The following is a 57,671-nucleotide window of genomic DNA, read 5'->3' as shown; positions in this document are numbered from 1 at the left end:
CCAAACTGGTCTCATCGGTATTGTCGATCGCCCACTGCAGCTGCTGCTGGGCAGTTTCCAGGTCGTTGCTCTCTGCCGCAATCGCAGCGAGACGCAGCGCCGCCTGGCTGGCGTAGATACGCTTGGTAAAATCCTCTTTCAGCTGCTCCGCCACATTTTTTGCGGTGGTGAGCTGTTTATTGTCAGGCTGATTGTTGTTGGCGGAAGCAGCTTCTACGAAAGTCTGGTACAGGTCAGAGGCCGCTTCAGCTTTGCTGCGCTGGTCACCCTGCCACCATTGATAGCCAAAGTAACCCGCCAGGGCCAGCGCCACACCAGTCAAGATGCCCTTGCCGTTTTCCGCCCACCAGCGCTTCAGCGTTTCTATTTGTTCTTGTTCAGTAAGATGCTCAGACATTGAGTAAATCGCCTTTCCTGTGGTTTCTAACTTTCACGGCAGAGGTCTCCGCCCCCGCCTCCCTCAGTGTTTGCTTCAACCTTGCAGTAATACTGCCAGGTCTTTCGGTGCAAGGGTTTGCTGTTGTTGGTCAGAACGCAGGTGCTTCAGCGTTATCTGACCAATAGCGGCCTCATCTTCTCCAATAATCAATGCGTAATCGGCGCCGCTTTTATCCGCCTTCTTCATCTGGCTCTTAAAGCTTCCTCCGCCGCAGTGCGCCTGCAGGCGCAACCAGGGCAGCTCATCGCGCAATTGCTCGGCAGCCATCAGGGCGGCTGATTGTACATCACCCACCGCAACCAGGTAGGCATCTACCTGCTGCGACAGAGCTTCCGGCAGCACCTGCAGGGTTTCCAGCATCAATACCAGGCGTTCAACACCCAGGCCAAAGCCCACTGCCGGGGTAGACTTGCCACCCATTTGCTCCACCAGACCATCGTAGCGGCCACCAGCACACACGGTGCCCTGAGCACCGAGACTGTCGGTCACCCATTCAAAAACTGTTTTTCCGTAGTAGTCGAGACCTCGTACCAGCTTGGGGTTAATCTCGTACTTAACGCCGGCCCCGTCCAATAATGCCTTCAGCTGGCTAAAATGGGCAGCGGATTCCTCATCAAGGAAATCTAGTAGACTGGGCGCGCTTGCCAGCAGTTCCTGGGTTTGCTCATTTTTACTGTCGAGAATTCGCAGCGGATTGCGTTCCAGGCGACGCTGGCTATCCTCGTCGAGCTGGTCACGGCGCTCGCTCAGATAAGCGACCAGTGCGTCGCGATAGGCCGCACGGCTCTCTGAGTTACCCAGGGAGTTGAGCTGCAGTGTGACATGATCGCTGATTCCCAATTGGTGCCACAGGCGTGCGGTCATCACCAAAATTTCCGCATCAATATCCGGGCCTTCAATACCGAACACCTCGACACCAAACTGGTGGAACTGACGCAGGCGACCCTTCTGAGGGCGCTCGTAGCGGAACATGGGGCCGAAATACCACAGGCGCTGGGGCTGAATCAACAAATTGTTCTGAATGGCCGCACGCACGGTTCCAGCAGTGCCCTCGGGACGCAGAGTGACGCTACCGCCGCTCTTGTCGTCGAAGGTATACATTTCCTTCTCAACAATATCAGTGGCTTCACCCACCGCCCGGCAAAATAGCTGGGTCGCCTCCAAATAGGGCATGCGAATTTCACTATAGCCATAGCGGCTAGAGAGTTCGCTCAGGGTGGCTTCCACGTACTGCCAGGCCGGAGATTGTCCCGGCAGCAGGTCGTTCATACCGCGAATTGCGCGAAGCTGTTTCAACGCTGTTCCTTAATTTCTAATTCAACGATTCGGGGAGGCGTAGGAGACATGCACCCGCTACGCCTTGGCGATGATATCGGCTTCTTTCTCAGCCTTGGCAGCAGCCTTCTCTCGAATTAAGCGCTCCAAATCATCCACCAGATTTTCATTCTTAAATTTACGGTTCGGCTGACCATCTACGTAAATAGCGTGGCTCGGTGTCCCACCCGTGAGGCCGATATCTGCCTCTTTTGCTTCGCCGGGGCCATTGACAATACAGCCGATCACCGCCACATCCAACGGCGTGGTCACATCCTCGAGACGCGTTTCCAGTTCGCTCATGGTTTTCACCACGTCGAAATTCTGACGCGAACAGCTGGGACAGGCAATAAAGTTGATGCCCTTGTTTCGCAAGCGCAGGCTCTTGAGCAGGTCCCAGCCCACTTTGACTTCTTCCACCGGGTCTGCGGCCAGTGACACCCGCAGAGTATCACCGATACCGTCGAGTAGCAGGGCTCCCAGACCAATAGCGGATTTCACCGTACCTGCACGCAAGCCACCAGCTTCAGTAATTCCCAAGTGCAACGGTTGTTCAATCTGCTGGGCCAGCTTGCGGTACGCAGCGGTCGCCATAAAGATATCCGAAGCCTTGACGCTCACTTTGAAATCCTGGAAATCGAGACTGTCGAGAATTTCTACATGGCGCAGGGCCGACTCGACAAGCGCATCCGGGGTGGGCTCGCCGTATTTTTTCTGTAGGTCTTTTTCCAGGGAACCGGCGTTCACACCGATACGAATCGGGATATTCAAATCGCGGGCTTTGTCCACTACAGCGCGGATTCGCTTCTCCCGACCGATATTGCCGGGGTTGATACGCAAGCAGTCCACACCCAGGTCCGCGACTCGCAGAGCGATCCGGTAATCAAAGTGAATATCTGCAACCAGCGGAACATTCACCTGTTTTTTTATTTCTCCGAAAGCTTCGGCGGCCTCCATGCTGGGCACGGATACACGTACGATATCGGCACCCGCCGTTTCCAAACACTGAATCTGGCCTACTGTGGCGGCCACATCACAGGTTTCAGTGTTGGTCATACTCTGCACCGAGATCGGAGCATCACCTCCGACAGGCACGTCTCCTACCATGATCTGGCGCGACTTGCGGCGGACAATGGGAGATTCAAATTGCATAGGCTGACCTGGCGCTATCGCTGCTGAAAAATCGAGGAAGAGAGTATAGAGAGATTGGGCGCAAACCTACAGAGTTCGCGCCCATACTGAGAAGATCCGTTAGTCGCCGACGATCAGGCGGCGGGTGCGGCGGTCACCAATAGGCTGGCTATCGATGGTTTCCTCGCGGTAAACCACATGGGTTGCCTCAGCATTACCGAGCATCAATTCAAACGGTGCGCGCCCCTCCAGAGCCTTGGAGCTACCGGCCGCTTGGACACCGGCCAAGAGCACCACTCCTTGGGCATCTTTCACTTCGATCCAAGCATCCTCGTCAAAACGCAACCGCAGGGCACCCTGCAGGGCCTGGTCCAGGTCGGCCACCTCACTGGAGATAGGTTTCTCGGTGCCTGCATTGCGGACTTCTTGCACCGAAGAAGCGGTTTCTATCGTTTTCGATCCAGGTTCGGGCACCTGGGCAATCGCTGAGTTTGCTGACTGGGGGCCCGTCTCGTCACCCCTTTCTCCTTCAGACACACCAGCGACAGCTAGCGTAGTTGAGGCCTGTGCGGTTGGAGTTTGCACAACCCCTTCGACAGCTTCCTCTATAACAGGCACTCCGGGAATATTGACAGGCGTGCCGTACTTCCACCAAAACACACCACCGGCCAGCAACAGAGGTATCAGGGCCAGAAAACCATGACCGCGCTTCCGATCGGGATTAAACGCTTCGGCCTTACCCATACGTCTGGATTCCGCGCGTTTTGAGGGCTGTGGCCGGTCCCGATCGTAGGCTTTCAGGACCGGCTCGGAAGGAATCTTCAGTTCACGGCAAGTATTGCGGATATAGCCCCGCGCATAGACCACATCTGGCTGCCGGGCATAATTATCGGTCTCAAGCCATTCGACGGTATTGTCGATAATGCAAAGACGCTGTGACAACTCTTCGCGAGAAAGCCCTGCGGCTTCGCGCGCAGCTTGCAACATGCTGCCCGGTGAGGCCTTTTGTGTATTGGATGCCGCCTCGCCGCTATTGCGGTGCTCGGGACTACTATCCGTCATTACCACTTAACTCCTGATATTTCAGTGTCTCCGCAGAGTACGGGTACAGATTCTTCAACGCAAGCGCGTAACTGAGCTCCTTGTCACGGTTGCCAAATACCTTCTCGATACGAACCCCCAACCATAGTGACTGAGGGGTCTGCCGGCTTCTCTTGCCGTACCTGTCCAGGTACTGTTTGGACTGACTGTAATCGCCATCTGTAAATTTTAGCTCGGCCATTTCAATTAGCGCCAGGGCAAGGTTGGGGTTTAGAGCCAGTGCGCGGGAATAAGCCTCCTTAGCCTTTTCTATCAGTCCCAAGCGAGCCGCTGTGCGACCATAGTTCACCAGCGCGAAAGAGCGTCGGTTATAAGTGAGATCGGTGGAGGCGTATTCAAACTGCTTGAGGGCCTCCTTGTAGCGCTCCTGCTTGTAGAGGAACACTCCGTAGTTGGTGTGCGCCATAGAAAAGCCATCGCTATAACGCAGCGCTTTCTCGAAGTGAGATTCGGCAATATCCAACTCACCATCGACCTGATAAAGCAGGGCTAAGCCGTGATGCGCCATGGGGTTCTTTTTACCCAGCTCCAGGGCCTTATTCAGGTGGCGACGGGACTGTTCTCTATTGTCCGGGTCTTGTAAATAGCGAAGCCCCAGCTGTACGTGTGTCTCGAGCGCTTTTTCCAGATCGACTTCCTGGCGCTCCGGCATCCCGGTAGTGACACAGCCCCCCAGAAAAATGCTGAGCAACAGCGCCGCCAGTGGCAGCTTTTTAAATTTCGCGGACACTACATCACCTGTATTTTTATTTTGCACTTGTTAGCCCAGCGAGATTGCGCGGGTGTCATTCACACACCAAATGGTGCCGCCGCCAATCCCTGGACAAAGCACGCCCGCAACACACGTGAGAATCCGATAGCCTCCATTACCCTCCGCTGGTAGTGACATCAAGCTTGTATCGACATTTTCAGTGATAAATCTATTTCCGCCTCAGCTGGCACTCCCCCAAAACCCTATACTGCCGCAAAGCCCTATCAGTTTCAGCCCTAAAACCCAATCAATTCCACTTACTGACCATTTTTCTCCATTAGCCACCATTCACCGGTACACAAGTACCGGCGAATTATTCTGCAAAAAGTACTATCGATGATTACAACTCATTGCCCCTTTGATCTTTAGCTTCCAGCTGATTGCCATCGGGACCGCCATCGCGCGTGGGGAGCAGTGACTGAACAGCATTAGAGTCGACATTGATCGCATCCGGGTCGGTGAGCGTTCCCAGGAACGCCACCAGAGAATCGATTTCATCATCACTCAGATTATTCGCACCATCGCCATTCGCGGCCAATAGCGTTTCAGTCAAGGCTTGGCCACTGGGAGCAACTTTTGTTGCGCAGTCTTCCAGTTCAGCAAATTGATCCAGATCGCACATTTCACTGCTGCCGAAATACTGGGTTATGGACCCGCTGCGGTTGCGGTAATGCTCAATATTTCTCTTCAGGGTGCCAAACTGGCCAGCGTGTCCCCAGGGACCGGTGATGGCAACATTGAGCAGGGTTGGTATGCGGAAACTGCCCGCCCCATTGCCGCCCAGGTCGGCCCCATTGCCGCTCTCGTCCTTACCCGCACCTATCTGTGGATAACTTACCGCCCTCAATCCCTGAGTGGTAAAGAAGGCACCTGCATGGCAGTTGGTACAGCCCGAGTTACTCGCCATAAAGGTGATAGCTCCGCGTTTCTCCTCGCTGTCCAGGGCACCCTGATTACCATCCACATAGTCAAAGAATGGGTTATCAATAAATAACTGAACCGCCTCATAGGCCGCTATGGCCTCGGCAATCCGGCTGAAATTAATCGCGGGATCACCAAATGCACTGCTAAACAGGGAATCCCAGCTGGCACTGCCGAGATTGGCCGCAAGTATTTCTTCGCGGTAAGCAGTAAATCCACTATCGGAAGTATTGTCATAGCCAAACTGGGTGATATCGCCCATTTCTGCCGTATCGGTAACCGGGAAATGCGCCTGAGCCATCATCAGCGCCAGGCTGCCAGTACCCACGGCAGCCTCGGTATTATCGCTGACATCTCGAGAGTCCGTCCTCAGCCCACGATCAGTAATCGCCACGCGGTTATCCCAAAAAAGGCCTCGGGTCCAGAGCGCGGCATTGCAGGTAGGCGGAGAATTTCTTGCCACCAGAGGCACTTCATTCAAACCATCCGAGCGACCTGGTCCCACCAACGCCGAGTCAAGTGCACTGACTCCGATGGGCATGGAAAGATCATCACCGCCACAACCCATAGCGGGTTGGTGGCAGGATGAACAAGCGGTATCGCTGTTGGCACTGAGGCTTTTACTGTGGAACAAACGCATACCAAGCTCCACCATGGCCGGGTCTTGCTCACTGCGCACACGGGCTGCGAAGGCCCGTATATCCTCCAGGTGTCCGGCCATATTATTAAGCTCAAGCATGGCCTGCAGGCAGGAATCCAGGTCCGCTTCCTGCAGGTCCAGCGCACTTCGCGCATTGTTGCACTCGGTAAAGTTGGATATTCGATCATTGTCCACGTCAATATCTGCACCGCTGCTCAGACCACCATTGGTGTTGTTCAGCAGGGTCTTTGCGCTGACACGGGCCGCCTCAATATCGCTGTCGAGATCGCCTGCGATTACTGAGTAGCTGTATTCGGTATTGACCGTCAGCCCCTGATCAACGAAATAGTGATCACTGGTTTCAGCGATTTTTTCGCTGCCGCGATAAATCGAATAGGTTAAACCATCACGCTCCCAGGAGAGACCGATACTGGTACCGGAAAAAGCGTTGCCAATTAGCTTTGACGGAGCGCCACCCTGCCCCGAGTCAGTTCCAGTATCATCATCCGTGTCCGTATCAGTATCACCACCTGTGTCAGCATCAGAGCCGTCATCATCACTGTCGGTATCCCCACCGGCATCCGTATCGCCACCGCCCTCATTCACTGCAGTATCCGATGATGAACTCTCATCGCCACCCGAAGAACCCGAACTGCAACCCACTGTCAGCAAAAAAAGCGGCAGGATCAGCAGTCGCAGCAGTGCCACGAAAGACCCATCTAAAATTTGTCTCTGAATTTTCATAAAACCTGACCGACCCCACCAATAAAAATCATTTCGAAAAGTTCTGGACAAGTAATAGACAGGCTAGTGCCCCAATCGGCACCAAAAGCTAATCTTCCCGAGAATTCCATGGCGCCTTACAACAGCACGCTTACAGCCACGAATATGGGTATTTAACAGCTAGGTAGGTGCAGGCCCATGAATCGGCACTCAGCAACAGCTGTATCAGGCCCGCAAAAGCTATCCAGGAACCATCCGTGTGTTATTAAAAATTTATTGCTTCCGCAAACCACAAACCTGTTTCGGCACACTGGCGAAAATTCCGCGATTGTTTTGACATGCACAATTTCCCGCTGCCAGCTACAAACCTGAATAACGCAATTGCCGATTCCACAGTATATGTATGCAATGAAGGTAGCGTTTTTGGGGGGACTGTTCTGTAGAAAGTGTCGCAAAGCACTGTCGTTGCTGCAGTAATCTCAGACGGTGAGAATCACCTCATATTTCAAAATAGGCACACAGCACGGTGACAGTGCCAACCAGTGCGTAGTTTTAGAGTGGTGGTTAATTTACGGGGCAGGCTGTTTCCAGAACATAATCACTTCCGGCATCACTCGAGGGATCATGGAGGATAAAAAAACCGCTCGCCTCCATGCCCCTCAATGCCATTTCTAACCTGCTATTTCGCTAAAGATAAAAACAGGTGGAAGTTACAGGCTTAGCCCATTCTGATCTTTTGCATCCAACTGCCGGCCATCAGGGCCACCATCTCGAGGCGGGATTAAGAATTGAATCTCATTAGAGTTTGCATCGGCAGCATTTGGATCGGTAAGCGCGCCTAAAAATGTCACAACGTGATCAATTTCATCATCAGATAAGCGGTTAACGCCCCCACCATCATTTCCATCGAGAATATCCAGTGAGTGGGTCAAACCATTGGGGGCCAGCTTACTGGGACAATCTTGCAGGTCTTTAAACTGCTCAAGATCACACATTTCACTATTGTCAAAATATCTGGCAATAGAAGCTCCGTGATCACTGTAATGCTCAACATTTCTTCGGAGAGTACCGAACTGACCGTTATGCCCCCAAGGGCCGGTGATTGCAACATTCAGCAGGGTTGGGGCGCGGAAGGCCCCAAAACCCAGGGCTCCCTCTCCCCCCCAAATCCGCTCCACTACCATCCTCATCAGTACCCACTCCAATCTGAGGATAATTGGCGGCCATGACTGTTTCCTTGGTGAAGAAAGCCCCCATGTGACAGAAGGTACATCCAGCATCCTTTGACATAAATGTGATGGCACCGCGCTTTTCTTCATCACTGAGTGCATCCGAGTTTCCCCCGACATATTCAAAAAACGGGTTATCGATAAATATTTGTACTGCCTCATAAGCGGCCATGGACTGTGCAATACGACTGAAGTTAATTTCAGAATCACCGAAGACAGAAGTGAACAGGGGCCCCCAAGCTTCAACATCCAGATTCGCTGCTAAAATATCTTCCCGATAGGCAGTGAAATTATCATCAACGGTATCATCATAACCGAACTGGGTGATATCCCCCATCTCCGGCGGGGCTGTCACTGGGAAATGCGCCTGCGCCATTAACAGCGCCAGGGAACCAGAGTCTACCGCTTCGTTTGTATTTCTGGTGACATCGGTTGAATCTGTCCGCAGGCCTCCATTAGGACTCATAGAAACACGGTTATCCCAAAACAAGCCGCGACTCCAAAGTGAGGTATTACAAATTGCCTGGGAGTTTCTCGGCACAATAGGTATTTCATTAATACCATCAGATCTGCCTGGTCCAAGCAGGGCAATATCCACTGCATCAACCCCGACAGGCATTGAAAGGTCATCTCCACCGCAGCCGACTGCCGGGTGATGGCAGGAGGAGCAAGAGGCATCCTCATTGGCACTCAAAGATTTGCTATGGAATAGGCGCATACCCAGCTCCACCATAGCCGGGTCTTGCTCACTGCGGACACGCGCGGCGAAAGCCAGTATATCCTCTACATGAGAGACCATGCGGTTAAGTTCAAGCATGGCTGCCAAGCAGTTATCCAAATCGTCCTCCAGTATATCCACAGCAGAGAGGGCATTGTTACACTCTGAAAAACTATCTATGCGCTCATTTAAAACCTCGTCTTCCGTGCCATTATTCAAACCACTATTTGTATCTTTAACCAGTGTTGTAACTATGACTTGAGAAGCCTCTGCCTCACTTGCCACATCAACTGCATTCACCGAGAAAACATACTCAGTATTCACTGAGAGGCCCTGGTCGACATAAAAGTTATTACTGGTTTCCCCTACCTTTGTGCCATCCCGATAGATGAAGTAGGTTTCCCCATCTCTCTCCCAGACAAGACCGACTGCAGTTCCAGAGTAGGCATTACCAATCAACTCTCCAGGCCCACTACCTTGTTCTGTGTCTGTGTCTGTGTCTGTGTCTGTGTCTGTGTCTGTGTCTCCATCAGTATCAGAATCATCTCCACCGTCAGTTTCTGTGCCGCCATCGGATCCAGAGCCATCATCGCTCCCAACAGCATCCGTCGGTGAATCATCATCACTACCGGACAACCCCGAGCCACAACCACTCAATACTAAAAATACAGATAGGAAAAAGAGCCGCAATAAGCCCCTAGGCAACTCACTTAAATCCAATTTCTGAGCATTCATCAATTTAACAGTCCCTTCCATTCATTTTAAAATCTGGACTGTTAACGCTTTGTCAGGTGGTTTAGTTGACGCCAATGAAAAAAAATTGGAAAAGTGCGAAACAGTCCAGACGCAAAAGCAACGGCTGTGGAGAAGGAGACAGAAGAACTGAAGATATTATCTTCTACCGTTACTGCAGTTGAGCACCGCTCAGGACGACAGAAGCTGCAGGGGGCAACCCGGGCCTTTGCTGGCAATCAGCTATAAAGGCCCTGGATCGGTATGGCAATCAGCCAACAATACGGACAGGGCGTTCAGCGTTGCGGTAGCGTTCGGAGCGGCGGGTACGATCATTAACATTGCCGGCCAGCTGGCCACAGGCTGCATCAATATCATCGCCACGAGTCGTTCTCACCGTAACGGTATAACCTTTGTCGAGCAAAATCTGTTGAAAGCGTCGCAACGCGTTGTTACTCACTCGCTGGTAATCAGACAATTCAAAGGGATTGAACGGAATCAGGTTAATCTTTACTGGAATATCCCGTAGCAATTCTGCCAATTGTTCGGCGTGCTCCGGGCGATCGTTGACCTCGCGCATCAGCGTATATTCGATGGTCATTTTACGGTGGGTATCCGGCATATTCTCAATATAGCGTTTGGCAGAATCGAGCAATACCGCAATCGGATATTTTTTATTAATCGGCACCAATTCGTTGCGTAATTCGTCGTTAGGTGCGTGTAGGGAAATCGCCAGGCTTACATCGGTGACAGCGGCAAGGCGGTCCAGTGCGGGCACCACGCCGGAAGTAGACAACGTTACACGGCGTTTGGAAATACCGTAGGCGTTGTCTTCCATCATCAGATTCATGGCATCGACCACATTATCGAAATTGAGCAGGGGTTCACCCATGCCCATCATCACCACGTTAGTCACCTTGCGCGGGCCTTTCGGATCTAACTGGCCGAAAGATTTACAGGCGATCCAAACCTGTCCAATTATTTCTGCTGCGGTTAAATCGCGGTTAAATCCCTGTTTACCGGTCGCACAAAAACTGCAGTCCAGGGAACAGCCCACCTGGGAGGAAACACACAGTGTGCCACGATCCCCATCGGGGATATAAACCGTTTCGATGGCATTACCACCGGAAACTTCAATCAGCCATTTGCGCGTGCCATCGGCGGAATCCCACTGATTGAGCACTTCCGGTGCGCAGACTTCAGCCACCTCTACCAGCTTTTGACGCAGGGCCTTGCTGACATTGGTCATCTCAGCAAAATCATCGACCCCGTTTTGGTGAATCCACTTTAAAACCTGAATAGCGCGAAAGCGCTTCTCGCCTAATGATTCAAAAAAGGCGGCCAGCTTTTCTACAGAAAGGCCGAGCAGGTTGGTTTTCTCAGTGGTCATTCAATTCACCTCGGGGAAGCGTTGCACCGGTCCAAAAGGACCAGTGCGATTCAAGTCGCGATTAAACGCGCGGGCAGATTTCGCCATCGGCGAAGAAATAGCTTATTTCGCGGGCAGCGGACTCTGCTGAGTCAGAACCGTGTGCAGCATTGGCATCGATACTGTCAGCGAAGTCAGCACGAATGGTGCCGGCAGCAGCTTCTTTAGGGTTGGTAGCACCCATCAAATCGCGATTTGCCAGGATCGCATTCTCACCTTCCAGAACCTGTACAACAACGGGACCAGAAGTCATGAAGTCAACCAGAGCTTTAAAAAAAGGACGCTCTTTGTGCTCTGCGTAGAAACCTTCAGCTTTTTCGCGGGACAGCTGTTGCATTTTCATGGCAACGATGCTCAGGCCAGCTTTCTCAAAACGGCTCTCGATTTCACCGATGACATTTTTGGCTACTGCGTCCGGCTTGATGATAGAAAGAGTACGCTCCAGGGCCATGCTTATCTCCAAATTAATTTTTTATAACTGAACTTACATACAGAAAGAGCAACCTGCACAGTTGCTCTTCCCTAATATTCCTTTCATACCCGCAGGGGGTACTCAATTTTTGATCACCGCATTTCGCGGCCGGCGGATTATACGGGGTATTGATCGACTTTTGTACTCTATTACCAATAGTCGCAGCAGTACCCGGCTACTCCTGCTCTTCGATCCAGGCAGCCTGGATGGCCTCGAGGATCTTTTCGCCGCAGCGGCTGGGATCATCGTCAAACCCTGGCAATGCCATTACCCAGTTGCGCAGGTCAACGAAGTTCACCGTGAGCGGGTCCACATCCTCGTGAGCTTCGCAGAGCTCTATGGCAATATCGTGAATATCAGTCCACTTCATGAATCGGCTTCCTCAGTGCGCGCGGAGTCAGTGCTTTTCCGAAACCTGGTTGATGGTGTATTTGGGAATATCGACTACAAGGTCTTCATCCTCAACGATCGCCTGACAGGACAGTCGCGATTCGGGCTCTAGCCCCCAAGCTTTGTCCAACAGGTCTTCCTCTAACTCATCGGGTTCTTCCAAGGAATCAAAACCCTCACGCACGATCACGTGACAGGTGGTGCAAGCACAGGCCTTTTCACAGGCGTGCTCTATCTCGATATCGTTAGCCAACGCAGCATCAATAACGCTGACGCCGCTGTCCACTTCTACCACTTTGCCCTCGGGGCACATTTCCGGGTGGGGTAAAAATACTATCTTCGGCATGGGGTGCTGAACCTCTATGGTCTCAATCCGACGGGGAGATAACGACTACTCCCCGGCCGCGGGCAGCGCAAAATCTGCGCCTGATCATGGTTATTTATCAAATTCATCCAAGCTGTGGCCCTGCATGGCACGCTGGATGGAAGCATCCATACGACGTGCTGCAAAAGGCTCTGACAGCTTGTTCAAAGCCTCCATCCGTCGGCGAATTTCCTCTGCGTCGCCGCCGTTGTGAGCCAGACGCAAGCCCTCCATCGCATGTTCCAGCTCGTTCAGTTCACGTTCATCAAGCAGCTGGGCACCGTTCTCACGCAGGGCCACCAGCATACTCTCAAGGGTTCTCTCCGCTTCCACCTGCGCCTCGCGTAAAGCGCGCAGTGCGATATCTTCAGCGGCATGGGTATAGGATTCCTGCAGCATCCGCGCAATATCCTTGTCCTCCAGGCCATAGGAGGGCTTGACGGTAATATCTGCACTGACACCGCTGCTCTTTTCCATCGCCGCCACCGACAGCAGGCCATCGGCATCCACTTGGAAAGTCACGCGGATATGGGCCGCACCGGCCACCATTGGGGGAATGCCGCGCAATTCAAAGCGTGCCAAAGAGCGGCAATCACTAACCAGCTCACGCTCACCCTGTACCACGTGAACCGCCATGGCGGTCTGGCCATCTTTAAAGGTGGTGAATTCCTGGGCCTTGGAGACGGGGATCGTGGTATTGCGGTCGATGAGTTTCTCGGTGAGGCCACCCATGGTTTCGATACCGAGAGACAGGGGGATCACATCCAGAAGCAGTAGCTCTTCACTGGATTTATTGCCTACCAGCACATCGGCCTGCAGCGCTGCACCAATGGCAACCACTTGGTCGGGGTCAATTTCCGCATGGGGAGCGCGGCCAAAGTGATCTTCAACTCGCTCGCGAACCCGCAGGGTACGGGTAGACCCCCCCACCAACACCACTTCCTGCACCTCATCGGCACCGATACCAGCGTCGCGCAGGGCGCGCTTACAGGCCCGCAGGGTCTTATCGATCCAGGGGTCCAGGAGTGAGGCCATGGTGGCGCGGTCGAGTACATCTGACCAGCTCCCATACCGTACTTGTGCCTGTTCAGCACCGGTCAGGGACTCTTTTGCCGCACAGGCAATATCGAGTAATGAGCGCTGGGTGGCAGCATCTAGATCGGTTCCCACGCCAGCCTGTTCGGCGATCCAGCCTGCAATTGTGCGGTCGAAGTCATCGCCACCGAGAGCTGTATCACCACCGGTGGAGAGCACTTCAAAAACGCCCCGGGACAGGCGAAGGATAGAAATATCAAAGGTTCCTCCACCCAGGTCATAAACGGCGATGACCCTCTCCTCGCCTTTATCTAGCCCATAGGCAACGGCGGCCGCTGTGGGCTCATTGAGCAGACGCAGGACTTTCAGCCCGGCCAGTTGCGCCGCGTCCTTGGTGGCTTGACGCTGGGCGTCATCAAAATAAGCCGGCACGGTAATTACCGCGCCATCCAACTCTCCACCGCTTTTACCATAGAGGGCTTCGCGACCCCGGGCAGCCAGTTTTTTCAGGATTTCAGCGGACACCTGGACCGGGTTCACCGGCCCGGCAGCCGTTTCAATTGCCGGCATGCCACTGTTGGAATCGGCAAAATGATAGGGTAACTGCTCACCGAAACTCTTGATATCTGCTACACCGCGCCCCATCAGACGTTTGATGGAAATCATGGTGTTATAGGGGTCCTCTGCCGCCCGAGCACGGGCCTCTGTACCGACCGTAATTGTATCCGCCCCGTAGTGCACTGCAGATGGCAGGATCACGTCTCCGCACTCATCGGCGATGGCTTCAGCCGATCCACTGCGAACCGTTGCCACCAGGGAGTTGGTGGTCCCCAAATCGATACCCACAGCGTGCTTGCGCTGGTGGGGAGCAGGGCTCTGGCCCGGCTCGGAAATCTGCAGTAATGCCATTATTTATCTCTTCTTTAATCGGGATGGCGAGGTACCGAGAACAACACGCCTTCTCAATCCAGCGGACTTAATTTGCTAGTTATTGAAAAGGTCTTCTTCCCGCTCGTCAATCTGATGCGCAAGCTTGACCAAGAACTGAAGCTTGCGCAGAGATTCTTCCGCTGCGCGCAGGCTCTTAGCACCGTAAGCCTCGGCAAAGCGCCTCTCCTCGGTAGAAATCAATCCCTGCACCTCGGTATTCAGTTCATCCAGTGCGGCTGCCGGGTCGGCCTGATCGCGCACTTCTTCTAACTGCTCACGCAGCAACATTTGCTGCATCAGGAATTCGGTATCGCTGGTCGTCTGCTCCGGCGGAACTTCTACACCTGCGAGCTTGAGTAGATAGCCCGCACGCTGCACCGGATCGCGCAATACGGTGTGCGCCTCATTGATTTGCGCTGCCATTTTTATCGCTAGCAGTTGTTCACTATCGGAACGGGAAACATATTTATCCGGGTGGAACTCGCGCTGCAACTCTCGATAGCGTGCTGCCAGGGTGCTGCGGTCTAGCTCAAAGGCAGGTTGCAGGCCAAAAACTTCGAAGTGGTTCAGGTTGGTTGCCATCTGAAATTACCTACTGGGGCGCAGCCCTGGAATGCGGTCGGGGCAGCTACATATGCACCCGTCCCTACATTCAGCCTAAAGTACTAGCTGGGCGATTGTCGGACCAATAAAAAGGCCGGCATGCTCAGCGCACCCGGCCTTATGTGGCGAGAGCGAATCAGACGTGAAAGCTCTCGCCGCAACCACACTCGTTTTTTACATTGGGATTCGTAAAGGTAAAGCCCTCATTCAGGCCCTCCTTAACAAAATCAAGCTGGGTGCCGTCGAGGTAAACCAAGCTTTTGGGGTCCACCACCAACTTGACGCCGTTTTGCTCAAACACTGTATCTTCTGCTTCCGCCGAATCGACAAACTCCAACACGTAAGCGAGACCGGAACAGCCGGCCGTTTTTACACCGACACGGATGCCGATTCCGTTGCCTCGCTTGGCCAGTTGACTTTGAATATGGGCCTCGGCGGCCTCGGTCATGCTAATAGCCAAAACAATACCTCCGCTACTTTAAGACGGAATACTTAACCTGCGGCAGATTCCTTGGTTTCTACGGTATCAGCAGACTCGCCGCGCTTTTCACGGATATCGCGAACCGCTGCCTTGATGGCATCTTCCGCCAAAACAGAGCAGTGAATTTTTACTGGTGGCAGGGCCAATTCCTCAGCGATCTCAGTATTTTTAATCTGCTCGGCTTCATCGATAGTCTTGCCCTTAACCCACTCGGTCAGCAGAGAGCTGGAAGCAATAGCGGAGCCGCAGCCGTAGGTTTTAAACTTGGCATCTTCAATGACCCCTTCATCACTAACCTGAATCTGCAGGCGCATCACGTCGCCACAAGCGGGGGCGCCCACCATACCGGTGCCCACGTTGTCCGACTTGTCGTCCATGCGGCCGACATTGCGGGGGTGTTCATAGTGGTCAATTACTTTATCGCTATAGGCCATGACTATTCTCCTAACTCTTGCGCGCGCTTAGTGAGCGGCCCATTCAATCTTGTTGAGGTCGACACCATCTTTGTACATATCCCAAAGGGGTGACAGTTCACGCAGCTTCTCCACCGCTTTGCGTACTTCTGCTGTGGCCGTATCAATATCCTGCTCGCTGGTAAAGCGGCCGAAACTGAAGCGCAAGGAGCTGTGGGCCAACTCGTCGTTCACACCGAGAGCCCGCAATACATAACTCGGTTCCAGGCTGGCAGAAGTGCACGCTGAACCAGAAGAGATCGCCAGGTTGCGCAGGGACATGATCAGGCTCTCACCTTCTACAAAAGCAAAACTGACGTTCAGGTTGCCCGGTACACGCTGCTCGGCAGAGCCATTGATATGTACTTCTTCCATGTCCTTGATCTGATCCCAGAAACGATTGCGAAGGGATACCAGTCGCTCTGACTCAGCCACCATTTCCTCTTTGGCAATCTGGAAGGCCTCACCGATGCCGACAATCTGGTGAGTCGGTAGTGTGCCGGAGCGCATGCCGCGCTCGTGGCCTCCACCGTGCATTTGGGCTTCTAGGCGCACACGAGGCTTGCGGCGTACGTACAAAGCTCCGATGCCTTTGGGGCCATAAATTTTATGACCGGAGAACGACATCAGATCCACTTTCACTTCCTGAAGGTCGATCGGCAATTTGCCGGCACTCTGGGCAGCGTCCACATGGAAAATCACTTTGCGAGAGCGGCACAGTTCGCCGATAGCGGCGATATCGTTAATAACACCGATCTCGTTGTTAACGTGCATCAAGCTCACCACTATGGTGTCCTCACGCATGGCCTCCTCGACCTGCTCCGGATAGACGATGCCGTCTTTACGCGGGGTCAGGTAAGTCACTTCAAAACCTTCACGCTCCAACTGGCGACAAGTATCCAGGACTGCCTTGTGCTCAATTTTGGAGGTAATAATGTGCTTGCCGCGCCCTTGGTAGAAGTGAGCAGCGCCCTTGATGCCCAGGTTGTCAGACTCAGTGGCACCGCTGGTCCAAACAATCTCGCGCGGGTCGGCATTGATGAGTTCCGCCACCTGGCGACGGGCATTTTCCACGGCCTCTTCCGCTTTCCAGCCAAACAGGTGGGAGCGGGAAGCCGGGTTCCCGAAATTGCCTTCCATCGTCAGCTGCTCTGCCATTTTTGCGGCGACGCGTGGGTCGACTGGGCAGGTAGCCGAATAGTCCAGATAGATGGGAAGCTTCATAGTCATACCGTTTCCGCTTAGTAAATCTCTAGTATCTGTCTGCTGGCCCCGTTTACGAGGCCCCAATTACAGGCCACCGAGTAGGGCGACCCGCTCTTCCGGCGCCTCGCGCATATCCTGTCGGCGCGCCACCTCCTGAACTTCAGCACGAGCAACCAAATTGGCTAGGCTGATACCGCTCAGGAAACTGTGAATTTGATCGCTCAAATCTGACCAGAGGTAGTGGGTCAGGCACTGCTCGCCGTTTGCACAATCAGCATTGCCGCCGCAGCTGGTGGCATCCACAGATTCATTGACCGCATCAATAATCTGCGCCACAAAAATCTCTTCTCCGCTGCGAGCCAGCCGATAACCGCCCCCGGGACCACGCACGCTGGAGACCAGTCCAGACTGTCGCAGCCGGGAAAACAGCTGCTCCAAATAGGACAGGGAGATACCCTGACGCTTGGATATATCCGCCAAACTGATCGGTCCGCGATCAGCGTGCAACGCCAAATCCAGCATGGCAGTCACCGCATAGCGGCCTTTGGTTGTCAAACGCATACCAGCTCCAAACTGATGTACAGCCCTTTTCCGATCGGGGCGCGAGTATGGAATAACCCACTACTGTAGTCAAGTATATAACCAAGTAAGACACTCGGGTACTCAGCTAGTCTGGCCGCCCCTTACCCCCCGAACGATGAATGTGGTTCTGGATAGCGGTCAACATGCCACGCAATATGCCCAGCTCCATATCATCAGGCCGCACGCGGCTAAATAGTCGGCGCAGGCGGGTCATGGTCTGGCGGGGGTTGTCTGGGTCGATAAAGCCCAGCTCGCCGAGCGCCCTCTGCAAGTGATCGAAGTACAATTCCATATCACCGACCTTGGCCGGTGGCCGATCCCAGTCCGAGTAACTCACAGGCTCACCCTTCTCCGCTTCGAGCGCCGCCATACGTACTTCGTATGCCAGTACCTGTACAGCCGTGGCTAGGTTTAGGGAACTGTACTCGGGGTTCGCGGGAATATGTACATGGTAATTGCACGCCTGCAGCTCTTCATTAGTGAGGCCGCGATCTTCACGGCCAAACACCAGCGCCACAGGGTGTGTTATCGCCTCGATCACGGCGCGCTCGCCACACTGACGCGGCGTTAACAGGGGCCAGGGGATACGTCGCTCGCGGGCACTGGTAGCCACTACAAGGCCGCAGTCCGCAACCGCTTCTTCCAAAGTATCTACCACAATAGCGCTATCGAGCAATTCCGATGCCCCGGCTGCTCGCCAAACCGCATTGGCCGCGGGAAACTCACGGGGAGCCACCAGATAGAGCTGACTCAGGCCCATATTCTTGAGCGCACGCGCCGCTCCACCAATGTTTCCGGGGTGCGCACTGTTTACCAGAACTACGCGCACATTGTTGAGCGCACTGAGCGGAGTCGTATCTAAAGGGGACTTGGCCATACTGAAAGCAATAATTCGGTGTCATGGGGGCGCGCGAGTGTAGCAAAAACCGATGGGAATCCCTACAATCGCGTCCGCCGCGGTCAACCTGCGGCCTGCTTTTTAACCACTTCAACCACTCAGTGCGGAATAGTTATGGAACCCATGCTAAATATTGCCCTGCGCGCAGCGCGCAAGGCTGGAGAATTGATCGAACGGGCCTGGGAGCGCGGCGACTTGATGCAATTCGAAGAAAAGGCGCGCAACGATTTCGTTACCGAAGTGGACAAGGCCAGCGAACAGGAAATTATTTACCACCTGCGCAAGGCTTACCCCAAACACAGTATTCGCGCCGAAGAAAGTGGCCTCCAAGAGGGCGCGGAGCCGGATTACGAGTGGATTATCGACCCCCTCGATGGCACCACCAACTTTATTCACGGTGTCCCTCAATTCGCGATCTCCATCGCCTGTCGCTACCGGGGTCGCATTGAGCACGCCGTCGTACTGGACCCCATCAAACGCGAAGAGTTTACTGCGAGCCGTGGCCGCGGCGCTGCCCTTAACGGGCGACGCATCCGCGTTTCCCAGCGCCAGAGCATGCGCGGTACATTAATTGGCACCGGTATCCCCTTCAACGGCCGAGCAATGGATAACATTGACCCCTATCTGGCCGCCCTCAAGGAGATTGCCGGTCAAACCGCCGGTATCCGCCGCCCCGGCGCTGCCGCATTGGACATGGCCTACGTCGCCGCGGGCCGCTTCGATGGTTTCTGGGAGATGTACCTGAACACCTGGGATATCGCAGCGGGCTCCCTGCTCGTGAAAGAGGCCGGCGGCCTGATCAGCGATTTCCGCGGTGGTGAAGACTACCTGGACTCTGGCAATCTGGTTTGCGCCACACCCAAGGTATTCAAACCCCTACTGCAAATCGTGGGCAAACATATGGGCAACTTACGTTAAGAAGGCTTACCACACCCCGGCGATCTACTCGCCGGGGTGTTATTTTCCCGTCGCTCCGCACCGGGAATTATCGCCTCCCGCCAGACACTCCCTCAATACCCGCGCCAACTGAGCCCGGTCAAATTTTTCGGGCAAGATCATTTTTGCCTCAGATAAAGCCTCATCTCCGACAAGTACCAAGCAAGTATCCTGGGCCGTCTGGTCCTGCTTGAGAATCCCCATCAGATCCGCCGCCGACATTCCCGGCACACCAACGCGGAACAGTACTACATCGGGTTTCTGGGTCCGCACCATAAAGATTGCTTCGACAACATCTGAGGCAATGGAGTATTGCAACTGCGGCGATCCCTCCAGCAACTTCTCTACCCGGCTCAAACCGGCGGGACGATTGTCCACCAGCAATAAATTACAGGCGGGTAATATTGCCGGCGTATCCACAGCACTCGAAAAGGACATAAAAGTTTCCGGTGCATCGATCATGGGAAACTCTATCCAAAATACAGAACCCTGCCCCTGCTGACTGTCAAAGTCGATACGCCCACCCATGGCCTCTGCCAATCGTTTGGCAATGGCAAGGCCGACCCCGGTGCCCTCGATATGCCCCTTTTCTTCTCCCAGCCGATTAAACGGCTCAAATACTTCCTTGCGTCGCTCAGGGGCTATACCTTTACCAGTGTCTAAAATATTCAAGCGCAGCCAGCCGTCCGCCTGAGGGGTAAAGTTGATAATGACCCGGCCGCTTTCTCGATTGTATTTCACCGCATTACCAGCCAGGTTGAGAACCACTTGTTTATAGCGCACCGGGTCGGCACAAATATACGCTGATTCCCATCCGAGGGGCTCAAAGGTCAGGCTGACACGGCGAGTTTCTGCCAGCGGCTCCAGCAAGCGCTTACATTCCGCCACCAGTTCGGCGGGGCGAATTAATTCCATCGACGGCCCCAAACGCCGACTATCTATGCGAGCCAGCTCCAGTACATCGCCAACCAGATGCAGTAAATGCTGGCCCGCCCTGCGAATTTCCGTTAATCGCTGGCGCTGATCCGCATTGAGGCTTTGATCCAACTCCACCATCTGGCTGTAACCCAAAATGGCATTCAACGGCGTGCGTAATTCATGGCTCAGGCTGAATAATAAATCTGCTCTATGGGCATTTTCCTCTCGCTGGAGCTCCAATTCCCGCTCCATTTGCGACAGTCTCTCGCGGCTTCCACTGACATCCTGCAAAACCCCCAACACACGCAGGGGCTGCCCACGATTATTTAACTGAGCCTTGCCACGACAGCGAACCCAAACCACACCGCCATCGGAGCGCCAGATGCGAAACTCCACATCCAAAGGCAAGCCTTCACGCACATGGTCCAGCATGACCTGCTCAACCTGGGGGAAATCTTCAGAAAAAATTCGGGCCTTCCACTGCTCGGCAGCAGAAAGCCCAATGCTGCGTATCGGACTCACCTCGTAACCGAGAATGCTCCAGCAAGCATCATCCAGCACCATTTCATCGGCGCGTAAATCCCACTCCCACAAGCCGTCGCCGACACCGGATAAAGTCTGTAGCGGGCGTTCGCCGGGTAGATTGGATAAATAGCGACGGGACAGAGCCTCGCTATAATCCGAACAACTGCCCACAACAATAATCTCACCATTGTCGGCGCTACTGACAGTACTTCCCCACAGGCGCAGCCAGCGCAGCTGTCCGAAGCTATCGTAAGCTCGGAAAGTGGTATCGAAACAGCCTCCCTTAGTATTCAGCCGGCGGCGCACCGCAATAATTCGGTCGCGCTCATCAGAATGTACCGCCCGTAAATCATCACCCGTCCACAGGGCACTCAACGCAAGCGGTGCGGTTTCTGCAAATAAAAGCCATATCTCACCCTGCGCACGTTGTGCGCCGCTGGCGGGGTGCCATTCCCACAAGCCGCAATCCACATCCAGTAACAAACCTTGCAGGCAAGCAGCGTGGCGGGTCAGCTGGGAAGCATCGAGAGAAGAGAGCTCATCATGGGTTGCCAACTGAAATTTCGCGTCAGCAGGATTTGCAATTAGTGATTCAGACACACGGGGCTCGATTTATTGGAGTTAGCTCATTAATTAATTACCTGGCTCATGCATCCCTGCCAATAAAAGAGCCTTATCTCCCCGAAGAAACCACACTTGGGAATATCGTCGGAGAGCCTAAACTAAAGCATTATGCGTGTTGCGCAAAGTGCGGGCAAAAAAAAGGCCCCGCAAAGCGGGGCCGCAATCAGCGATGATGAGAGAAAACGGGACGTCGCTCAGTGTTAATGGTTTGCCATAACCCTAAGAAACTCTCCCGAAATGCGGGTCCTCTGCCCCGCGAATAATATGAATGCAACAGCTATGCCAACTTCCCAATCAATAAGTTTCGCGGCGCTCTCCTAAAGACTTTTTCTCTGCCTTGATGAAAGTGAACCAACAAGAGCCCTCAGCCTAAACTTTCGCACCAAATAAATGCAGAGCCCCCCCAAGCCACCGACTTTTGTGAAAACACCCCCCACTCCGATAACTTTGTGCCGCAATTTTCTAAAGAGAGAGCTTGTAACTTGAGCGGCCTGGCGAGCATACCTCCAAGAACCCTATCTATGACCCCGCAAAGCCACCCGGAGCCGCTATTTAATACCAAGATTAAAGGATGAACACAGCCTCAACCGCCGCGACCATACGAAGGCGTTTTTGGATTCCAGCCATTCTCTTTACCAGTACAGGTTTCAGGGCCTTACGGCTGTCCCCATGTACGGTGTCACTTACGGCTACCATTGACATCAATGGCTCACCTTTCTCATGGTCACCGCACTTTGCGGTTTATCAATCTCTGCCGGCAATCATCGATTCTGGAGTCACAGGACAAGATTGTTATGTGGCAACATAAAAATTATCTACCAATAACCCTAGGAATGAATTTTGGCATCTGCCTAATACTCGGATTTATTACTGACGACATTCTCGCCACGTTCCTACTGGCTGGAGTCCTGCGCATTGTAGTAAACCACCACTCTGCCTTCACTTTAAGCTCCATCGGACACTATTGGGGGCAAAAAAATATAAAAGCAATATATCGTCTTGCGACAGCCCCCTATAAATATTTTTTCCTTTGGTGAGGGCTATCACAACTACCACCACGCCTTCCAAACTGACTATCGCAATGGTGTCAGATGGTATGATTACGAACCCACCAAATAGCTGATCAAGTCCTTGTGCTGGTTCGGAGTTACTAGAAAACTAAAGACGATTTCAGACCGGAAAATTCAGAAGGCCTTACTCGAAATCGAATCCGAACGCGCCGAACAGCGATTACAAAAGCGCAGCGAAACCCCAACTGGAACGAAATACTAAAGAAAGAGAGGCGGTTTTTTTCAACACCCTGAAAAAATGGCACAAAATAGAAGGAGAGCTTCGCAATCTCAATCGGATTGAACCCAAATCAAACTGGGAGTCTCACACCCTCAAAACAAAAATTCGAGAATTGTAATTCAGCTTGAGAATGCAAAAAATAAGATTGAGAATTTTGACAAAGCAACTTAATAAAACTTATGCCCTGGCTAGCGAAGGGAGCACACCAGAGAGCATGCAGCAAGAAGATTAACCCTGGCTCTACTAAATGCAGACACCTGAAATTGATAATAAATCAGCTTTATCTCTGCCCGGGCATTACTCCGGCGTAACAGAAAGTATGAAGCTCAAATAGCGTCACGGCACCTCAACCGCTTGCACCAGATATGGAGGAGGCCCTAACGTTATTTTTCGGCCACAAACTCGAATAGGTGACGTGACGGGCACGATGCATCTAAAAAGAAGAGCTTGTCGTCAATTGCCAGCTGAAATGCTGGCCTGGGTAGATTTGGAATTAATGATTCAGACACATAGGACTCGATTATCGATTTAGCTCAATCATTATCAGGCTCATGCACCCTTGCCATGAAGGAGAGCCCCCCGAAGCCTCCTAATTTGGAAATTCCACGGCAGACCCTAAACTACCGGATTATGAGCGTTGCGCAAAGTGCGGGCAAATAAAGTCCCTCGAGCGTAGCCACAGTCAGCGATGATGAAAGAAAACGGGAAGTTACCCAGTGTTAATGGTTTGCCATAACCCCAAGAAACTCAGCCGAGTTTCAGGCCTTTCGATCTGCACAAAATCCAAGGCAACCCTTATGCCAACTTTTAAAACTGTGTATTTAACTGACTCCACTCTTTATCCAATGTGTTACAGAAAATTTACGAACCATTGCGAACCTCACAATATGGCCGCCGCACCAGAACAATGCAGCCGCAACAAAGACGCTAGGGGTGGAACCACTGTTGGGTCTGAGCAGAATCGGGACCTCAGAAAATGGCCGGTGAGTTTTATTTCACCCCGGCACACTTAAACCCGAGGGTCACACACTATGAACACACCCTCAATAGACTCTACCGTCAAAAGAAAACGCTTCTGGCCACCCACACTGTTATTTGCCATAACAGGTTTGCTAGCAGTTATTGCTGTGCCCCTGTATGGCTTTATTTATGGTTACCACTGGTATCAATGGCTGGCATTCGCCGTAATGGGTGCAATGTGCAGTCTCTCTATCACCGCCGGATATCATCGCCTTTGGTCTCATAAAACTTATGAGGCCCATTGGTCCCTACGACTCTTGTTTGCATTATTCGGAGCGGCAGCGCTACAAGATTCTATTTTGAAATGGTGCGACCACCACCGCCACCACCATCAGTTTGTCGATAACAACGACCGCGACCCCTACTCCGCCAAACGCGGATTTTGGTTTTCCCATATCGAATGGATGATGTATGAGTATCCAACCAGCTACCAAAATTTCAAAAATGTGCAAGACTTACAGCGGGATAAAATTGTGATATGGCAACACAATAACTATATTCCGATCACCGTCACTATGAATCTTGGGATTCTCACACTACTGGGAATAATTACCGGCGATATTATTGGTATGTTCTTACTTGCCGGAGCACTCCGAATAGCCTTCTGCCACCACACTACTTTTATGGTGAATTCAATTATCCATAAATTTGGCAGTCAGCCCTACCGAGATGATGTAACGGCTTGCGACAATAAAATTGTCAACTTTTTTGTTTTTGGTGAGGGTTACCACAACTACCATCACGCCTTTCAACTCGATTATCGCAATGGCATTCACTGGTTTCATTACGATCCAACCAAGTGGGTCATTAAGGCTCTTAGCCTGGTAGGCATTACCCGCAACCTTAAAGTGGCTTCTCCGGTGAAAATCCAGAAAGCCAAGCTTGACCTACAGTTCAAGAAGGCACGTAAAAAGCTGCAAAGCAAATCTGCGCACAGGGGGGTTAAAGAAGCCCTACAGAGCGAATCTCTACAGTTCACTCATACCTTGGAAGAATGGGAGCAACTACAGAGCAAAAAGACTAAAAGAGGAGAAAAACTCAGTAAGTGGGAGCTAACCCAAATACAAACCAAGACAAATGAGCTTGCATACAGCTTAAAAATGCAAGGAGAACGACTTCAAGCACTGATGAAACACGGCCAGGAAGGCAAAACTATGGAAGCTTTATAGCCAAACCCCTGAAGAGCACAACACTACATCTCTGTGTATTAGCTCACAGCAAACTCACGCATGGAAAAGGCCACCCGTTCATCCACATCCTTTTTAAACATTTCTTCATCGAGGTTTTCGATAAACCCAAGCCGCTCACGTAAACCCACACCATTTGCAATCTGAATCGCCAAGCCTGGCCGCGCGTTGCCCTCCAGCAACAGGGGGCCTCGCTCTCGGTCGAGAACGATATCGCACCCGAGGTAGCCGAGCCCGGTCATCTCATAACAGCTCGCCGCCAGACGCACCAGTTCATACCAATCAGGCACCTCCAACGCATCGAAAGGCACTTCGGTATCGGGGTGCTGGTCAATACGCAAGCCGCGCATGACCGCATGGCAACTTCTGCCGGAGGCCAGATCGATACCCACGCCCACCGCGCCCTGGTGCAGATTGGCCTTACCGTCAGAGGCGTGTGTCGAGCAGCGCAACATGGCCATTACCGGATAACCGCGAAAGACGATAACCCTAACATCTGGCACCCCTTCAACGGAGTAGCGATCAAAAACCGGATCGAAATCCACTAATGCTTCCACCATTACCCGGTCGGGCTTACCCCCGAGACTGTAAAGGCCGCTATGAATATTACTGACGTGACGCAAAATATCCAGAGCTTCAACTTCTGCCCCGGATATCTTTTTATATTTGTCGCCATTGCGCCCAGCAATGACCAGGATACCCTTGCCACCCGAGCCCCGAGCTGGCTTGATCACAAACTGCCACAGGGGGTCAATAACATCCATCACCCGCTTGCGGCTCGCTGGACTTTCAAAAGCCGCAATCAACTCTGGGACCGGAATTCCCGCACTTTTTGCCGCTCGCTTGGTATTGAGCTTGTCATCGACAATGGGAAATTTCTCGCGGTCGTTATAGCGCGCAATATAATCAATGTTGCGCGCATTCATCCCCAACACCCCCATACGACGCAGAGTCAATGGCGAAACCACACCACCGCGAACCTTATTAACGATGTGCTTAACTGAAAACTGCAGCATGGGCCACTCCTAGCGAACCAGTGGCCGGAAGCGCATCAGCTCGCTGAGGCGATAACCGGTATAGTTGCCAACGACTAAAATAAACGCCAGCAGTACCAGCAACAATTCGGGGAAGTTAAACGTCCAGTGCTCAATATAGCGGTTGGTCATCACCCACCAAGCAAGTATCGCCACCAGCAGGCTACCTCCCGACTGTACAACGACCTCATAGGGGCCATCCTCCTCCCACACAATCGACATACGTTCGATGGTCCAAGCGAGAATAATCATCGGGAAAAACGTTACTGTCAGCGCCTGCTCTATACCCAGTTTGTAGCTAACCACACTGATCGCACCCATCAGTATGACCACCGTCACCACCACCGCGGCGATCCTCGACACCAATAGTAAATTGAGCCGACTGAGATAAAACCGCACCCAGAGACCGAGAATCAGGATCAGGGTGAAAATGGCTAAACCGGTAATCAGTTGCGTTTCGATAAAGGCAATGGCCAGCAGCACCGGCATAAAGGTTCCTGAGGTGCGCAAGCCCACAAACACTCGCAACAGCACTACCACCATGGCCCCAACAGGTACCAATAGAATCAGCTTGAAAATACTTTGCTGTTCAATCGGCAAGCTGTAGATGGAAAAATCCACCAATGCATCCTTCTCATCTTTGGTTCCGCGCATAGACACGTCCCGCGCCGGGACATCGTTGGCAATCACCGAGAAGGTCACCTGTGAATTGCGCCCCCCCTCAAGGTCCAGAAGGCTCTTGCCACCGCGCTGCCAGATAAAGAAGTTCTCTGGCACACCGGGCTGTCCGCTGATAGGCTCAAATACAATCCAGCGTTTGCCATCATAGACTTCGAGTAAATCTTCTGGTGACAGCCGACGGCGATCGTCTTCCAGGTAAAGTCCGCGAATCCGGTGAGCAGGAATATCTGCGGTCGCCAGAACCAGTAGGGCAACGTCTACCAGAGAGCGGTCGGTGTAGTACCGGAAAATCAGATTGCGATCCTGGTTTTCCTCATCGTTGAGTTCGAATAGCAACTGGGTAGTGAAAGATTCATCGTCAGAGGAACGTTCGTGGGCCTGCTCCACCAGGGAGTATATGGCCAGCCGAACCGCTTCTTGCTCTCGCGCACCGAGAAATGGCTTCTGGACATCGGTGCTAAGACTCAGAGGTTGCGCCAGCGCAGCGCCGGGTCTCTGATAAACATCGAGCTGATAGAAGAGGGATTGCGGGCCCTGTGCCGCGCGCCGAGACCAAATTGCCCGGTACTCATCGTCTTCGCGGGCGATATAAAAACCAAAACCGGAGGAACTGAAAGTTTCCCCCAGGATTTCCATATTGCGCTGCTCGCGCGGCAGGGTTAGCGCGGCCTTTACCGGACCGCCATCAGCATCGAAACCTACTTTGGCTTCAATGGTCCACACTGTACGGTACTCACCTGGCAACAGTGGAAAACCCAATTCCAGGTTTTTATAGGCTGTCAGGCCTGCTCCCACCAATGCAAGTAATGCCGCAATTACATAAACTTGGACTCGCGGCGACATTCGCCATTCCCCGTAAATCTGTGGTTCCAGCGGGAACCAAATTGGATAACTGGCCTATTTGCCCCCGGCTATTTGGGGTTGGCCCTGGACATTGCGCCGGCTCACATCGACAACGGCGGCATCTTTGAGGAAATTGCGTCCCAGCAGCATCAATAAATCAGTGCCACCCTCGTCTGCCAGATTGACCTCGACCAAGTGGGTGACGTGCCCAACGGTCAAATTGAGTTCCACTACCGGTCTGCGCTGGCTGTCAAAGCCAAGACGCTCAATACGCACATAGCGCTTGATCGGCAACTCTACGGAAACAGGCTCCGCTTTGCGCGACTGCACCAGTTGGAATCTGATCCAATCACTGCCATCGCGCTCAAAGGGAGTCAGTTTTTTAACCCGCAGTGTGGAGGTGGGTGAACCGGTATCGACGATGGATTCGACTACCAGACCCGGAGGCTCAACGGCAACTTCTTCTACCGATCCGAGAACCAACTTGTCTTTGGCAACAGGCACTTCGACTACTTTTTCAACTCTTCGTTCGATAACCCGCTCGACAACTTTTACTTCCGGTTGCGCACAGATCACCTCGGCAGGCTCAGGGCACTGCATCGTGACATCTTGCGATTCAACCGGTGGCATTACTTCCGCTGGCTGATCGGGACGATTCTGCCCCGGATACATCAGCGACTCACAACCGGCGAGTACCTGAACCGTCAACAATAACCACAGAAGGGAAAGTTTCTGCATACCCACCAATTACCTCAAGCCCCATTTCCAATGCCATTCGGACCGCGACAAGTTCGCGGTGTTCGCTTTATCTGACGGAGAATTTGGTCCCCGCCTCAGGCAAAAGGTCGATATTATCCCATGAGCCCCGCCACTGCACAGGAATGTCCGGTGAGTCGCCGATCTCAACCCCGACAATGTGACATGGACCAGATCTTTATCCGGCCACAGTGAAATACAGACTCAAATCCCGGACTCTAGCGACACTCTGGTGGAGGGAGGTTAGGTGATCAGTCCCGCTGCAGGCGTTGATCGATGGTCTCGAGAATAGCAATTAGCGCGGCGGCTTCATCTCTGCCCTTGAAGAATTCCTCGGCGATCGGCGCGATACCGCACTGCCCGGGGAGCGCCAACTCACCCTCTATCAACTCTTGCATACGCGGCAAAAAGATAAACTGCAGCCACTGTGGGAAGGTCAGGGTATCCACACAGAAAGGCTCGGTACTGGCCAGGGCTTCGACGGGTGGCGCCTTACCCTGCCATATCTGCAAGCTGCGCAGCTCAGCCTCCAGAAATAGGAGTTGATCGGCGATTTCAGAATAAATGGGTTGCATAAGTCTCAAAACCTTCTCATTCGCAGACGCGATAATACCCAATATATCCCCGTTTTTACTGAGTAATAGTGCAAACACTACTGAATCTTGCGATTAAAGGGCGGCAATGAATTGAGAATGGCCTGCCCATAGCGGCGGCTGACAACACGGCGATCCAATAAAGTGACGGTGCCGCTATCACCCTCTGCCCGCAACAGGCGCCCACAAGCCTGTACTAATTTGAGCGCTGCGTCCGGCACAGTAATTTGCATAAACGGATTGCCCCCCTTGGCCTCAATCCACTCCGCCAGTGCGGCTTCAATCGGATCATCCGGTACCGCAAAGGGCAACTTGGCAATAACAACGTGGCGGCAATAGTCTCCAGGGAGATCAAGCCCCTCGGCAAAACTGGCGAGCCCAAACAGCACACTATTGCCACCGCCATCGACAACTTCCCGGTGGCTGTCCAGCAGTAACTGGCGGGACTGTTGTCCCTGCATCAGGATTCGGTTGCGCCAGGTACCTGGTAGTGCTTCATAGACCGTTTCCATCTGCCTGCGTGAGGAGAACAGTACCAACGCCCCCCCTTTATCTTTGAGTAACGCCGGCAGAGCATCGATCACTGCATCCGTGTGTTGCTCCGCATTGCCCGCATCCACGGCCTCAGCAGGGACCTGCAGGGTCGCCCGGGAGAAATCAAAGGGACTCGGCACCACTTGGTAGCTGGCGTTATCTGGCGTTCCTGCGCGCATTTGCAGGCGGTCAAACTTCCCCAGCGCTGTCAGTGTGGCGGAGGTAAGCACCGCGCCATAACAGCGCTGCCACAAACTGTATTCCAGGGTTTTACCCGCTAGTATCGGCGAACTGCAAACCTCAAAATCTGTCGATCCCCCCCAGTCCACCAAGGTGATCCAACGCGCCTGAGGCAGTGCGCCGTCGGCGTCCGCTCGGGCGTAATTGGCCCATAGCATCAGATTGGCTTCAGCACGACCATACCAACTCCCCAGTTGGGGATACCAGCGCTCCAGATCCGCCAAAGGCACCGGGGAGTGGCCGTCTTCCATCATGCGTTGTGCAGTCTGCAACATTTTGTTGAGCAGGCTCTCCAGCTCGTCAAAGTCCTCGCGCAGTTTTTCCGCCAGTTGCGACATGGATTCAGGAATCACACCGCCTTCAAAACGGTGGCGAGTGGTGTTGCCGCGCGCATCCTCAAAATCACACAATTCTTCAATCAGCGGCCACATCTGCTCCATCCCCTGCTTGGCGGAAGTGAGTGCTGCAGGCAGCTGCTCTCCACAGCGATCGAGTTCACCGCCATCGCCAATCTCACCCAGCATCTGCCCCAGAGCCTTGTTCATTTGCTCCAGCCAACCGCTGGAAGCACCTACACGGCTGTGGTGGGAGAAATGGTTGAGCGCCTTATCCGGCAGGTGGTGTGCCTCATCAAGCACATAGATGGTCTCCTCGGGAGGCGGCAGAATCGCACCGCCACCGAGGGCCAGGTCCGCTAACAACAAATCATGGTTGGCGACGATCACCTGAGTCTTACCCAGGCTTTCCCGTGCACGGAAGAAACTGCAGTTAGTCACATGGGGGCAGCGGCGGCCACTGCACTGGCGGTGATCCGTGGTAACCCGGCTCCAGTCGTCAACCTCGATCGTATCCGGCCAGTTGTCGCGGTCGCCATCCCAGCTACCAGACGTCAGGCTGTCTGTCATTTTCTGGTACAGAGCAACGCTTTCAGGTTCGACTTGGGGCTGCTCATCTTCATAGAGGCCCAGGGAGAGGCCGGTACCAGAGGCAGAAAAGCTGGAGAGAAGCTGGTCCAGCTTGGACAGACAAAGGTAGCGGCCGCGCCCCTTCGCCAGGGCGAACTCAAAATTGAGGCCGCTGTGGCGTGCCACTTCAGGCAGGTCTTTGTGGATGATCTGTTCTTGCAATGCCACCGTAGCGGTGGAAATCACCAGGGTTTTATCCTGAGCCTGGGCCAGGGGAATGGAGGCCAGGAGATAGGCAACCGTTTTACCCGTGCCAGTCCCCCCCTCGACGACACAAATATGCTCGCCATTGGTTTTTTCGCTATCGCGCTCGCCACTAGAGCCCTGGACAATGGAGCCCAGCGAGCGGGCGATGGCAGCCACCATAAGCTTTTGCCCATAGCGGGCTTTTAGGCCGCGGCCGGACAGAAATTGGCTGTAGGCACCCTGAATGGCGCTTTTGTGTTTTTTGTTGAGCACGGGGAATGAGGTCTATTCGCTAGTGATTGGCGCAGGGGGCGCTATTATCCACTAAGCGCCCCTTCCCCACCAGCATTTGAACCCCTCCAGATCCAGTACTTATTCATACGCGAGACGGGATACTACCGGGTTGGCATAAGCCTGGAGGGTTTTGTCGCGCCAGCGCTCATCAATACGCGCCATACGCGCCTTGAATTTCTCTCGCTCCTCTTGGTGACTACCCCGCTCCCAGGCCTTTGCCGGGAACCCAACGGGCAGTTGCGGCGCGTCGCCGTAAACCATTTCATAAGCGATCATATTGGAGGGGTGCAGAGAGTAGTTACCAATTACCTGGCGATCTATCTCTTCGGAAAGACTGCTCACATCATGCAGTTCACCCTCAATCGGGGTACCAAAAGCCGCGTGAACATGCCCCTTGTGGCCGATAATTCCCTTACCAATGGATGCCAGATCCTCGTCCTTTCCCTTTTTGTACTCTTCTTTGTGCTCGGTAACGTAAATTTCCTTGGCCTTCTGTGCATCACAGGGGTCCCACTCATAAGAGATGGAAACCGGTACTATATGTAGCTTGCGCCAAAAATCGACAAAGGGTGTATCCCGATCTTTGGTCATGGCAAACATCGCACACAGCGCCGGGTTGGTGCGGTCCAATCCATCTTTAGCACGGCCGGAGCGCTGTGCGATCCACACATGCTCATTGTCATTAACGATGGAGTGGTAGATATAGTTCGACAGTTTTGTCGCCGCCTGCAATTTTTCCCTGCGACTGCCGGTACTGCGAATCACGGTAAAGCACTTGTTCAACTTCATCAGATCGCTGGCGAACTGTTTGCTGAGGAGATTGTCACCGATTGCGATTCTGGATGTCTCATGTCCTTCGAGAAACATGGCAAGGATCATCAGGGCCGGGTCCATAGCGATGTCCCGGTGATTGCTCACAAATAGGCAGGCGCGATCACGGGGCAGGGTATCCAGGCCGGAAATTGTGAGACCCGAGGTCGTGCGCTTAACAACACGCCCCATATACTTGCCAACAATTTCCTGGAAGTCCCGCACATTCTGCACCTTGCGCAATTCGAACCGCAGGAAAAGACGCACCAACCAGGCTACTGCGCCCTCTAACTGCGCCAGCTTGGGAACCAGGAAATGCGCTGCTGCGTGGGACATCTCCGGATCGGAGATCAATCTCTCTATAACAGCGCGTACTTCATCGTCGCGATAGGGGCGCATATCCTCGAATTGAGAGGGGTCTAACTCACTTGCTCTCATGAAACACTACCTGCCGAACCCGCCTCTGGCGGTTCGCACTTGTTTATTTTACGACTACAAACAGCCGGGATTACTGGGCGCAGAACATACCGGAAGCATCGCCCAACTGCCAGCACCTGACTTGACCAGATGATTGACTCCAGTGTTGAAATTCAGTTTCGATGACTCAGTCACAAACACGCGGAGACCCGGTGCGATCATACAAAGTGGACTTCACCGCCCCAAGCCCTGAGAATAAGGCGATCAACCGTCGCCGACGGCAAAAACAACGATAACGAATCCGGCACTAGCCACGCAGTCAAGCAGGAGTTCACCTTGTCTCAAGCCAGCCCCAACCATGAACCACGAGCGCCCAGCCTGCTGGATGCACTGATCCCCCTCGGGATCCTGATCGCCCTGTTATCCCTGTCCGTATTCTTCTACGGCGAAGATTCCTCCTATGGCCCCAACCAGATAGCGCTACTTTTATGCGCCTGTGTGGCAGCCTTGATGGGCATGAAGAACGGCCACAGCTGGAACAATATGGAAGGGGGGATGTTGCACGGTATTGGACTGGTATTCGGTGCCATTCTTATCCTGCTGGCAGTTGGCGCGCTGATTGGCAGCTGGATTCTGGCCGGTACTGTCCCCTCAATGATTTACTACGGGGTACAAATTCTCTCTCCCCAATGGTTCTACGCTGCCAGTTGTATTATCTGTGCGGTAGTGGGGCTCAGTATCGGCTCCAGCTGGACCACTGCCGGCACCTTGGGTGTAGCGCTGATGGGCATTGCCGGGGCACTGGGTCTCTCCCTCGAAGTCACTGCCGGCGCGGTGATTTCAGGCGCCTACTTTGGCGATAAAATGTCGCCGCTATCCGACACCACCAATGTGGCTGCAGCGGTAACCTCAAACGACTTGTTCCAGCATATCCGCCATATGATGTCGACCGCGATTCCGGCCTTCGTCATCGCACTGCTTGCCTTTGCCTTCCTGGGCTTTACCTCGGACGCGAGCAACGCCTCTACCAATGATATCGAGTCACTCCTGACCGCGCTGAAAAGCGAGTTCAATATTTCAATAGTCAGCCTGCTGCCGCTGATACTGCTTCTGGCCATGGCCTGGCGCAAGGTTCCGGCCTTTCCCACGCTGATTATCGGTTCTCTGATTGGCTGTGTAATCGCCCTGATTTTCGAGCCGGAAACCGCCCGTCGCCTGGGGGGGGGGGACGGTGCCCTGTCCGCCCTCAAAGGCGCCTGGCACAGCCTGTTCGATGGCTACGTATCGACTTCCAGCAATGAAAATGTGGCTGCTTTGCTGTCAAAAGGCGGCATGAGCAGTATGCTCAACACGGTTTGGTTGATCACCTCCGCCATGGCCTTCGGTGGCGCCATGGAGCGCGCTGGGTTCCTGCAGGTCATCGTCAACTCGATCTTGTCGCGCATCAAAACTGTCGGTAGCCTGGTCACCTCTACGGTACTGACCTGCTTCGGCATGAACGCCGCCGCCGGCGACCAGTACATGGCCATCATTATCCCTGGACGTATGTTTAAGGAAGCCTTTGCCGAGAAGGGCCTACACGGCCTGAACCTGTCACGCACCCTAGAGGACTCCGGCACGATCACCTCGGTACTAATTCCCTGGAACACTTGCGGTGCCTATATGGCAGCTACGCTCGGCATTGCCACTTTTGATTATTGGCCTTATGCCCTGTTCAACATTATTTGCCCGCTGCTGGCGATCGCCTACGGTTGGCTGCACTTTAAACAAAAGCCGATTTCTATAGCGGCCACAGCATCTTAAGGAAGTCGATAAACCCCCCATGAGTGATAGCGGTACCCTAAGCGCCCTGATCGAAGAGGCCAATTTTAAACTGCGCTGGTTCGATCTGGGCCGGCGCCTGCAATCAGTTTCGAAATCAACTGCTGCAGCCTTCGAAGCGGGCTTGGCTCCCTGGCCACACCCCTATTTGCGCCAGGCCTGGACAGGCCTCCTGCTCCAGCCTGCCGAGGGTGGTGAACCCATCATCTGGTTCCTGCGCTTCCCTCTCGACGAGCAGGGCAAGTTACAACTTCAGGCGCGCGACGGGCTGTTGCGCTCACTGGCGCAAGAGCTACAGCAGACCTCCGCTTCTGAATCCGCCGCACAGCTGGACCAGCTTCTACAGCAGAGCGGCCTGTTATTTACTCCCTCAACAGAGCGGCAAGCTGCATTCCACGCCCAGACCTCGCTGTTACTGGCCCGCCCGCCCAGCGAACACTACCAACCGGTACTGCGCTATGTGGGTAACCCGAAAACACACCGCTGGGACAATCTCGCCTTTCAAGGTATCGCCGACCTCACTGCCCGCTGGGAGAAAGAAAGCGCTCTGCTACTGCGCCAAATGAACAAAATTGCCGCGCCAGTGTTTATCAGCCTTTGCCACTGCCTAGAAAATCAGCCGATTGATCATCGCCTCGCGGCAGCAGTTATTTCCCGCACAGAAACAGAATTCGCTGAGGAAACACCTGACTTGTCTGTCGTTGCCGCCACAGTGCGCGCAATCTCCCACTCTCCGGCCAGCGGATTGAGGCACACATTTTTACACTCGCTCCTGCTCACAGATGACACCTGTCAGAACAGCGAGATCCTGGCAGCAATCGGCAGCCGCTGCGTTCTGGATTTGGAAGACCCCGAGCTGGCTCGCTTATGGCTTAGCGGCCTTGCCAGCGCGGCCTCCCAGCCAAACTTTAACTTGCTACTATCCGACTTAATGTTTATTCCTCAGATACGCGCGACCCTCCTGGGCGCTCTTCGTGACCCAACGCGAAAAGAGAGTCTCGCAATAGCCTTCGGCAATTTTCTGCACGGCACAAAAGCAACACATTGATCAGATCAATTGCGGCAGCTCGACGGCTGCCGAAAATCAACTCCAGCGAATTATTCCCCCAACTAATTGAGCGTCAATAGTTTCAACAACGTCACCACTCGCGGCCGTGAAGAACCATAATTTATCCAGCGGAAATTACCGCCGAAAAAAACCGCATGAAACCAACCTTAAATTTTCAAAAAATACACGCACAAAAAAATAAAATTACATCAAGACAGGAAAAACCGATTTTTTAAGGGGTTTAAAGAAAATAATGGCGCAATATCTTTCCCAATTGAACACCTGACAAACATTTATACCTCACGCCTATTACACTCAAAAAGGCGGTATCTTTGTAGAATAGATTTTGCAAAGCTGACCAACAGGTGACGTTTTATTGGCTATGCTAATGGCTAACATCAACCGAAAGGAGTTAGGGGATGAATTTCACTCCAGCCAAGTACTTAATTGGAATTATCAGTGCACTGGTTGTTGCAGGTTGCTGTAGCCCTCCGGCACCTCCAGCTTACTGCCCTCCCGGCGCTGAACAAATTCCTCTATCAATGGCCTGCCCTGCAGATGCTGACTGCTGGATGGCTTCCGACAGAGTGCGCTGCATGAAAGTGGTCAAGTAAAATTACTTTCATGCCTACAGCGTGGTGATTCATACTAAATAAAGTTTTGACTGAAGCGAGGCTGACAGACACACAGATTTCAAAGCGCTATTTAGTATGGATCACCACAAAATGCCGCTCCAACGAGCGGCATTTTTTTTTCTACTCCTTACCCCTTATCCAAAAACAGCCCCTGTAATAGACTGTTATGCCCCCGGTGCTGGTCCGGCATAGAAAATGCCGTTAGCATTGCCCCCCTTTGAAATCAAACAGAAATAAGCTTGTGTACGCTTTTGGCAAGTAACAAAAAACCTGCTCACAAGAGAAAAATACCAAATACCATGACTAGTGAAACCCTAGCTCTAAGCCGTGTTGCGGCAATCTCTCGCTTGAAGTCCCATTTTGACCAGAAAAAATGGTCACTCCGTGAACTGTTTGCCACAGATCCGCAGCGCGCCGACAAATTCAGCTGCATGGCCGCAGGTATCGACCTGGATTACAGTAAAAACCACCTGAATGAAGACACCCTGCAGCTGCTGCTGGATTATGCTGAGGAGCAGAATCTGAGCAACCAAATTTCTGCGCTGCTCTGCGGAGCCAATGTCAACAATACCGAGCACCGCCCAGCCTTGCACACCGCGTTACGATTTCAGGGACAACCACAAACAGAACATCAGCGCGCGGTAGAGGATTGCCGTGTGCAAATGAAGCGGTTTGCTGAATCGGTACATAACCACAGCTGGCGCGGCTTCTCGGATAAACCTATCCGTCATATCGTCAATATCGGCATCGGAGGTTCTGATCTCGGCCCGCGCATGGTCGTGGAAGCTCTTCGCCCCTGGCACAAAGATTCTATCCGTGTGCACTTTGTCGCTAACGTTGATGGTGCCGATCTGAGCGATACCCTCGCTGACCTCGACGCAGAGGAAACTCTGTTTATTGTTGCTTCAAAATCATTCTCCACCCTGGAAACCCGCGAAAATGCCCTCTCTGCACGGCGCTGGATATTATCTGCGGGTTGCAGCGAGTCACAGTTAGCTCAGCATTTTGTCGCAGTGAGCAGCAACATTACCGCTGCACAGGACTTCGGTATTGCCCCTGAGAATATTTTCCCCATGTGGAACTGGGTTGGCGGCCGCTATTCGCTCTGGTCTGCGATTGGGCTCCCCATCGTATTGGCCTGCGGTTATGAAGTTTTTGCACAGTTGCTGCAGGGTGCCAATGCTATGGACCAGCATTTTGCCAGCGCCCCTCTGGAGTCAAACCTCCCTGCGCTTATGGCCCTGACCCAATTCTGGTATCGCCAGTGCTGGAACACCACCAGCCAAGTCGTCCTACCCTATGCTCAGCGTCTCGCCAGGTTCCCGGCCTGGCTCCAACAGCTGGATATGGAAAGCTTGGGAAAAAGTGTCGACAAAGACGGTCAGACGCTGGGCTACCCCAGCGGCAGTGTTATTTGGGGCAGTGAAGGCACCAATGGCCAACATTCCTTCCACCAATTGCTGCACCAGGGGACTGAACTTATCCCTGCCGACTTTATCGCCATTAAAGAACCCACCTCCGAACTGCACGAACAGCACCGCTGGTTACAGGCCTGTTGCATCAGTCAGAGCCAGGCTTTACTGCGCGGCAAGAGTTTGCACGAAGCGCGCCAGGAACTAGAGGAGGCCGGCCACACTCATCGCGAAGCCCATGCCCTGGCACCGCATAAAGTGATTCCCGGTAACCGCCCCAGCAATACGCTAATTCTAGGAAAGCTGGACTCATTCCATCTCGGCTCCCTGCTGGCACTGTACGAGCACAAAGTCTATGTTGGTGGCTGTCTGTTGGGCATCAATCCATTTGATCAGTGGGGAGTAGAGCTGGGCAAACAGTTGAGTTCAAAAATCCATAAAGCGGCCAAAGGGGAAATTCCACAGGATTGGGACAGCTCAACCCGCAGCCTGGTAAAAAAACTCTTTTAAGCACGCGGTAAGAAACCTGCAAAAAGGCCGCATATCAAGGCGGCCTTTTTGTTCGCTTATGCCTCGCAGCCACTAACGGTTTGCTGCCACCCTGCAGTTAATTAACCCACAGGTTTGGAGCGGCTTTGAAGCAAAGGCTCAATCAGGTCGAGAGGCAAAGGGAACACGATCGTGGAGCTGTTATTTGCGCCGGCAATATCGATCATGGTCTGCATATAGCGCAAAGTAATGGCATTGGAATTTTTAGATAACTGATCCGCAGCCTCTGTTAATTTGAGGGCCGCCTGAGCTTCACCCTCAGCGTGAATCACTTTGGCACGGCGTGCGCGCTCCGCCTCAGCTTGCTGCGCTATTGCACGCACCATACTTTCATCCAAGTCAATATGCTTGATTTCAACATTGGTGACTTTTACTCCCCAGGCATCGGTCTGTTCATCGAGGATTTTCTGGATATCCACATTGAGTTTATCCCGCTCACACAGCATCTCATCCAGTTCATGCTTACCGAGTACCGACCGCAAAGTGGTCTGAGCCAATTGGCTTACGGCTTCAGAATAAAATTCCACATTGATAATGGCAGATTGGGGATTTACCACCCGATAGTAAACGACAGCATTCACCTTGACCGACACATTGTCCCGGCTGATAACATCCTGGGTGGGCACATCCATCACCATAGTCCGCAATTCAACGCGCTCCATTGTCTGGAGAATGGGAATGATAATAATCAGACCGGGCCCTTTTACCGTTTGAAAACGACCGAGAAAAAACACGACGGCGCGTTCATACTCCCGTAAAATGCGGATGGCGTACAGTAGTAACAATACAATTGCAACGGCCAGCAGGCCTAGAAAATAACTGAGCATCATTTAACTCTCCCTATTTTTCACCTGAAAAATATTGAACCCCAAACGTGGCTCAAATTATCGCTGTGACAACTCTGCCTTAACATGTAGCACCAATCCATGCTGGGCCACCACACGCACCCGCTGCCCCTGTTTCAGAGACTCATCACTGGTCGCCCGCCAGATTTCACCATCAAGATGCACCAGGATTCCTGCGTCCATCACATTACTGACCAACGCTGTACGCCCAACAAAAGCCTGGTCAGCAGGCACTTTGGGTTGACGCAAGCTGCGTCCTATGGCGGTTAACAGCATTAATAAAAATAGACCACTGACGCCCGCTACAGCGCCAATTAACTGTTTCGAGACCTGCATCCCTGGCACATCACTGTCAATCAGCATTACAGAACCAATAATCAGGGCAATAATTCCCCCTATTCCCAGGGCACCGAAGCTCGGCATAAAGGCTTCTCCAACAATCAACAATGCGCCCACAACGATCAACGCCAATCCCGCATAATTAATTGGCAGTAACTGTAATGCATAAAATGCCAGAAGGAGACATATAACCCCGACAATACCCGGCACAAAAGCGCCAGGACTGTATCCTTCAAAAATCAGCCCATAAATACCAACCAGTAACAAAATATAGGCCACTTGAGGGTTGGTAATCAGAGCTAATAATTCATTTCGCCAATCCGGTTCATAGCTCTCTGTCGGCAACTCAACGATATTTTTTGGAATGATAAAATCACCGGAGTCTAACAAAACCTTTCTGCCGGCGAGCTGACGCAAAAGATCTGCATCATTGTCTGCCACTATATCGATTACATTCATTTTTAAAGCTTCGGGAGCGGTCAGAGTCGCCGCTTCGCGCACGGCTTTTTCTGCCCAGTCCGCATTGCGCCCATGGCGCTGGGCCAAGCCCCTGATAAAAGCGACTGAGTCATTGACGATCTTTCGCTCCATAGCGGTTCCAGAGAGCGGCTTTTCCTTTTTTTCAGTATCGCTGTCTTCCTCCCTCGCCTTGCCTTTATTCTCTTCTTCGGGCTTATTTCCTGGCATCGGTGCGCCCTGCGAGCCACCAATTTGTACCGGCGTTGCCGCCCCCAAGGTGGTAGCGGGAGCCATCGCGGCAATTTGGCTGGCATAGAGAATATAAGTGCCCGCGCTAGCAGCGCGGGCACCAGAGGGATAAACATAGGTGGCAACAGGAATAGGTGAGGCGAGGATATGCTGAATAATATCCCTCGACGCAGCATCGAGGCCGCCGGGGGTATCCAAATGCAATATAACGAGTTCCGCCCCGCGCTCCATCGCTTCTGCCAGGGCCCGCTTAAAATAATCGGTTGTTGAGGGACCTATAGCGCCATCAATCGTTAGTATTCCCACATGGGGGAAAGGTCCTTCCTGGGCGGCACTTTTACAAATCAAAAAAGTGAAGAGCAGCGCCAGGATAGCGACGCCACGAAAAAAAACGGCGGTCGAATTTTGTTTCGGCATGCATCTGTCCCTGATGCCATATCCGGTGTAGCACTGACAATCAACACCACTATGGATCAATGGTAACAGCCATCGCCACTACCAATTTTTACGCCGGAATCAAAATGCCCGGCTAACCTCTTCAGATTAACAGAAATAGCCGGAATTTTATTTATTTCCGCCTTGAGTCAAGCACTCGGCCCGCAGTCAAGCGGTTTATATACGATTGCGCCGGCTAAACCAGTTCACTTCGCGGGAGTATTTTTCCACTTGACTCTCAACACCGAGCAACATCGCAAACAGCGCCATACGTACTAATAAACCGTTATCCGTTTGGCGGAAAATTGCCAGACTGGGGTGCTCATTTAAGTCGGTATCCAACTCGTTGGCCTCAGCGCGTGAATCCCGTGGCAGCGGGTGCATAATCACAGTGTTGGGCTGTGCATATTGGGTGAAAATCGCCCGGTTCAAACGAAAGCGGCCGCGGTAGCGATTGGCTTCATCCTGAGAGGAAAAACGCTCTTCTTGTATGCGGGTGGAATAAACGATATCCACGTGGGCGATCGACGTTTCCAGTTGGTCTGTGACCGTCACCTCATGACCCACTGCTCGCAGTTTTTCCACAATCGCCTCGGGCATCGCCAGTTCCGGCGGTGACACCAGAGTAATCTGCACCTTGTCGAACAAGCACAGTAGCTTGCACAGTGAGTGAACAGTACGACCGTGCTTGAGGTCGCCGATCATGGCAATACGGAAATCATCCAGTGTGCGGCTATTTCCGGCCAGCTCTTTACGTATCGTATATAGATCCAGCAATGCCTGGGTCGGGTGCTCATTAGCACCATCGCCACCATTGACCACCGGCACACGACTTGCCGCAGCAAATTCCGCAACTGACCCCTCTTTGGGGTGGCGCATACAGACCACATCGCTGTAGCCCGAAAGCACCCGTGCGGTATCGTAAAGGGATTCGCCTTTGGCCATTGCACTGGCAGTAATACCCACTGTCTCGCGGACAGTACCGCCGAGCAGATTAAAAGCCGCACCAAAACTGAGACGAGTCCGAGTGCTCGGCTCCATAAACATATTGCCGAGTATTGCTCCTTCCAGTACACGCGTTACCTTGTCGCGCTGAGCATAGGGCGTCATGGCGTCAGCTACATTGAAAACGCGCTCAATGTCGGCACGTTCGAACTGGCTGACGGACAGAATATTGGCTCCGATAAAGTCCATGGTTACTCCAGTGGTTGCGCCTTGTGGGCGCCGGGTTTTCGCGAGCGGCATTCTACTCGGGCCCTGTAACAGAGCCCAGTCTGGATACACCGCTGGCGGGAAAAGCCAGGGTCAGGCCAACAGGTTATCGCCCCAGTTTTCCAATTCGGTAAGCAATGCAGACCGCTCAGGGTACTGCACGCGCAGTTCGGACAATTGGCGGAAATAGTCCTCCAGGGTAATAGAAGCCCCGGTGGAGGAATCGGTTAGGCGCTGAAAACACCAGATTTGCCAGCGCTGCTGCTCCTCTTCGGACAGGGTCTCAGGGAAATTGCGCGCACGCATCCGAAACAGCAACTCTGGCAAGCGTTTGTCAGTAAAGGGCACCTCACCAGCTAATGCCTCGGGCCCTCGTGCCGCCAAGCCCCGGTGCAGCTCGCGGCAAATATCGCGATCGGCATCACTGAGAAAGCCACCATACAGATCGGCCTCCACATCTTTTTGTGGAAACTCCCGGTCGAGGAACACAGTGTGCAGTTTCTCAGTCAGGTCGATACCCTTCAGCTTCTGCCAGTTGGCCTCGCAGGCAGCGCGATCAATGCCCAGTTCTGTGGCACGCTTATCATCGAGCATCTTGGCCGGGGCCAGTATCGGGCATTTATTCAGGTGAATCAGTTTCAACCCCACCGGCAGCTCGCCCTCGCCAAGCTGGTCGCGGGCGGTATAGAGACGCTCGCGCAGGGCATCGGCATCCAGGTTGAGTAAAGGTTCAGGGTCCATCGCCAGATTGGCAACGATAATGGCATTGCGGTTCACTGGGTGGCTGGCCAGAGGCATCACATAGGTCAAATGCCCATGGCTTGCGGAGACCTTACCAGAGATATGTAGCAACGGGCGGCGTTCACGCATATCGATCATCTTGGCCACTTCCTGCTTGCGACGCAGGCGAAACACATAATCGTATAGCTTTGGCTGTTGTTTGCGGATCATTCGCGCCAAATCGATAGTGGCGTGTACATCCGACAACGCATCATGGGCCCCCTCGTGCGCTATACCATTGGCGGCGGTCAGCTCTTCCAGACGGAAGGACGGTGCACCGTTTTCGCGGGTCGGCCACTCAATACCTTGTGGACGCAACGCATAAGTGAGGCGCACCATATCGATAATGTCCCAGCGACTGTTACCTGAGCGCCATTCGCGCTCATAGGGATCGAGCAGATTGCGATACAGGGTGTAGCGGGTGACTTCGTCATCAAAACGCAAACTGTTATAGCCCACACCACAGGTTCCAGGCGCACCCAGTTCCGCGAGAACACGCTGGATAAACTCGATTTCCGGCACACCCTCAACCAGCGCTTTTTGCGGACTGATGCCAGTCACCATGCAGGCCATCGGCTGTGGCAGGCAGTCCGCCGGGGGACGGCAGTAAATCATCAATGGCTCACCAACGACATTCAGCGCTTCGTCGGTCCTAATGCCGGCAAACTGCGCCGGTTTGTCTGCTCCCGGGTTTGTGCCCCAGGTTTCATAGTCGTGCCAATAAAGTGTGGTTGAGCTCACGGTACCTCCATAATTTGGCGGCATCATACCACCGAGCGTCGTGCCATCTGGACACCTATCCACAGATTTAAGCCACCGCAAATCAACACGCACTGCAAACGCTGGTTGCAAAGACGCCCCCGCCCATTAAAATTCTGCGTTTCCACGAATTTAAGACAGCACTTCACTCTATGAATATTCGCCAACTCCTCTCCGACAAATTCCAGGCCGCCATGCTCGCCGCCGGTATCCCCGAAGCATGTGGCCCCGTCGTAGCACCTGCGAAAAAAGCCGGATTTGGCGACTACCAGGCCAACGGTGCCATGGGTGCCGCCAAGCGTATGGGCACCAATCCCCGCGAGCTAGCCAGTAAGATTCTGAAGCAGCTGGACAAGGGCGACATGATCGAGAAGGTCGAGATCGCCGGGCCGGGCTTTCTGAATATCCACCTGAGCGAGCCGTGGCTGGGGCAGCAACTGTTAGCAGCACAACAAGACCCCCGCCTGAATATCGCCTCAGCAAAAGATCCAAAGACCGTAGTGATCGACTACTCCCACCCCAACCTGGCCAAAGAAATGCACGTGGGCCATTTGCGTACCACGATTATTGGCGATGCTCTGGCACGCCTGCTGGAGTTCCAGGGCCATCATGTTGTGCGTCAGAACCATATGGGTGACTGGGGTACCCAGTTCGGCATGTTGCTGGCACATCTATCCGACAAACTGGCCGATAGCGATGCCCAAGTTGCCCTGGCAGATCTGGAAGTTTTCTATCGCGAAGCCAAGGTACGCTTTGACGATGAGAAAGACTTTGCCGACCGCGCCCGAGACTACGTAGTAAAATTGCAGGGCGGCGACGAGCAGTGCCTGAAATTGTGGAAACAGTTTATCGAAATCTCCATCAGCCACTGTGAAGATATTTATTCCAAGCTGAACGTTACCCTCAAGCAGGAAGATGTCTACGCTGAGAGCCAGTACAACAACGACTTACCGGTGCTGGTCAAAGAACTGCTGGATAACGGCATCGCAATAGAAGACCAGGGCGCTATCGTCGTCTTCCTGCAAGAAATGGCGGACAAAGAGGGCAACCCCAGCCCAATGATCATTCAGAAAAAAGGCGGGGGTTATCTGTATGCCACCACCGACCTGGCCGCCATCCGCTACCGTGCCAACCAGCTTGAGGCCGACCGTATTCTCTACGTGGTAGATGCGCGCCAATCTCTGCACCTGCAACAGGCCTTTGTCGCCTCGCGCAAAGCCGGCTTTTTGCCAGAGGCGGTTTCCCTTGAGCACTGCGCCTTCGGCACCATGATGGGCGACGACGGCAAACCGTTTAAAACCCGTAGCGGAGGTACTGTCAAACTGGCCGCCCTGCTCGACGAAGCGGTAGAGCGAGCGGAAAAACTGGTCGCCGAGAAAAACCCCGAGCTGGACGTAGCAACCTGTACGGAGATCGCTCGCAAGGTGGGCATCGGCGCGGTGAAATATGCCGACCTGAGCAAAACCCGCACCAATGATTACATCTTTAACTGGGAATCCATGCTCAGCTTCGAAGGCAACACCGCCCCCTACCTACAGTATGCCTACACCCGTGTACGCAGTATTTTCCGTAAAGCCGGTATCGAGCCCGGCGAGCTGAAGGGCGATATCCAACTGGAAAGCCCTCAGGAACGCGCTCTGGCAATTAAATTAAGCCAATTTGGCGAAGTCCTGGATCAGGTAGCCAAAGACACCTTCCCACATGTGCTCTGCACCTACCTGTACGAGCTGGCCAGTGCTTATATGCGTTTCTACGAAGCCTGTCCGGTGCTAAAAGAAGGCATCAGCGAAACGCAGAAACACAGCCGCCTACAGCTGTGCAACCTGGTCGCGCGCACACTGACCGCCGGCCTCGATCTGCTCGGTATTGAGGTAATGGAGCAAATGTAAGCTGCGTGCGCAGAGGGTGGGGTGGCCACCGCCCTCTGCCGTCTCTGCATGCCTTTTCCTGCCGCGCCCGAGCAATCCACGGTCAGGCCCTGCGAACAAAAGCATCTATCCTTGCGGCGCCGGGCTCGGGGAAAACGCTCGATACACGCTGGCAATGCCGTCTGGTAAATGTATAGATCGCCCCCGGCTTCGGCACAAACGAGCGCTCAAGTGGACGTATTTACCGCTTTATATCGACCACCTCTCTCTGCCGATATAAATCTGCACTAAGTGCTTGTCGCTACTGCCCGCCCACAATATAGTGCTGCGCTTCGCACTTTTGGCGCCCCATAAAGATCACTCCGGTGATGTTTTGCAAATAGGGCGATACCAGTGCCGCTAGTAGCCATTTGTTTTAGTGTTCGCGCAACTCTTGCTTGCGGCTACCACCCCTGCCTTGCAACAGTATCAGCGGAACTGACACTCAAACAGGAAAGGACTCTATATGTTCGTACTTTTAATAGTCGTTATTATTATCGCACTCTTTACTTTTTACCTGGTCGCACTGGTCAGGGCACTATTCGGGCTCGACAAAAAGAAGAAAAAGACCAAGAAGAAAAAGAAGAGAATCCGTATAGGCCTGAGCGACGATGAAGATGCGCTTGAGTACAGCGAAGCGTATTACAGCGGCGATAGCGATAGCGGCGACTAGTGCGTTCACCCTTCACCGCCCTCCGTTACCACTAGTGCCAGAGTACTGACACAATCATTTTAACCCCCGATGTCGACTATCGGGAAACCTCAGCCAATATGGCCGCCATCGCCTTTAAGCACTGGCAAGATCGCTGTCCATCAGCTGTATACCGCTCTTATGTAACAGAAGTTGCCGCCTGCGAGCCCGGCCAATTCTACAAGCGCGAACAGGCCCCAGTTTCGCCTATCACTGCCGAGTTCTGACACTTTTACCAGCGCCTGCTGCCAAGCCATTTTGGCGATATAACCGTACACCTGCAAATACGGCCAAAGGACAGGAATTTTTTACCGCATACAATTATCGCGACATAATTACCGCGATTATCGCGAGACATTTACCACACAAAAAGATCCCAACCAGAGCGCCATGTAGGTCTTTGCGGCGGCCCCACAGAAAACGCGGCTGGCAGTAATTGGCACTAAAATGACAGCCATTGCCCGCTGACAATTCAAATTTATCGCCCATAAACAAAAACAAAAACAAAAACAAATAGTAATATTTCACTATTGCTGAATTTTGGCAATAAATGCACTTCAAACGCCTAGCGCGAGTGTGTATAACGCCCCACACAAAAGCTATCTGCCAAGCCTGTCACAGCAACTGCGCGCCGGCGCTGCCACCTAGAGTTAGGTTGTAAGCAGCGCAGTAAATACGCAAGCTTGAATATTTCACAGAGACAGCAAAACAATATTTGTAGAAAACCTACCCAACACGAGATAATAGAATGACCTGCTGGGACATTATTGGCATATCCCCCACAGTGGATAAAAAGGCGATTAAGCGCGCCTACGCCTCCAAACTCAAAAAGCATCGTCCGGATGAGGACCCCGAGGGTTTCAAACAGCTTCGCCTCGCCTATGAGGAGGCTCTTGAAGAAGCCAAGTTCTACCATCCCACTCAGGAGCAAAGCCCGCCGCAGCCCAGCCCGGTGCCGGCCGCAGAAAATACCACAGCTCAAGCCGCGCCCCATACTCAGAGGGAAATCATCGACAGTGACCGCGTTAGCTGCGAACAGGCAGTGACCGAGTTACAACAGGCGGTCGTAGAGCTCTATGAAGACTTTAATGCTCGGATACAGCTCGGCAATTGGCAGGCTATTTTCGACCAGTCTAAAACCTGGGATATGGAAGTCCTCCAGCACATAGCACTGGGGCTATTGCAGTTTATTGGCCGAAACCCTTTTATCCCCAGCGAGGTTATCAGCTACCTGGAAAACCAGTTCGCCTGGGAGGAAAATCACAGCTGGCTGCAACAGTATTTCGAGGAAGACTTTCTACGCTACGTGTTAAATCGTGTCATCGTCTGTCGCTGGGGGCTGTCCTACCGGGACATTCGCTTCCCAGAAAACAGCGATCTGGAAACAGTCGAGACCTATCTCCGCCAGCGCGAACTGCTGACCTATCTGCTCGATGCCCCAGAAGACGATGAGCGCGACGCCCTGCTGAGCGCCCTGCAAGGGCATAACGTACAAGACCCCGAGCTCTACCGTTTGCTCTCCAGCCTGTACTTAAACGAGGGCGATATCGCGCGCGCGTTACAATACAGTGAACAGCTCAATAATACCTTTAGTGGAAATATTGATGGGCACCTGCGCAGTGCCAACCTGTACTATCGCCAAGGCTATTTCAGCGCTGCGTGCAGCGCCTATGAATCCGCCCTCGCCGTCGATGAAGAGCACCCCCTCGCACTCAAGGGGCTCGCCGCCTGCTACCTGCAAAGGTACGATCTATTCGCCAGCAAACATCTCTATGAGCAGGCCCTGGTGCAAGTGCCCTTCGATATGGAAGCGCGTATTCAGCTAGTGCAAATCAACCAAAAAATTATTCAGCAGGGCCTTGAGCACCTGGAAAAACACCCAAAGGACACCCGCGAACAGCGATATGTAGCCGAGGGATATCTGGAGACAGGTGCCTACCACGAGGCGATTCAGTTTCTTCTCCCTCTCACCAAGTCAGGATTTTTTTCCAAAGCCGACCGGGATGGCGAGTTTCACTATCTACTGGGACTTGCCTATGAAGCGATCGATCAGCCGGAGGCGGCAGAGAATGCCTTCAATCGCTCACTCAACCTTGCGGTTATGAGTGGCGGCAATGGCTACGAGGCTCTAGTTAAGCTCGGCGAGACGGCACACGCCAACAGTAAATTTAAATGGGCGGAAAAAATGCTCCTGCAGGCCCGGCATTTCAATCCGGAATCTAGCAAGGTACTGAGGTTACTGGCCGGCTCTCAATTCGGCCTAGAAAAAATAGATGAGGCCCTAGAAAATATTAACCACGCAATCCGCATCAACAGCGAAGAACACCACAGCTATACCATTCGCGCCATAATATTTATGGCGACCGAGAACTACGCTGCGGAGGCGGCCGACTTAAAGCAGGTTTTAGAATACTGCCCCACCTGCTGCAGACACTGGCACAAGCTGGGCCTGTGCCTCCTGAAATTGCAGCAGCCCGATGAGGCCATGACGGCGTTTGAAAACGCCACCCTCTATAACACCGCCAGGCAGGATTCCGCTCTGCAGTGGATACAGCTCGCCCTCGGGACCGGCAACAGAGATAGAGCCCAACTCGCACTCGAGGCCCTGGAAAGAGCCGAGGCCGACCCCGCACAAATAACAATTTTTAAAGAAACTATTGAGAGAATGAGCAGTGAAGTGGCTAACGAACCTAACGCCTGAGCAAGAATATTTTTTGAACCCCGATGCACTGTCGCAGACCCAGCTTTGGATACTGGGCCTTATGGGACAGATCTGTGAAATGAACGAACTGCGCCACGATGTTTTTCACAACCTGGGCACCTCCGACCAATCCCGGCAAAATATCGCCCATATGATGAAGCGCGACTGGGGTATTGAATCCCGCGAAGACTGCCTGAGTATGCTGGAGTGGCTGCGCACGGAAGGGCATAACGCCGGATATATGCCACAACAAAAACACTTCGAGGGATTGTCGGAAGCCGCCATTGATGCTTATATCGAAGCCCATGATCACGATACCGATGAGCAGATACGCTTAAAATTGGTAAAGGCCTACCGCCACACCTTGCAAGTTGGCGGTATTGGTGCCTGGGATTTTGCACGCTTTATTACCGTCAGCCGCTGGACCACCTCGCTGGGACTACTCAGTGAAGAGGAAGCCTGGGAAAAAATGCTGGATATCGCTCAGAGAGCACAGAAATCTTTCGATAGCTGGTATAGCTATGGTCTGAGCTATATTGCCGGGCGCCAGTACTGGCGCAAGACCCTCTCTGAGGATTTTGCCAAAGAGTCGACAGAAGTGATCAAGGGTCTAACCGGCAGTCCACATAGTCCATGGAACTCACTGCCATGGGACTTAGACCTGAGTGCATCTTGACTTACTTGAGGGCAAAGTGATGCAGCAGCAGAAATAGACTGCTCCCATCCGACACCCGCTCCAGCAAATAGGTCGGCAGGCTTTCCCTGCCGACTTCCTCGCCATCCGGCGACATTAATTTCTAAAGAATGGCATACTTCTGTCTTTGCCCCAATGAAAAGGGGAACTCACATGAGAATTCTAATAACCGGCGCCTCCGGCCTGTTGGGGCGCAGTGTATTTAAACAGCTTTCCAGCAATCCGGTTTTTTCTGTTACCGGTACCGCCTTTTCCCGCGCGGGAGAAAATTTAATTCGCCTGGACTTGTCCGATTGCGAAGCGGTGAAGACCTGCCTGCAACAGGTTAATCCCGATATTGTCATTCACTGCGCCGCCGAACGCTGGCCTGATCGCTGCGCCGACAGCCCCGACACCGCCTGGCAACTCAATGTACGCAGCACGGAATTTCTGGCGAAATACTGTAACGAAAACGATACACAATTAGTGTATATCAGCACCGACTATGTTTTTGATGGCAGCACTCCGCCCTACAAAGCTGATGACAATCCCAACCCGGTTAACTTCTATGGCCGCAGTAAATTGGCAGGGGAAGAGGCGGTACTGAATAACGGAAACCACTGGGTATTGAGGTTGCCCTGGTTATTCGGGCCCGTTGCCTATCTGGAGGAATCTGGGATCACCGCCCTACTGGATACTTTGCGCGAGCAAAAGCCAGTCACGTTGGATCACTGGGCAATTCGTTTTCCCACCAGTGTGGAGGAAGTGGCCGAAGTATTGGAGCAATGCCTGCTAAGAATCCGTAGTGGCATCAATTTTGAAGGCATTTACCAGTGGAGTGGCGATACGGCCTGCACACGCTACGAGCTCGCACACATTATTGCCAAGGCTTGCAACCTGAATGCCGAACACCTGAGTGCTGAAAGTGAACCCAATTTTACAGTGCCACGCCCTTACAATTGCCAGCTGGATAAATCAAAACTGACAGATATGGGAATTAGCGGTAGTGAACCCCTGGAGCAACAGCTGTTACGAAATTTAAAGCCATTTATTGCAGACTGATTTAAATAACTTTCAAACAAAGCGCTACAGGGAAGTATCGCTGCCGGCCATGTTCCGGCTCACACCTGTGTAATACCGTTAACTCATACAACAAACGGTGCTACAAGGTGGCAATCGAGTAGATCAGGGAGGAGCTATTGGATTGCCGAGTAAAACCACTCGAATATTTAGGGAAGGATAAATGAAATTAAAACACTGGTTCTCTGCAGGAGCCCTGGTACTGGGCAGCCTAACCACACTGGCTTCCTGCAATGCGGAAAGCGGACCTCAGAGTAAGAAACCACACCAGGCCATCAAGACTGAAAACTCCCAACCCATTATCTGGATTGGCGACTTCAATAACTTTGACGATGCCGTAGCACTGATGCTGATCGCCAAAGACCCACGCTATACTCTCGAACTGGCTGTCATTGAGGACTCTTTCAACACCGTGGCGCATGGGGCCAACACTGTATACAACATCCTCGAGTGGCTGGGTAATAACGATACCCAGGTTATTCGCGGAGCCTATTTTTCCACTGAAGAAGTCTCTTATGGCGCAAATGGCAAAGCTTCAGTACCTCCGGTAATTGACGATAAGGCTGTTCTCGGTAGAGAGGACTACCAACTGCCCAACTCTTCTGATTTCTCCACCGGCACCTGGAACCTGGAGCGCCGCAATGCCATGGGAATCAATCTCTACGGCCAGTATGTGCCCGGCCCCTGGCGTGACAACGGCTCCACCTTATACGGAACTGACCATCTAATCCCACGTGCAAAGCAGGACCATTATCGCTACAAGGGCAATAACGGTGTCTCCTTCAATTTTGAAATGGCCGAAGACATTATCCTGGAAACCCTCGATAACCTGGAGCAGTCTCCGGTAGTCTTCAACACCGGCAAACTCACCACCCTGGCCCGCGTACTGGGCAAGGCAAATGAAGAACAGCTGGCTAAAATTGATCGCGTTATTATGATGGGCGGCGGTTTTGAAAATTACCAACCATTTACTGCGGATCACGAAGCAGCTTGCTCCGGTGATAAGTCCCGCAACTTAGGTGGAAATATTTTCTCCCACCCCAGCTTCGGCTGTGACAGCGACTTCAGTACCCATCAGGAATTCAATATTCTGCTCGACCCCTTGAGCGCACAGTGGGCCTTTGACGCCCTAAGTGAAAATAAAATTGAAACCTATCTGGTACCTACCAATTCCACTGATATGGCCAAAGTACAGGGCAGCACCATCGAAGCCCTCGCCCAACGCCGCGCAACCCCGGAAGCCTGCTACACCTCACAGCTGCTCAGTTCAATTAGAGAGTTTGAAGGGGGAGATTTCCAGGGCAATGGCGACTTCGCAATGGATGCGGTGATTCGCCTGTGGGATATTATTGCCGCACTGGTACTGCTGGAGCCTGAAACACTGGAGATGGATTTGGTGCCCGGATTTATCGCAGTTGATCAGCTAAACGTCGGCCTGGCCGACAGCATGACTCCCTACGATCCAATTACCTTCGATCCTACCGTGGGTAAAACTACTTTTGCTGAAAGTGGTGAGGGCTTAGCAGTGAATGTGGTTATGGGTATCAACCACGATGCCGCCCGTACTGTGATGATTGAGCGTCTGCGCGATCGTTTTAACTCTGCGCGGAAGGGGCCTAGGTGCCGAGCTAAGCTGCATTAAACGAAAAGGTAATTAGTGCAAGGAAGCCTTTTAATTGTTTTGCAATTGATGCGGGACTTTAAAAGGCTTCTCTTTTCCAATTCTCCGATCCGCTTTAAGAAGTGTTGCCGCAGAGTAATAACACATCATACCTCTGCCGTAGAGACACTCCCGCCGAACAGCAATCCCTTAATCAGTAAATCCAAAATACGATATGTATGCTGAATATCGTCTTCATTATTGGTAACGGAGAGATTGGCGATTGCCCGTAACAGATCGTAGGGATCGATGTCTGTCTGAATTTCCCCAGACTCCTTTGCAGAAGCCATGAGTGTAGCCAAAGCCGGTTGAAAATTTGCTCGGAAATAGGCCGGCAGTGTCTCGAAGGCGGGATCACCGGAATGAAGAGCTGCGGCTAAACCTTTTTTGGCAGCGAGAAAACTGACATAGCGCTTCAGCCAAAGGGTTAAGGCTTGTAGCGGATCGTTTTCCGCGGCCAGGGTTGCGGCTTCAGCGACGCAGGCATCCACTTCCCGGCAGAATACACTGGCCACTAAATCTGATCGCTGAGGGAAGCGGCGGTACAAGGTCCCTATACCCACACCCGCCTTAGCGGCAATGTCCCTAACGGGTGCATTTACACCAGAAGTTAAAAATACTTCCTTGGCCGCTTGCAACAGCGCATCCTCATTGCGCACTGCATCCGCGCGCAGTGGGCGTTTGCTTTCAGTCTTGGAAGCTTTTATTCCGTCTTTTTGCTTAGACAAACCTACCTCATTCAACTCTCTTGGAGCAGGGATGGAACCTCACTCAAGCGCAGGCACAGCGTCGCTTGACAAACGGAACAACGCTCCATATGCTAAAGAATATAAACGGAACAATGATCCACTTAACCACTGAACAATGTTCCATTTACCCCAGTATATTCGACTCAACAGCTGTGCGTCACCGCACGATACAAGAGACCTGCCATGAACAATCTCATTGATAAGGCGCGCTTAATACCAATCGATAAGCCCAAACCCGCTGTATCCATCAGCTCGGTAACCCTACCTATGCCTGGCAGGAATCAGCCGCTGGAAATGCGAATCACAGCCCCAGTAACAGGGACCGGTTTGCCGATTATATTGCTGTGTCATGGGCACGGTCCTTCGTTGTACCTTCCCTCTAAAGACGGCTATGGGCCATTGGTAAATTTCTATGCGGAACACGGATTTGCAGTTATTCAACCCACCCAGGCCAACTCTAAAGTTGCGGGGTTTGCGCCCGATGCCCCAGGAGCTCCGCTATTTTGGCGTGCGCGTATTGAGGAGATGAAACATATTCTTGACCACCTCAATGAGATAGAAGCTCAGCCCCCAATAATTGCTGGGCGCCTAGACCACGATAAAATTTCCGCCATAGGGCACTCTGCCGGAGCCCAGACAGTCGGCATGCTGCTCGGTGCCAGACTAAATGACCCGAAGGATACCGAAGCAAACAAGGTCAATGCCTATGAACCGCGTATCAAGGCCGGTATCTTGCTGGCAGCACCGGGGAATGGCGGTAATGACCTGAGCGAGTTCGCCCGGGAACACTACTCCGCATTGAGTCCTGATTACTCACACCTGAAAACACGTACGCTTGTGGTATATGGAGATCAGGATGTAAACCCCCACTTAACCGTACGCGGTGCAGACTGGCATGCTGATCCCTACCATTTCAGCCCCGGTAGCGACAGCTTGTTAACCCTTTTTGGAGCAAAGCATGGCCTGGGGGGTATCGCAGGTTACGATGCTAAAGAAACGGATGATGAAGACCCGGATCGCCTGGTTGTTACCCAGCGTATGACATGGGCCTACCTCAACTCTGCTTTGAACGAAGGTAATTCCGCATGGAGCAAAGCGTGTGAAGCTCTGACAGAGCATGCCGGGCACTTGGGTTGTGTAGAGCAAAAGTAACCGGAAAGGAACTGTTGCCTGTAGATACCGGAAGATCCGCATTGCGGATATTCGCGCTTTCAATTGAACTTTTTCTGGCAAAAGAGGCGAAACTCCGACTGCGCTTTTATGGCAGCTTCAATGAACCGCCGAATCAGAAATATTCGCAACCAGCTTTGCCACTAGGTAATTCTATCCACGAGCAATAGATTTTTTCAGCGACAAACTACGCTATAGGGGGGATAATTTGGCCTCACTGGAGTTATCCACAATCCCCTGCCCCCTCCCTATTAAGATATCCCTGGCCCAGGGCTGGAACGTGCCGCAAAGCCCTCTCAACCCTATGTAGAACAAAATCTCCCTAGCCCCCATTTCACAGGATTAAACCTACTTTTTGACCCCAAATTTAGCAGTTTCCTCGCTCAAATCCCGCAGATTGCCCCTACTCGCGCCGATTGCTAAGATGCGCGCCTGCCGCTATGGCCCGGCTTCCCCTTTGATTCCGTATTGCGACACTGGGGCTGCCAGCAAACCGATTTCCCAAGCGTTATCCTCGCCTATCCGCAACGCGGAGGCCCGAGGCTTTCCATAGGAAAGGCGGTATAGAGGCCAGGTGCTATTTTTAACCGCGAGCGCACCGCGACGACTCCCTGCGACTACAGGAACGAAGTTTATGACCCAACCATCGCTGCAGCAGTTGGAACAACACGACGCCTTTATTCATCGCCATATTGGTCCCGACGCCAAACAGGTAGAGGCCATGCTGGAAACCCTCGGAGTTGCCAGCCTCGACGAGCTGATCGAGAAAACTGTGCCCGAAGCCATTCGCAAGACGGATGAGTTGGACCTGGCCGATGCGATCAACGAAGTTGAGGCCCTCGCAGAGCTGAAAGATATTGCGACGCGTAACAAGATCTACCGTACCTTTATTGGTATGGGCTACTACGACACCATCACCCCCAATGTGATCCTGCGCAACGTGCTGGAGAACCCGGGTTGGTACACCGCCTATACCCCCTACCAGCCGGAAATCGCCCAGGGTCGCCTGGAAGGCCTGCTGAACTTCCAGCAGATGATTATGGACCTCACCGGCATGGAACTGGCCAACGCCTCCATGCTGGACGAAGGCACCGCCGCTGCAGAAGCCATGGCCATGTGTAAGCGCCAGGCCAAGCGCAACAAGTCCAATACCTACTTTGTGGATAAAGACTGCCACCCGCAAACCGTTGCCGTGGTTAAGACCCGCGCTGAACACTTCGGCTTCGAAGTGGTTGTGGGCGATGTGGGAAAAGATATCCCCGCCGAGCTGTTCGGCGCACTGCTGCAATACCCTGGCAGCACCGGCCGCGTACGCGATCTGACCGATATTATCGCCAAGGTCCACGAAGCCAACGCCCTGGTAACCGTGGCAGCCGACCTGATGAGCCTCGTAGCCTTGAGAGCACCGGGAGATATGGGTGCGGACGTAGTCGTCGGTTGTAACCAACGCTTCGGTATCCCCATGGGTTACGGTGGTCCCCACGCTGGTTTCTTCGCCTTCCGCGAAGCTTACAAGCGCTCCGCACCGGGTCGTATTATCGGCGTTTCCGTAGACAGCAAAGGCAAGCGCGCCCTGCGCATGGCCATGCAGACCCGCGAACAACATATTCGCCGCGAGAAAGCCAACTCCAATATCTGTACTTCCCAGGTTCTGCTGGCGGTAATGAGCGCTTTCTATGGGATTTACCACGGCCCAGAAGGCCTGAAAACCATCGCCGCCCGCATCCAGCGCCTGGCCGATATCCTCGCTTCCGCCCTGCAGCGCGAAGGCTTTAATCTGGCCCACGACAGCTGGTTCGATACCCTGACCGTCACCGTTGGCAGTAAGCAGGAAGAAATCTACCAGCGCGCCCTGGCCGCCGAGATCAACCTGCGTAAAGTGGGTGAAGACGCCCTGGGTGTAAGCCTGAGTGAAACCGCTAGCCTGCAAGATGTGTCCGATCTGATTAATGCCTTTATCGGCACCGAGCACAGCATCGACCTGCACATCTTGGACAGTGAAATCGCCAGCAAAGGCTCCCTGGGTGTGCCCGCCTCCCTGGTGCGCGATACCGAGTTTATGACCCACCCGGTGTTCAACAGCTACCACTCCGAGACCGAGATGCTGCGCTACCTCAAGTCTCTGGAAGCCAAGGACATCGCCCTGAATCACTCTATGATTCCCCTGGGTTCCTGCACCATGAAGCTGAATGCCACCGCCGAGATGATCCCGGTCACCTGGCCCGAATTCGGCAAACTGCATCCCTTCGCACCAGTTGACCAAGCCGAAGGTTACGCGGAAATGTTCCGCCAGTTGCAGCAGATGCTGTCCGCCTGTACCGGTTACGACGCCGTTAGCCTGCAGCCTAACGCCGGTTCTCAGGGCGAATACGCCGGTCTGGTTGCGATCAAGAAGTACTTTGAAGCGAAGGGCGAAACCCAGCGCGATATCTGCCTGATCCCCGCCTCCGCCCACGGCACCAACCCGGCTTCCGCCATGATGGTGAGCATGAAAGTGGTTGTGGTTGCCTGTGATGACAAAGGCAATGTGGATATCGCAGACCTGAAGGCCAAAATCGAAGAGCACGGCGACCGCGTTGCTGCACTGATGGTGACCTACCCCTCCACCCACGGTGTATTCGAGGAAGGTATCCGCGAAGTGTGCGATCTGGTACACCAGGCTGGCGGCCAAGTATATATCGACGGCGCCAACATGAACGCCCTGATCGGTGTAGCGGCTCCCGGCCAGTTCGGAGGTGATGTCTCCCACTTAAACCTGCACAAAACCTTCTGCATCCCCCACGGTGGCGGTGGCCCCGGCATGGGTCCGATCGCTGTTGGCGAACATCTGAAGCCTTACCTGGCCGGCCACCCGGTGACTGAAGTACCGGAAACCAATTTGGAGAACGGCACCATCTCCGCCGCACCCTGGGGCTCTGCCAGCATCCTGCCGATCAGCTGGATGTATATCCGTATGATGGGTAAGCAAGGCATGAAGCAGGCTACCCAGATGGCGATCCTGAACGCCAACTATGTGGCCAAGAAGCTGGGCGAGCACTACTCCCTGCTCTACACCGGCACCAATGGTTTTGTGGCCCACGAGTGCCTGGTAGACCTGCGCCCGCTCAAGGAAGCCAGTGGCATCACCGAGGAAGATATCGCCAAGCGCCTGATGGACTTCGGTTTCCACTCCCCCACCATGTCCTTCCCGGTAGCCGGCACCCTGATGATCGAGCCTACCGAAAGTGAATCTAAAGGTGAGCTGGATCGTTTTATCGAGGCTATGGCCACAATTCGCCAGGAAGTAGAAGACGTTACCAGCGGTAAGTACAGCCCGGAAGACAACCCACTGCACAACGCCCCTCACACTCTTGAGGACGTGATGAACGACGACTGGACCCACTGCTACTCCCGCGATATCGCTGCCCGCCCGGCAGCGTGGCTGAAAGAGCACAAGGTATGGCCGGCTTCCAACCGTATCGACAACGTATACGGCGACCGCAACCTGATCTGCTCCTGCCCACCGATTGAGAGTTACGCCGAGTAAGATCCAGGGTTCTCACCAGGTAACTTAAAAGCGGGCTTTATGCCCGCTTTTTTGCTTTCAAAGGCGTAAATTGGATACAGCATTTCCGGTAAAGCATTATTTCTCCTGTACTTGACGGTCAGGGACACCCGGTGAAAAGTGGCAAGTAAAGACGAGCCGAAATCAAACAAGCCCGACCAAAAGACTGAAGCAATTAAAACAGGGAAAGGTTAATAATCAGTTCAGTGCTCCCATACCTACCTGGGCTACCCGGTAGATAGGGAGGTGGTGGTACACCATTCTCTATATGTTGATGTTCCCCTCCACCATTTGGGTCCGGACTTCAAATGTAAGGATTGTGGCTCAGATAAAGTGTGGGCCGCCAAGCAACAAAGATGGTGGTATGAAATCGCCAAAGGAGATTTCGAGACTTCAGCCGTTCGTTGCTGGCCTTGCAGGACATTGAGAAACAAAGCCAGGGCAGAACAAAAAGCTCATATGATCGAACTAACGAAGAAAGAATCACATCCCAGTGAGGCACTCTGAGGGTGTAAATAATTCTGTGTAACCGCTCTTGCTAGTGGATTATTGGTAGTCG

The 57,671-nt window shown here is 53.1% G+C and carries 47 protein-coding genes (1 of these 47 running past the window's edge); 15 read left to right on the top strand and 32 right to left on the bottom strand.

The genetic code is table 11. The features are described 5' to 3' along the window. From MO867_RS05720 to trmJ, 19 genes are all read right to left on the bottom strand, one after another. On the bottom strand, positions 1-397 hold the 5' portion of the coding sequence (locus MO867_RS05720) for a YfgM family protein (protein ID WP_252465280.1). 311 nt of this gene lie to the left of the window's left edge; only the first 397 of its 708 coding nucleotides appear in the window; it begins with the start codon at positions 395-397; its stop codon lies off the left edge, out of view. Positions 398-472: 75 nt separating this feature from the next. Next, a complete protein-coding gene (gene hisS / locus MO867_RS05715; protein ID WP_252465279.1) occupies positions 473-1,735 on the bottom strand; it encodes a histidine--tRNA ligase in 1,263 nt (420 codons plus the stop codon). Between the two features lie 57 nt (positions 1,736-1,792). Further along, entirely contained in the window at positions 1,793-2,905 is a 1,113-nt protein-coding gene (ispG, locus tag MO867_RS05710) for a flavodoxin-dependent (E)-4-hydroxy-3-methylbut-2-enyl-diphosphate synthase (RefSeq protein WP_252465278.1), read from the bottom strand. Between the two features lie 99 nt (positions 2,906-3,004). Beyond that, positions 3,005-3,946, bottom strand: a complete 942-nt coding sequence (locus MO867_RS05705; RefSeq protein ID WP_252465277.1) for a RodZ domain-containing protein — start codon at positions 3,944-3,946, stop codon at positions 3,005-3,007. Continuing rightward, the gene (gene pilW / locus MO867_RS05700; RefSeq protein WP_252465276.1) at positions 3,936-4,715 is read right to left on the bottom strand and encodes a type IV pilus biogenesis/stability protein PilW; all 780 of its coding nucleotides are present in this window, start codon (positions 4,713-4,715) and stop codon (positions 3,936-3,938) included. Before pilW ends, MO867_RS05705 begins: the two co-directional genes overlap by 11 nt. A gap of 361 nt (positions 4,716-5,076) precedes the next feature. Next, positions 5,077-7,041, bottom strand: coding sequence for a cytochrome-c peroxidase (locus MO867_RS05695; protein ID WP_252465275.1), 1,965 nt, complete (start codon positions 7,039-7,041; stop codon positions 5,077-5,079). Positions 7,042-7,730: 689 nt separating this feature from the next. Continuing rightward, positions 7,731-8,015 (bottom strand): cytochrome P450, encoded by a 285-nt coding sequence (locus tag MO867_RS05690; RefSeq protein ID WP_252465274.1) that lies wholly within the window; start codon positions 8,013-8,015, stop codon positions 7,731-7,733. A gap of 85 nt (positions 8,016-8,100) precedes the next feature. Then, positions 8,101-9,702, bottom strand: a complete 1,602-nt coding sequence (locus tag MO867_RS05685; protein WP_252465273.1) for a cytochrome-c peroxidase — start codon at positions 9,700-9,702, stop codon at positions 8,101-8,103. Positions 9,703-9,970: 268 nt separating this feature from the next. Next, positions 9,971-11,089, bottom strand: coding sequence for a dual-specificity RNA methyltransferase RlmN (rlmN, locus tag MO867_RS05680; RefSeq protein WP_252465272.1), 1,119 nt, complete (start codon positions 11,087-11,089; stop codon positions 9,971-9,973). A 61-nt stretch (positions 11,090-11,150) separates the two neighbouring features. Beyond that, positions 11,151-11,579, bottom strand: coding sequence for a nucleoside-diphosphate kinase (gene ndk, locus MO867_RS05675; RefSeq protein ID WP_252465271.1), 429 nt, complete (start codon positions 11,577-11,579; stop codon positions 11,151-11,153). A 196-nt stretch (positions 11,580-11,775) separates the two neighbouring features. After that, positions 11,776-11,970 carry a Fe-S cluster assembly protein IscX gene (iscX, locus tag MO867_RS05670; RefSeq protein ID WP_252465270.1) on the bottom strand — a complete coding sequence of 65 codons (195 nt, stop codon included), beginning with the start codon at positions 11,968-11,970 and terminating at the stop codon, positions 11,776-11,778. Positions 11,971-11,997: 27 nt separating this feature from the next. Next, positions 11,998-12,336, bottom strand: a complete 339-nt coding sequence (gene fdx, locus MO867_RS05665) for an ISC system 2Fe-2S type ferredoxin (RefSeq protein WP_252465269.1) — start codon at positions 12,334-12,336, stop codon at positions 11,998-12,000. 90 nt (positions 12,337-12,426) lie between these two features. After that, the gene (gene hscA / locus MO867_RS05660) at positions 12,427-14,298 is read right to left on the bottom strand and encodes a Fe-S protein assembly chaperone HscA (protein WP_252465268.1); all 1,872 of its coding nucleotides are present in this window, start codon (positions 14,296-14,298) and stop codon (positions 12,427-12,429) included. A 75-nt stretch (positions 14,299-14,373) separates the two neighbouring features. Continuing rightward, a complete protein-coding gene (gene hscB, locus MO867_RS05655) occupies positions 14,374-14,901 on the bottom strand; it encodes a Fe-S protein assembly co-chaperone HscB (protein ID WP_252465267.1) in 528 nt (175 codons plus the stop codon). A 157-nt stretch (positions 14,902-15,058) separates the two neighbouring features. After that, positions 15,059-15,382 (bottom strand): iron-sulfur cluster assembly protein IscA, encoded by a 324-nt coding sequence (iscA, locus tag MO867_RS05650; protein WP_252465266.1) that lies wholly within the window; start codon positions 15,380-15,382, stop codon positions 15,059-15,061. Positions 15,383-15,414: 32 nt separating this feature from the next. Beyond that, positions 15,415-15,837 carry a Fe-S cluster assembly scaffold IscU gene (gene iscU / locus MO867_RS05645; protein ID WP_252465265.1) on the bottom strand — a complete coding sequence of 141 codons (423 nt, stop codon included), beginning with the start codon at positions 15,835-15,837 and terminating at the stop codon, positions 15,415-15,417. Positions 15,838-15,864: 27 nt separating this feature from the next. Beyond that, on the bottom strand, positions 15,865-17,079 hold the full coding sequence (locus tag MO867_RS05640; RefSeq protein ID WP_252465290.1) for an IscS subfamily cysteine desulfurase: 1,215 nt from the start codon (positions 17,077-17,079) through the stop codon (positions 15,865-15,867). 66 nt (positions 17,080-17,145) lie between these two features. After that, a complete protein-coding gene (iscR, locus tag MO867_RS05635) occupies positions 17,146-17,622 on the bottom strand; it encodes a Fe-S cluster assembly transcriptional regulator IscR (RefSeq protein ID WP_252465264.1) in 477 nt (158 codons plus the stop codon). 106 nt (positions 17,623-17,728) lie between these two features. Next, complete coding sequence (gene trmJ, locus MO867_RS05630; protein ID WP_252465263.1) at positions 17,729-18,520, bottom strand: tRNA (cytosine(32)/uridine(32)-2'-O)-methyltransferase TrmJ; 792 nt, start codon at positions 18,518-18,520, stop codon at positions 17,729-17,731. Positions 18,521-18,655: 135 nt separating this feature from the next. Between trmJ and MO867_RS05625 the strand changes: the two genes are divergently transcribed. Then, positions 18,656-19,459, top strand: a complete 804-nt coding sequence (locus tag MO867_RS05625; RefSeq protein ID WP_252465262.1) for an inositol monophosphatase family protein — start codon at positions 18,656-18,658, stop codon at positions 19,457-19,459. Between the two features lie 39 nt (positions 19,460-19,498). On the opposite strand, the gene MO867_RS05620 is transcribed toward MO867_RS05625, so the two are convergent. Together MO867_RS05620 and MO867_RS05615 are read right to left on the bottom strand one after the other, a co-directional pair. Continuing rightward, on the bottom strand, positions 19,499-21,520 hold the full coding sequence (locus tag MO867_RS05620) for an ATP-binding response regulator (RefSeq protein WP_252465261.1): 2,022 nt from the start codon (positions 21,518-21,520) through the stop codon (positions 19,499-19,501). A 588-nt stretch (positions 21,521-22,108) separates the two neighbouring features. After that, positions 22,109-22,246: a hypothetical protein gene (locus MO867_RS05615; protein WP_252465260.1), complete on the bottom strand. Its 138-nt coding sequence runs from the start codon at positions 22,244-22,246 to the stop codon at positions 22,109-22,111. Between the two features lie 1,619 nt (positions 22,247-23,865). Between MO867_RS05615 and MO867_RS05610 the strand changes: the two genes are divergently transcribed. Next, entirely contained in the window at positions 23,866-25,023 is a 1,158-nt protein-coding gene (locus MO867_RS05610; protein WP_252465259.1) for an acyl-CoA desaturase, read from the top strand. A 38-nt stretch (positions 25,024-25,061) separates the two neighbouring features. Here MO867_RS05610 and MO867_RS05605 read toward each other — a convergent pair whose 3' ends face one another. The 6 genes from MO867_RS05605 to MO867_RS05580 all read right to left on the bottom strand — a co-directional run bounded on the left by MO867_RS05605 (position 25,062) and on the right by MO867_RS05580 (position 32,415). Further along, positions 25,062-26,057: an alpha-L-glutamate ligase-like protein gene (locus MO867_RS05605; protein WP_252465258.1), complete on the bottom strand. Its 996-nt coding sequence runs from the start codon at positions 26,055-26,057 to the stop codon at positions 25,062-25,064. 9 nt (positions 26,058-26,066) lie between these two features. Beyond that, a complete protein-coding gene (locus MO867_RS05600) occupies positions 26,067-27,599 on the bottom strand; it encodes an inactive transglutaminase family protein (protein ID WP_252465257.1) in 1,533 nt (510 codons plus the stop codon). 54 nt (positions 27,600-27,653) lie between these two features. Beyond that, positions 27,654-28,337 (bottom strand): ATP-dependent zinc protease family protein, encoded by a 684-nt coding sequence (locus MO867_RS05595; RefSeq protein WP_252465256.1) that lies wholly within the window; start codon positions 28,335-28,337, stop codon positions 27,654-27,656. A 269-nt stretch (positions 28,338-28,606) separates the two neighbouring features. Continuing rightward, the gene (locus MO867_RS05590) at positions 28,607-28,930 is read right to left on the bottom strand and encodes a YqcC family protein (RefSeq protein ID WP_252465255.1); all 324 of its coding nucleotides are present in this window, start codon (positions 28,928-28,930) and stop codon (positions 28,607-28,609) included. 77 nt (positions 28,931-29,007) lie between these two features. Further along, complete coding sequence (dinG, locus tag MO867_RS05585; protein WP_252465254.1) at positions 29,008-31,146, bottom strand: ATP-dependent DNA helicase DinG; 2,139 nt, start codon at positions 31,144-31,146, stop codon at positions 29,008-29,010. Positions 31,147-31,245: 99 nt separating this feature from the next. Then, entirely contained in the window at positions 31,246-32,415 is a 1,170-nt protein-coding gene (locus tag MO867_RS05580; RefSeq protein ID WP_252465253.1) for a 1-acyl-sn-glycerol-3-phosphate acyltransferase, read from the bottom strand. Positions 32,416-32,730: 315 nt separating this feature from the next. On the opposite strand from MO867_RS05580, the gene nhaC reads away from it, so the two are divergent. From nhaC to pgi, 4 genes are all read left to right on the top strand, one after another. Continuing rightward, positions 32,731-34,197, top strand: coding sequence for a Na+/H+ antiporter NhaC (gene nhaC / locus MO867_RS05575; RefSeq protein ID WP_252465252.1), 1,467 nt, complete (start codon positions 32,731-32,733; stop codon positions 34,195-34,197). A gap of 19 nt (positions 34,198-34,216) precedes the next feature. Then, complete coding sequence (locus MO867_RS05570; protein ID WP_252465251.1) at positions 34,217-35,263, top strand: DUF3549 family protein; 1,047 nt, start codon at positions 34,217-34,219, stop codon at positions 35,261-35,263. Between the two features lie 419 nt (positions 35,264-35,682). Beyond that, positions 35,683-35,877, top strand: coding sequence for a hypothetical protein (locus MO867_RS05565; RefSeq protein ID WP_252465250.1), 195 nt, complete (start codon positions 35,683-35,685; stop codon positions 35,875-35,877). A 320-nt stretch (positions 35,878-36,197) separates the two neighbouring features. Further along, positions 36,198-37,820 (top strand): glucose-6-phosphate isomerase, encoded by a 1,623-nt coding sequence (pgi, locus tag MO867_RS05560; RefSeq protein ID WP_252465249.1) that lies wholly within the window; start codon positions 36,198-36,200, stop codon positions 37,818-37,820. A gap of 101 nt (positions 37,821-37,921) precedes the next feature. Here the strand turns inward: pgi and MO867_RS05555 are convergent, their stop codons facing one another. The 4 genes from MO867_RS05555 to sbcB form a co-directional block, all read right to left on the bottom strand. Then, the gene (locus MO867_RS05555) at positions 37,922-38,689 is read right to left on the bottom strand and encodes a slipin family protein (protein ID WP_252465248.1); all 768 of its coding nucleotides are present in this window, start codon (positions 38,687-38,689) and stop codon (positions 37,922-37,924) included. Positions 38,690-38,743: 54 nt separating this feature from the next. Beyond that, positions 38,744-40,168, bottom strand: coding sequence for an NfeD family protein (locus MO867_RS05550; RefSeq protein ID WP_252465247.1), 1,425 nt, complete (start codon positions 40,166-40,168; stop codon positions 38,744-38,746). Positions 40,169-40,363: 195 nt separating this feature from the next. Beyond that, positions 40,364-41,380: an aspartate carbamoyltransferase gene (locus MO867_RS05545; protein ID WP_252465246.1), complete on the bottom strand. Its 1,017-nt coding sequence runs from the start codon at positions 41,378-41,380 to the stop codon at positions 40,364-40,366. Positions 41,381-41,491: 111 nt separating this feature from the next. Further along, positions 41,492-42,943 carry an exodeoxyribonuclease I gene (sbcB, locus tag MO867_RS05540; protein WP_252465289.1) on the bottom strand — a complete coding sequence of 484 codons (1,452 nt, stop codon included), beginning with the start codon at positions 42,941-42,943 and terminating at the stop codon, positions 41,492-41,494. 146 nt (positions 42,944-43,089) lie between these two features. Between sbcB and argS the strand changes: the two genes are divergently transcribed. The 6 genes from argS (at position 43,090) to MO867_RS05510 (ending at position 51,631) form a co-directional block, all read left to right on the top strand. After that, the gene (gene argS, locus MO867_RS05535; protein WP_252465245.1) at positions 43,090-44,826 is read left to right on the top strand and encodes an arginine--tRNA ligase; all 1,737 of its coding nucleotides are present in this window, start codon (positions 43,090-43,092) and stop codon (positions 44,824-44,826) included. A gap of 484 nt (positions 44,827-45,310) precedes the next feature. Continuing rightward, on the top strand, positions 45,311-45,517 hold the full coding sequence (locus MO867_RS05530) for a hypothetical protein (protein WP_252465244.1): 207 nt from the start codon (positions 45,311-45,313) through the stop codon (positions 45,515-45,517). Between the two features lie 766 nt (positions 45,518-46,283). Further along, positions 46,284-48,236: a J domain-containing protein gene (locus MO867_RS05525; protein WP_252465243.1), complete on the top strand. Its 1,953-nt coding sequence runs from the start codon at positions 46,284-46,286 to the stop codon at positions 48,234-48,236. Then, on the top strand, positions 48,208-48,912 hold the full coding sequence (locus MO867_RS05520; protein ID WP_252465242.1) for a DUF1266 domain-containing protein: 705 nt from the start codon (positions 48,208-48,210) through the stop codon (positions 48,910-48,912). The genes MO867_RS05525 and MO867_RS05520 overlap by 29 nt, the downstream gene beginning before the upstream one ends. 171 nt (positions 48,913-49,083) lie before the next feature. Further along, positions 49,084-49,971 carry a dTDP-4-dehydrorhamnose reductase family protein gene (locus tag MO867_RS05515; protein WP_252465241.1) on the top strand — a complete coding sequence of 296 codons (888 nt, stop codon included), beginning with the start codon at positions 49,084-49,086 and terminating at the stop codon, positions 49,969-49,971. Positions 49,972-50,152: 181 nt separating this feature from the next. Beyond that, positions 50,153-51,631, top strand: coding sequence for a nucleoside hydrolase (locus MO867_RS05510; protein ID WP_252465240.1), 1,479 nt, complete (start codon positions 50,153-50,155; stop codon positions 51,629-51,631). A gap of 125 nt (positions 51,632-51,756) precedes the next feature. Here the strand turns inward: MO867_RS05510 and MO867_RS05505 are convergent, their stop codons facing one another. Further along, entirely contained in the window at positions 51,757-52,377 is a 621-nt protein-coding gene (locus MO867_RS05505; protein ID WP_252465239.1) for a TetR/AcrR family transcriptional regulator, read from the bottom strand. A 204-nt stretch (positions 52,378-52,581) separates the two neighbouring features. Between MO867_RS05505 and MO867_RS05500 the strand changes: the two genes are divergently transcribed. From MO867_RS05500 to MO867_RS23930, 3 genes are all read left to right on the top strand, one after another. After that, the gene (locus tag MO867_RS05500) at positions 52,582-53,550 is read left to right on the top strand and encodes an alpha/beta hydrolase family protein (protein WP_252465238.1); all 969 of its coding nucleotides are present in this window, start codon (positions 52,582-52,584) and stop codon (positions 53,548-53,550) included. Positions 53,551-54,202: 652 nt separating this feature from the next. Continuing rightward, complete coding sequence (gene gcvP / locus MO867_RS05495; protein ID WP_252465237.1) at positions 54,203-57,094, top strand: aminomethyl-transferring glycine dehydrogenase; 2,892 nt, start codon at positions 54,203-54,205, stop codon at positions 57,092-57,094. A gap of 264 nt (positions 57,095-57,358) precedes the next feature. After that, positions 57,359-57,619 carry a zinc-ribbon domain containing protein gene (locus tag MO867_RS23930; protein WP_373565869.1) on the top strand — a complete coding sequence of 87 codons (261 nt, stop codon included), beginning with the start codon at positions 57,359-57,361 and terminating at the stop codon, positions 57,617-57,619. The last annotated feature ends 52 nt before the right edge of the window (positions 57,620-57,671 follow it).

This window comes from Microbulbifer okhotskensis (genome assembly GCF_023895975.1).
Taxonomy (GTDB): domain Bacteria; phylum Pseudomonadota; class Gammaproteobacteria; order Pseudomonadales; family Cellvibrionaceae; genus Microbulbifer; species Microbulbifer okhotskensis.
Note: the sequence above shows the minus strand (reverse complement) of the source record. Positions and strands in the feature narration are given on the sequence as shown.

Bases quoted from the DNA above. Each gene is read 5' to 3' on its own strand.
- MO867_RS05610 (WP_252465259.1), top strand. From the start codon at position 23,866: ATGAACACACCCTCAATAGACTCTACCGTCAAAAGAAAACGCTTCTGG.
- ndk (WP_252465271.1), bottom strand. From the start codon at position 11,579: ATGGCCCTGGAGCGTACTCTTTCTATCATCAAGCCGGACGCAGTAGCC.
- MO867_RS05550 (WP_252465247.1), bottom strand. From the start codon at position 40,168: ATGCCGAAACAAAATTCGACCGCCGTTTTTTTTCGTGGCGTCGCTATC.
- MO867_RS05555 (WP_252465248.1), bottom strand. From the start codon at position 38,689: ATGATGCTCAGTTATTTTCTAGGCCTGCTGGCCGTTGCAATTGTATTG.
- MO867_RS05690 (WP_252465274.1), bottom strand. From the start codon at position 8,015: ATGTGTGATCTTGAGCAGTTTAAAGACCTGCAAGATTGTCCCAGTAAG.
- MO867_RS05685 (WP_252465273.1), bottom strand. From the start codon at position 9,702: ATGAATGCTCAGAAATTGGATTTAAGTGAGTTGCCTAGGGGCTTATTG.
- hscB (WP_252465267.1), bottom strand. From the start codon at position 14,901: ATGGCAACCAACCTGAACCACTTCGAAGTTTTTGGCCTGCAACCTGCC.
- MO867_RS05605 (WP_252465258.1), bottom strand. From the start codon at position 26,057: ATGCTGCAGTTTTCAGTTAAGCACATCGTTAATAAGGTTCGCGGTGGT.
- MO867_RS05545 (WP_252465246.1), bottom strand. From the start codon at position 41,380: ATGGACTTTATCGGAGCCAATATTCTGTCCGTCAGCCAGTTCGAACGT.
- MO867_RS05565 (WP_252465250.1), top strand. From the start codon at position 35,683: ATGAATTTCACTCCAGCCAAGTACTTAATTGGAATTATCAGTGCACTG.
- gcvP (WP_252465237.1), top strand. From the start codon at position 54,203: ATGACCCAACCATCGCTGCAGCAGTTGGAACAACACGACGCCTTTATT.
- rlmN (WP_252465272.1), bottom strand. From the start codon at position 11,089: ATGACCACTGAGAAAACCAACCTGCTCGGCCTTTCTGTAGAAAAGCTG.
- MO867_RS05625 (WP_252465262.1), top strand. From the start codon at position 18,656: ATGGAACCCATGCTAAATATTGCCCTGCGCGCAGCGCGCAAGGCTGGA.
- argS (WP_252465245.1), top strand. From the start codon at position 43,090: ATGAATATTCGCCAACTCCTCTCCGACAAATTCCAGGCCGCCATGCTC.
- MO867_RS05525 (WP_252465243.1), top strand. From the start codon at position 46,284: ATGACCTGCTGGGACATTATTGGCATATCCCCCACAGTGGATAAAAAG.
- MO867_RS05615 (WP_252465260.1), bottom strand. From the start codon at position 22,246: ATGTCAATGGTAGCCGTAAGTGACACCGTACATGGGGACAGCCGTAAG.
- MO867_RS05570 (WP_252465251.1), top strand. From the start codon at position 34,217: ATGAGTGATAGCGGTACCCTAAGCGCCCTGATCGAAGAGGCCAATTTT.
- MO867_RS05705 (WP_252465277.1), bottom strand. From the start codon at position 3,946: ATGACGGATAGTAGTCCCGAGCACCGCAATAGCGGCGAGGCGGCATCC.
- MO867_RS05600 (WP_252465257.1), bottom strand. From the start codon at position 27,599: ATGTCGCCGCGAGTCCAAGTTTATGTAATTGCGGCATTACTTGCATTG.
- MO867_RS05695 (WP_252465275.1), bottom strand. From the start codon at position 7,041: ATGAAAATTCAGAGACAAATTTTAGATGGGTCTTTCGTGGCACTGCTG.
- sbcB (WP_252465289.1), bottom strand. From the start codon at position 42,943: ATGCCGCCAAATTATGGAGGTACCGTGAGCTCAACCACACTTTATTGG.
- MO867_RS05580 (WP_252465253.1), bottom strand. From the start codon at position 32,415: ATGAGAGCAAGTGAGTTAGACCCCTCTCAATTCGAGGATATGCGCCCC.
- MO867_RS05640 (WP_252465290.1), bottom strand. From the start codon at position 17,079: ATGAAGCTTCCCATCTATCTGGACTATTCGGCTACCTGCCCAGTCGAC.
- iscU (WP_252465265.1), bottom strand. From the start codon at position 15,837: ATGGCCTATAGCGATAAAGTAATTGACCACTATGAACACCCCCGCAAT.
- ispG (WP_252465278.1), bottom strand. From the start codon at position 2,905: ATGCAATTTGAATCTCCCATTGTCCGCCGCAAGTCGCGCCAGATCATG.
- MO867_RS05515 (WP_252465241.1), top strand. From the start codon at position 49,084: ATGAGAATTCTAATAACCGGCGCCTCCGGCCTGTTGGGGCGCAGTGTA.
- iscX (WP_252465270.1), bottom strand. From the start codon at position 11,970: ATGAAGTGGACTGATATTCACGATATTGCCATAGAGCTCTGCGAAGCT.
- pgi (WP_252465249.1), top strand. From the start codon at position 36,198: ATGACTAGTGAAACCCTAGCTCTAAGCCGTGTTGCGGCAATCTCTCGC.
- iscR (WP_252465264.1), bottom strand. From the start codon at position 17,622: ATGCGTTTGACAACCAAAGGCCGCTATGCGGTGACTGCCATGCTGGAT.
- MO867_RS05500 (WP_252465238.1), top strand. From the start codon at position 52,582: ATGAACAATCTCATTGATAAGGCGCGCTTAATACCAATCGATAAGCCC.
- MO867_RS05595 (WP_252465256.1), bottom strand. From the start codon at position 28,337: ATGCAGAAACTTTCCCTTCTGTGGTTATTGTTGACGGTTCAGGTACTC.
- MO867_RS05530 (WP_252465244.1), top strand. From the start codon at position 45,311: ATGTTCGTACTTTTAATAGTCGTTATTATTATCGCACTCTTTACTTTT.
- trmJ (WP_252465263.1), bottom strand. From the start codon at position 18,520: ATGGCCAAGTCCCCTTTAGATACGACTCCGCTCAGTGCGCTCAACAAT.
- fdx (WP_252465269.1), bottom strand. From the start codon at position 12,336: ATGCCGAAGATAGTATTTTTACCCCACCCGGAAATGTGCCCCGAGGGC.
- hscA (WP_252465268.1), bottom strand. From the start codon at position 14,298: ATGGCATTACTGCAGATTTCCGAGCCGGGCCAGAGCCCTGCTCCCCAC.
- MO867_RS05510 (WP_252465240.1), top strand. From the start codon at position 50,153: ATGAAATTAAAACACTGGTTCTCTGCAGGAGCCCTGGTACTGGGCAGC.
- MO867_RS05590 (WP_252465255.1), bottom strand. From the start codon at position 28,930: ATGCAACCCATTTATTCTGAAATCGCCGATCAACTCCTATTTCTGGAG.